The sequence below is a fragment of the Agrobacterium sp. 22-223-1 genome, assembly GCF_053522385.1.
In genome coordinates, this window is record NZ_JBNWCN010000008.1 from 115,344 (window position 1) to 170,369 (window position 55,026).

52 protein-coding genes, 1 tRNA gene and 1 pseudogene (1 of these 54 cut by a window edge) are annotated in these 55,026 nt (G+C 60.6%); 21 read left to right on the plus strand and 33 right to left on the minus strand.

The genetic code is table 11. The annotated features are described in order from the left end of the window. The 4 genes from ACQZ60_RS24565 to ACQZ60_RS24580 all read left to right on the plus strand — a co-directional run. Window positions 1–767 carry the 3' portion of an ABC transporter ATP-binding protein gene (locus ACQZ60_RS24565; RefSeq protein WP_035264314.1) on the plus strand. Its footprint begins 64 nt before the window's first position, so only the last 767 of its 831 coding nucleotides appear in the window; its start codon lies off the left edge, out of view; its stop codon occupies window positions 765–767. Then, a complete protein-coding gene (locus ACQZ60_RS24570) occupies window positions 764–1,504 on the plus strand; it encodes an ABC transporter ATP-binding protein (protein ID WP_004443516.1) in 741 nt (246 codons plus the stop codon). Before ACQZ60_RS24565 ends, ACQZ60_RS24570 begins: the two co-directional genes overlap by 4 nt. Before the next feature lie 240 nt (window positions 1,505–1,744). Then, on the plus strand, window positions 1,745–3,256 hold the full coding sequence (locus tag ACQZ60_RS24575) for a serine hydrolase domain-containing protein (protein WP_448736315.1): 1,512 nt from the start codon (window positions 1,745–1,747) through the stop codon (window positions 3,254–3,256). A 253-nt stretch (window positions 3,257–3,509) separates the two neighbouring features. Continuing rightward, a complete protein-coding gene (locus ACQZ60_RS24580; protein ID WP_020810157.1) occupies window positions 3,510–4,406 on the plus strand; it encodes a LysR substrate-binding domain-containing protein in 897 nt (298 codons plus the stop codon). A gap of 7 nt (window positions 4,407–4,413) precedes the next feature. Here ACQZ60_RS24580 and ACQZ60_RS24585 read toward each other — a convergent pair whose 3' ends face one another. The 9 genes from ACQZ60_RS24585 to ACQZ60_RS24625 form a co-directional block, all read right to left on the minus strand. Next, window positions 4,414–5,280, minus strand: coding sequence for a D-amino-acid transaminase (locus ACQZ60_RS24585; RefSeq protein WP_020810158.1), 867 nt, complete (start codon window positions 5,278–5,280; stop codon window positions 4,414–4,416). A gap of 20 nt (window positions 5,281–5,300) precedes the next feature. Next, on the minus strand, window positions 5,301–6,359 hold the full coding sequence (locus tag ACQZ60_RS24590) for a DmpA family aminopeptidase (protein ID WP_448736316.1): 1,059 nt from the start codon (window positions 6,357–6,359) through the stop codon (window positions 5,301–5,303). 142 nt (window positions 6,360–6,501) lie between these two features. After that, complete coding sequence (locus tag ACQZ60_RS24595) at window positions 6,502–7,461, minus strand: sugar kinase (RefSeq protein ID WP_020810160.1); 960 nt, start codon at window positions 7,459–7,461, stop codon at window positions 6,502–6,504. Window positions 7,462–7,482: 21 nt separating this feature from the next. Then, the gene (locus tag ACQZ60_RS24600) at window positions 7,483–8,541 is read right to left on the minus strand and encodes an ABC transporter ATP-binding protein (protein ID WP_020810161.1); all 1,059 of its coding nucleotides are present in this window, start codon (window positions 8,539–8,541) and stop codon (window positions 7,483–7,485) included. Between the two features lie 102 nt (window positions 8,542–8,643). Continuing rightward, the gene (locus ACQZ60_RS24605; protein ID WP_031233854.1) at window positions 8,644–9,465 is read right to left on the minus strand and encodes a carbohydrate ABC transporter permease; all 822 of its coding nucleotides are present in this window, start codon (window positions 9,463–9,465) and stop codon (window positions 8,644–8,646) included. A gap of 14 nt (window positions 9,466–9,479) precedes the next feature. Next, entirely contained in the window at window positions 9,480–10,418 is a 939-nt protein-coding gene (locus ACQZ60_RS24610) for a carbohydrate ABC transporter permease (RefSeq protein ID WP_065655583.1), read from the minus strand. Continuing rightward, on the minus strand, window positions 10,418–11,749 hold the full coding sequence (locus ACQZ60_RS24615) for an ABC transporter substrate-binding protein (RefSeq protein WP_448736317.1): 1,332 nt from the start codon (window positions 11,747–11,749) through the stop codon (window positions 10,418–10,420). Before ACQZ60_RS24615 ends, ACQZ60_RS24610 begins: the two co-directional genes overlap by 1 nt. Window positions 11,750–11,854: 105 nt before the next feature. Then, entirely contained in the window at window positions 11,855–12,511 is a 657-nt protein-coding gene (locus tag ACQZ60_RS24620) for a GntR family transcriptional regulator (RefSeq protein ID WP_020810165.1), read from the minus strand. A 21-nt stretch (window positions 12,512–12,532) separates the two neighbouring features. After that, a complete protein-coding gene (locus ACQZ60_RS24625) occupies window positions 12,533–13,417 on the minus strand; it encodes a dihydrodipicolinate synthase family protein (protein ID WP_448736318.1) in 885 nt (294 codons plus the stop codon). Between the two features lie 307 nt (window positions 13,418–13,724). Here ACQZ60_RS24625 and ACQZ60_RS24630 point away from each other — a divergent pair, with 307 nt between their 5' ends. The 7 genes from ACQZ60_RS24630 (at window position 13,725) to rutF (ending at window position 19,002) form a co-directional block, all read left to right on the plus strand. Beyond that, the gene (locus tag ACQZ60_RS24630) at window positions 13,725–14,336 is read left to right on the plus strand and encodes a biliverdin-producing heme oxygenase (protein ID WP_020810167.1); all 612 of its coding nucleotides are present in this window, start codon (window positions 13,725–13,727) and stop codon (window positions 14,334–14,336) included. 462 nt (window positions 14,337–14,798) lie between these two features. Beyond that, the gene (gene rutA / locus ACQZ60_RS24635; RefSeq protein WP_448736319.1) at window positions 14,799–15,890 is read left to right on the plus strand and encodes a pyrimidine utilization protein A; all 1,092 of its coding nucleotides are present in this window, start codon (window positions 14,799–14,801) and stop codon (window positions 15,888–15,890) included. After that, window positions 15,887–16,627 (plus strand): pyrimidine utilization protein B, encoded by a 741-nt coding sequence (gene rutB / locus ACQZ60_RS24640; protein WP_448736320.1) that lies wholly within the window; start codon window positions 15,887–15,889, stop codon window positions 16,625–16,627. Before rutA ends, rutB begins: the two co-directional genes overlap by 4 nt. Window positions 16,628–16,652: 25 nt before the next feature. Next, entirely contained in the window at window positions 16,653–17,039 is a 387-nt protein-coding gene (gene rutC / locus ACQZ60_RS24645; RefSeq protein WP_003492069.1) for a pyrimidine utilization protein C, read from the plus strand. A gap of 13 nt (window positions 17,040–17,052) precedes the next feature. Further along, window positions 17,053–17,844, plus strand: coding sequence for a pyrimidine utilization protein D (rutD, locus tag ACQZ60_RS24650; RefSeq protein WP_448736321.1), 792 nt, complete (start codon window positions 17,053–17,055; stop codon window positions 17,842–17,844). A 16-nt stretch (window positions 17,845–17,860) separates the two neighbouring features. Next, on the plus strand, window positions 17,861–18,451 hold the full coding sequence (locus ACQZ60_RS24655) for a malonic semialdehyde reductase (protein WP_020810327.1): 591 nt from the start codon (window positions 17,861–17,863) through the stop codon (window positions 18,449–18,451). Between the two features lie 26 nt (window positions 18,452–18,477). Beyond that, window positions 18,478–19,002: an NADH-dependent FMN reductase RutF gene (rutF, locus tag ACQZ60_RS24660; RefSeq protein WP_065655575.1), complete on the plus strand. Its 525-nt coding sequence runs from the start codon at window positions 18,478–18,480 to the stop codon at window positions 19,000–19,002. A 69-nt stretch (window positions 19,003–19,071) separates the two neighbouring features. On the opposite strand, the gene ACQZ60_RS24665 is transcribed toward rutF, so the two are convergent. The 3 genes from ACQZ60_RS24665 to ACQZ60_RS24675 form a co-directional block, all read right to left on the minus strand. Next, on the minus strand, window positions 19,072–20,517 hold the full coding sequence (locus ACQZ60_RS24665) for an NAD(P)(+) transhydrogenase (Re/Si-specific) subunit beta (RefSeq protein WP_003522629.1): 1,446 nt from the start codon (window positions 20,515–20,517) through the stop codon (window positions 19,072–19,074). A gap of 19 nt (window positions 20,518–20,536) precedes the next feature. Then, the gene (locus ACQZ60_RS24670; protein ID WP_448736322.1) at window positions 20,537–22,111 is read right to left on the minus strand and encodes a Re/Si-specific NAD(P)(+) transhydrogenase subunit alpha; all 1,575 of its coding nucleotides are present in this window, start codon (window positions 22,109–22,111) and stop codon (window positions 20,537–20,539) included. 197 nt (window positions 22,112–22,308) lie between these two features. Further along, on the minus strand, window positions 22,309–24,192 hold the full coding sequence (locus ACQZ60_RS24675) for an MFS transporter (RefSeq protein WP_448736323.1): 1,884 nt from the start codon (window positions 24,190–24,192) through the stop codon (window positions 22,309–22,311). Between the two features lie 509 nt (window positions 24,193–24,701). Here ACQZ60_RS24675 and ACQZ60_RS24680 point away from each other — a divergent pair. Both ACQZ60_RS24680 and ACQZ60_RS24685 read left to right on the plus strand, forming a co-directional pair. Further along, window positions 24,702–25,736 (plus strand): aspartate-semialdehyde dehydrogenase, encoded by a 1,035-nt coding sequence (locus ACQZ60_RS24680; RefSeq protein ID WP_003522626.1) that lies wholly within the window; start codon window positions 24,702–24,704, stop codon window positions 25,734–25,736. Window positions 25,737–25,950: 214 nt separating this feature from the next. After that, window positions 25,951–26,766 (plus strand): lytic murein transglycosylase, encoded by an 816-nt coding sequence (locus tag ACQZ60_RS24685; RefSeq protein ID WP_003522625.1) that lies wholly within the window; start codon window positions 25,951–25,953, stop codon window positions 26,764–26,766. A 190-nt stretch (window positions 26,767–26,956) separates the two neighbouring features. On the opposite strand, the gene ACQZ60_RS24690 is transcribed toward ACQZ60_RS24685, so the two are convergent. After that, window positions 26,957–27,598, minus strand: a complete 642-nt coding sequence (locus ACQZ60_RS24690; protein ID WP_006312112.1) for a carbonic anhydrase — start codon at window positions 27,596–27,598, stop codon at window positions 26,957–26,959. A gap of 175 nt (window positions 27,599–27,773) precedes the next feature. Then, window positions 27,774–28,649: a pyridoxal kinase PdxY gene (pdxY, locus tag ACQZ60_RS24695; RefSeq protein WP_031233580.1), complete on the minus strand. Its 876-nt coding sequence runs from the start codon at window positions 28,647–28,649 to the stop codon at window positions 27,774–27,776. A 225-nt stretch (window positions 28,650–28,874) separates the two neighbouring features. Here pdxY and ACQZ60_RS24700 point away from each other — a divergent pair, with 225 nt between their 5' ends. Beyond that, window positions 28,875–30,335: a phospholipase D-like domain-containing protein gene (locus ACQZ60_RS24700; protein WP_031233581.1), complete on the plus strand. Its 1,461-nt coding sequence runs from the start codon at window positions 28,875–28,877 to the stop codon at window positions 30,333–30,335. Window positions 30,336–30,384: 49 nt separating this feature from the next. Continuing rightward, window positions 30,385–31,230, plus strand: coding sequence for an endonuclease/exonuclease/phosphatase family protein (locus ACQZ60_RS24705; RefSeq protein WP_059758857.1), 846 nt, complete (start codon window positions 30,385–30,387; stop codon window positions 31,228–31,230). Window positions 31,231–31,287: 57 nt separating this feature from the next. On the opposite strand, the gene ACQZ60_RS24710 is transcribed toward ACQZ60_RS24705, so the two are convergent. From ACQZ60_RS24710 to ACQZ60_RS24725, 4 genes are all read right to left on the minus strand, one after another. Then, window positions 31,288–31,482 carry a hypothetical protein gene (locus ACQZ60_RS24710; protein WP_003522620.1) on the minus strand — a complete coding sequence of 65 codons (195 nt, stop codon included), beginning with the start codon at window positions 31,480–31,482 and terminating at the stop codon, window positions 31,288–31,290. A 290-nt stretch (window positions 31,483–31,772) separates the two neighbouring features. Then, window positions 31,773–34,967: an efflux RND transporter permease subunit gene (locus ACQZ60_RS24715; protein ID WP_020809338.1), complete on the minus strand. Its 3,195-nt coding sequence runs from the start codon at window positions 34,965–34,967 to the stop codon at window positions 31,773–31,775. Window positions 34,968–35,098: 131 nt separating this feature from the next. After that, window positions 35,099–36,289: an efflux RND transporter periplasmic adaptor subunit gene (locus ACQZ60_RS24720; protein ID WP_003522618.1), complete on the minus strand. Its 1,191-nt coding sequence runs from the start codon at window positions 36,287–36,289 to the stop codon at window positions 35,099–35,101. Between the two features lie 55 nt (window positions 36,290–36,344). Then, window positions 36,345–37,151, minus strand: a complete 807-nt coding sequence (locus tag ACQZ60_RS24725; RefSeq protein ID WP_448736324.1) for an alpha/beta hydrolase fold domain-containing protein — start codon at window positions 37,149–37,151, stop codon at window positions 36,345–36,347. A gap of 253 nt (window positions 37,152–37,404) precedes the next feature. Between ACQZ60_RS24725 and ACQZ60_RS24730 the strand changes: the two genes are divergently transcribed. Continuing rightward, window positions 37,405–38,304, plus strand: a complete 900-nt coding sequence (locus ACQZ60_RS24730; RefSeq protein ID WP_003522616.1) for a LysR family transcriptional regulator — start codon at window positions 37,405–37,407, stop codon at window positions 38,302–38,304. Window positions 38,305–38,313: 9 nt separating this feature from the next. On the opposite strand, the gene ACQZ60_RS24735 is transcribed toward ACQZ60_RS24730, so the two are convergent. Next, window positions 38,314–39,213 (minus strand): LysR family transcriptional regulator, encoded by a 900-nt coding sequence (locus ACQZ60_RS24735; RefSeq protein ID WP_127757675.1) that lies wholly within the window; start codon window positions 39,211–39,213, stop codon window positions 38,314–38,316. 221 nt (window positions 39,214–39,434) lie between these two features. On the opposite strand from ACQZ60_RS24735, the gene ACQZ60_RS24740 reads away from it, so the two are divergent. Continuing rightward, the gene (locus tag ACQZ60_RS24740; RefSeq protein ID WP_448736333.1) at window positions 39,435–40,616 is read left to right on the plus strand and encodes an MFS transporter; all 1,182 of its coding nucleotides are present in this window, start codon (window positions 39,435–39,437) and stop codon (window positions 40,614–40,616) included. A gap of 60 nt (window positions 40,617–40,676) precedes the next feature. Then, window positions 40,677–41,510 carry an aldo/keto reductase gene (locus tag ACQZ60_RS24745; protein ID WP_448736325.1) on the plus strand — a complete coding sequence of 278 codons (834 nt, stop codon included), beginning with the start codon at window positions 40,677–40,679 and terminating at the stop codon, window positions 41,508–41,510. 150 nt (window positions 41,511–41,660) lie between these two features. Here ACQZ60_RS24745 and ACQZ60_RS24750 read toward each other — a convergent pair. Further along, window positions 41,661–41,735, minus strand: a tRNA-Gly gene (locus tag ACQZ60_RS24750). A gap of 385 nt (window positions 41,736–42,120) precedes the next feature. Here ACQZ60_RS24750 and ACQZ60_RS24755 point away from each other — a divergent pair. Next, window positions 42,121–42,342: a hypothetical protein gene (locus ACQZ60_RS24755; protein ID WP_004443464.1), complete on the plus strand. Its 222-nt coding sequence runs from the start codon at window positions 42,121–42,123 to the stop codon at window positions 42,340–42,342. Window positions 42,343–42,420: 78 nt separating this feature from the next. On the opposite strand, the gene dps is transcribed toward ACQZ60_RS24755, so the two are convergent. The 10 genes from dps to ACQZ60_RS24805 form a co-directional block, all read right to left on the minus strand. After that, on the minus strand, window positions 42,421–42,909 hold the full coding sequence (dps, locus tag ACQZ60_RS24760) for a DNA starvation/stationary phase protection protein Dps (protein WP_448736326.1): 489 nt from the start codon (window positions 42,907–42,909) through the stop codon (window positions 42,421–42,423). Window positions 42,910–43,031: 122 nt separating this feature from the next. Continuing rightward, complete coding sequence (locus ACQZ60_RS24765) at window positions 43,032–43,790, minus strand: iron ABC transporter ATP-binding protein (protein ID WP_448736327.1); 759 nt, start codon at window positions 43,788–43,790, stop codon at window positions 43,032–43,034. Further along, the gene (locus tag ACQZ60_RS24770; protein ID WP_142779700.1) at window positions 43,787–44,755 is read right to left on the minus strand and encodes an iron chelate uptake ABC transporter family permease subunit; all 969 of its coding nucleotides are present in this window, start codon (window positions 44,753–44,755) and stop codon (window positions 43,787–43,789) included. Before ACQZ60_RS24770 ends, ACQZ60_RS24765 begins: the two co-directional genes overlap by 4 nt. Next, complete coding sequence (locus ACQZ60_RS24775) at window positions 44,748–45,713, minus strand: ABC transporter permease (RefSeq protein ID WP_448736328.1); 966 nt, start codon at window positions 45,711–45,713, stop codon at window positions 44,748–44,750. The genes ACQZ60_RS24770 and ACQZ60_RS24775 overlap by 8 nt, the downstream gene beginning before the upstream one ends. A gap of 192 nt (window positions 45,714–45,905) precedes the next feature. Then, on the minus strand, window positions 45,906–46,841 hold the full coding sequence (locus tag ACQZ60_RS24780) for a siderophore ABC transporter substrate-binding protein (protein WP_448736329.1): 936 nt from the start codon (window positions 46,839–46,841) through the stop codon (window positions 45,906–45,908). A 316-nt stretch (window positions 46,842–47,157) separates the two neighbouring features. Next, a complete protein-coding gene (locus ACQZ60_RS24785) occupies window positions 47,158–47,415 on the minus strand; it encodes a hypothetical protein (RefSeq protein WP_269832390.1) in 258 nt (85 codons plus the stop codon). A 127-nt stretch (window positions 47,416–47,542) separates the two neighbouring features. Next, window positions 47,543–49,060, minus strand: coding sequence for a tripartite tricarboxylate transporter permease (locus ACQZ60_RS24790; protein WP_020809148.1), 1,518 nt, complete (start codon window positions 49,058–49,060; stop codon window positions 47,543–47,545). 106 nt (window positions 49,061–49,166) lie between these two features. Further along, window positions 49,167–49,661 carry a tripartite tricarboxylate transporter TctB family protein gene (locus ACQZ60_RS24795; protein WP_003491894.1) on the minus strand — a complete coding sequence of 165 codons (495 nt, stop codon included), beginning with the start codon at window positions 49,659–49,661 and terminating at the stop codon, window positions 49,167–49,169. After that, window positions 49,658–50,602: a Bug family tripartite tricarboxylate transporter substrate binding protein gene (locus ACQZ60_RS24800; RefSeq protein ID WP_020809150.1), complete on the minus strand. Its 945-nt coding sequence runs from the start codon at window positions 50,600–50,602 to the stop codon at window positions 49,658–49,660. The genes ACQZ60_RS24795 and ACQZ60_RS24800 overlap by 4 nt, the downstream gene beginning before the upstream one ends. A gap of 422 nt (window positions 50,603–51,024) precedes the next feature. Beyond that, the gene (locus tag ACQZ60_RS24805) at window positions 51,025–52,122 is read right to left on the minus strand and encodes an ABC transporter substrate-binding protein (RefSeq protein ID WP_416172059.1); all 1,098 of its coding nucleotides are present in this window, start codon (window positions 52,120–52,122) and stop codon (window positions 51,025–51,027) included. Window positions 52,123–52,174: 52 nt separating this feature from the next. Here ACQZ60_RS24805 and ACQZ60_RS24810 point away from each other — a divergent pair, with 52 nt between their 5' ends. Both ACQZ60_RS24810 and ACQZ60_RS24815 read left to right on the plus strand, forming a co-directional pair. Further along, window positions 52,175–52,855 (plus strand): response regulator, encoded by a 681-nt coding sequence (locus ACQZ60_RS24810; RefSeq protein ID WP_003491888.1) that lies wholly within the window; start codon window positions 52,175–52,177, stop codon window positions 52,853–52,855. Further along, complete coding sequence (locus ACQZ60_RS24815; RefSeq protein ID WP_448736330.1) at window positions 52,852–54,246, plus strand: sensor histidine kinase; 1,395 nt, start codon at window positions 52,852–52,854, stop codon at window positions 54,244–54,246. The genes ACQZ60_RS24810 and ACQZ60_RS24815 overlap by 4 nt, the downstream gene beginning before the upstream one ends. Window positions 54,247–54,259: 13 nt before the next feature. Here the strand turns inward: ACQZ60_RS24815 and ACQZ60_RS24820 are convergent, their stop codons facing one another. The 3 genes and pseudogenes from ACQZ60_RS24820 to purU all read right to left on the minus strand — a co-directional run. Beyond that, window positions 54,260–54,565 (minus strand): addiction module antidote protein, encoded by a 306-nt coding sequence (locus tag ACQZ60_RS24820; RefSeq protein ID WP_026363923.1) that lies wholly within the window; start codon window positions 54,563–54,565, stop codon window positions 54,260–54,262. A gap of 4 nt (window positions 54,566–54,569) precedes the next feature. Continuing rightward, complete coding sequence (locus ACQZ60_RS24825; protein ID WP_448736331.1) at window positions 54,570–54,866, minus strand: type II toxin-antitoxin system RelE/ParE family toxin; 297 nt, start codon at window positions 54,864–54,866, stop codon at window positions 54,570–54,572. A 45-nt stretch (window positions 54,867–54,911) separates the two neighbouring features. Continuing rightward, a pseudogene (gene purU, locus ACQZ60_RS24830) lies at window positions 54,912–55,026 on the minus strand (formyltetrahydrofolate deformylase); the annotation flags it as partial.

Genomic DNA, 55,026 nt, shown 5'->3' on the forward strand with positions numbered 1-55,026 from the left:
TGCGTGGTGTTTCCATGAAGCTTGGAACCGAAAAGCTCGGCATCGTCGGTGAATCCGGTTCGGGCAAGAGCCTCACGGCGCGCGCGCTGATGAAGCTTCTGCCTTCCAATGCGGATATCCGCGCCGACAAGCTCTCCTTCGACGGTATCGATGTGCTGTCCGCCAGCGAAAGGCAGATGCGCCAGATCCGTGGCAAGCGGGCGGGTTTCATCCTGCAGGACCCGAAGTATTCGCTGAACCCGGTCAAGACCATGGGTGCGCAGATCGCGGAAGCCTGGCGCGCCCACAAGGGTGGCAGCAAGCGTGCGGCCATGGAAGCGGCAATCGCCCTGCTCGATCAGGTGAAGATCCGCAATCCGCGCCAGGTTGCCTCATCCTATGCGCATGAGGTTTCCGGCGGCATGGGCCAGCGCGTCATGATCGCCATGATGCTCGCGCCCGATCCTGAACTGCTGATTGCCGACGAACCGACCAGCGCGCTCGACGCCACGGTGCAGGCGGAAATCCTGCGGCTGATCGAGGAGCTGGTATCGGAACGCGGCATGGGCCTCATCCTCATCAGCCATGATCTGCCGCTCGTCTCGCATTTCTGTGACCGCGTCGCCGTGATGTATTCGGGCCGGGTGATGGAGGAACTGAAGGCTTCCGAGCTTTTGAAGGCCCAGCATCCTTACACGCAGGGACTTCTGAACTGCATTCCCTCGCTGACGCATCCGCGCGAGCGTCTTCCCGTTCTCAACCGTGATGCAGCGTGGTCCAGCCAATGATCGACGTCGATAATCTCCGTATCAAGTTCGGCGACCGCGAAGTCGTGAAAGGCGTGTCCTTTTCGGTTGAGAAGGGTGGTAGCTTCGGCATCGTCGGCGAAAGCGGCTCGGGCAAGTCCACCATCCTGCGCGCCATGGCCGGCCTCAACGAAAGCTGGGAAGGCCGCATCGCCTTTGCCGGCAAGGATGCACCGCTGCGTCGCACGCCGGAATTTTTCCGGCAGGTGCAGATGGTGTTTCAGGATCCCTATGGCTCGCTGCATCCGCGCCAGACCATCGACCGCATTCTCAGCGAATTGCCGCTGGTGCACGGCATGGACAATATCGAAAAGCGCATCCAACAGGCTTTGTCCGACGTGGCGCTGCCGCAGGCCGTGCGCTTCCGTTTTCCGCACCAGCTTTCTGGCGGCCAGCGCCAGCGCGTGGCGATTGCCCGCGCGCTGATCGCGGACCCGCAGGTGCTGCTGCTGGATGAGCCGACTTCGGCGCTCGACGTGTCGGTGCAGGCGGAAATCCTGAACCTGTTGCAGGACCTGCGTGCGGCACGCAACCTCACCTATATTCTCGTCAGCCACAATCTGGCTGTTATCGCGCATCTGTGCCCGCAGGTTGGCGTGATGCTGAACGGGGAAATGGTGGAGCAGCTGAGTGCGGGTGATCTGCGTGAGGGACGGACCAAACACCCGCATACGGAAGAGCTGCGTAGCCTGAGTATCCGGCTGGAAGAGCCGGCCTGACGGCCGGTTACCTAGCCTACGTTACACATGGATCGAGCGGGTGCCGCCCGCTTCTTCTCCCCGAGGGGGAGAAGTCCGCGGCAGCGGGATGAGGGGGCCAGCTCTCCGTAAATTTCTACCGTCGCCCCCTCATCCGACCCTTCGGGCCACCTTCTCCCCCTCGGGGAGAAGAAACAAGCGGCGATGCCGGTGACAAAACCGTTGTCTTCGCGCGTTGCAATAGAGACACGAGACCGAACCATGCCACAGCAATTCGACTGGAACGCCGCTTCAACCCTTTCAGAGAGCTTCGTCTCGCAATGGGGGGGCAATGAGCCGGGTGGAGCGGCAATCGGTTTCGATCTCAACGGTATCCGTTTCGCCCATGCGGGCGGTGTCGAGAGCCTTTCGACATTCGCACCTTTCACGCCGCAGAGCGTGGTGCGTTATGCCTCCGTCACCAAACATGCTTTCTGCACCATGGTACTTGCCCATTCCGATCTGATCGGGTTGGACGACCCGCTCGGCAAGCATCTGCCGGAGCTGCAATCACCGCTGCGCGAGGTGACGGTGGGGCAGGCGCTGGATATGAGCGGCGGCCTGCCGGATACACGGGAATGCCTCTCGCTGCTTGGCCTTTCCGTTTACACCGAGACGAAGGCCGGCCCGCTTCTCGATTATCTGTCGCGGCTCACCCGGCTGAATTTCCCTGCCGGCAGCGAGGTGTCCTATTCCAATACCGGTTATCGTCTGGTGGAAGCGGCGCTGGAGCGCCGGGGTTTCCGTTTCGATGATTTCGTGCAGACGCAGATTGCCGGCCCCTTCGGCGTGTTCCTGAAGGCGCCGGATGTGTGGAACGATCCGGTCGATGGCCTCGTGCCGGGTTACTGGAAAGCCGAAGACAACTGGCAGCTTTCGGCCGCCGGTCTGCATATTTCCGCTTCGGGTAGCCTTGCCGGCAGCGCCGAAGCGCTGACCCGCTGGCTGCAGGGGCTGATGCGGGGCGAGGGCAGTTTTGCGGGTGTTCTCGACAGACTTTCTGCTGAACGTTCGTTGGCCGATGGGCGAATGAGCGAATATGGCCTCGGCCTGCGCTGGTCGCATCTGGGAGACAGGCGTTTCGTCGGTCATGGCGGTTCGCATCCGGGCTACAAGACCTATTTCCTGCTCGATCCGGAAAACGGAACGGGTTTTGTCGTAGTGTCGAACCGAGAGGACACCAACGGCTTCAAAATCGCGCTGGAAAGCATGGCGGCCCTCACCGGCCTGTCTTTGCCCAAGCCCGCCGCCAGCCTGCCGGAAGGCCTTTACGTGACCGAAAGCGGACCGTGGTGGCTGGAAATCAAGGGCAGCGCATCCACCTTCATCGATGGCGACGACACGCTCTATGAAGATGTCAATGGCTGGGTCTCTTCCCGCTCCGCATCTTCTCCGATGCGTCTCAGGTTAGACGGTGATGCCATTGTCGGTGAGGCCGGTCACGCCGCCCGCCGTTTCCTGCCGGTCGGCCAGCATGCCGTGCCGGATGATCTTTCGGGCTCGTGGCGCTCCGATGAGGGAGCGGAATTTTCGATCAGCGGTTCGTCATTGACGATGGGCATCGGCCCGACGCGTCGCAGCATGCCTCTGAAGGCGCTCGGCAATGGTCGTTTCCTCTTCACGCTGATTGACGGGCCATGGACGAAGCGCGTCTGCCTCAATCGTCTGGGCGATGACCGGATCGAGTTGGTTTCCAGCCGGGCGCGGATGATCGAATATTCCAGAAGCCGCTAACGGTCTGAAACCGATTCCGTTGCGCCCGACAAATTCGACGTCATCCTCGGGCCTGTCCCGAGGATCTGCAAACGTTTGATTTTGTTGACGTGCTTAGATCCTTGGGACAAGCCCAAGGATGACGAGAGCGAGGCTCGGGCTATTTCCTCAACAGTCCGAAGTTTCTAGTGGGTTTCAATCAGGTTCCATTGCTCCTAATAAATATCCATGTTCCCGGCAGGCCGGGACAACATCTTTGTGGGAGAACAGGCCCTTGGAAGTCAAATGGCTCGAGGATTTCCTGGCGCTGGCCGGAACGCTCAATTTCTCGAAGGCGGCGGATGAGCGGCATGTGACGCAATCCGCCTTCAGCCGGCGTATCAAGCAGCTGGAAGCCTGGGTGGGTGCGACGCTGGTTGACCGCGCCTCCTATCCTTCCCGGCTGACCGAAGCGGGTGTGAAATTCGTGCCGGTGGCGCAGGAGACCCTGAAACAGCTTTACCATGCCCGGCGCACACTTCTTCAGGAAGAGGGGGCCGATGCCAGAACGGTGCGGCTGACGGCTCTGCACACCCTGTCCTTCACCTTCTTTCCCGACTGGCTGAAACGGGTGAACGAGACGGCCGGACCGCTGTTTTCTGTGCTGAGGCCCGATTCCGGCAGCATGGAGGAAAACCTCAATTCGCTGGTGGACGGGCAGAGCGATTTTCTGCTGACCTATGCCCATCCCGAAGTGCCGATGCTGCTCGATGCGCAGACCTTCGAGTTTCGGGTGCTTGGTGCGGAAAATATCATTCCCGTTTCCGCGCCGGCGAAAGATGGTTCACCGCTGCATGAACTCGTGGAAAATGCACGGAAACCATTCGCCTATCTCGATTATGAAAAGGCTTCTTTCTTCGGGCCGTTGCTGCGCGATCTCCTGAGCGCGCGCCTGCCGCAATTCGAGCGGGTGCATGAGGGCAGCATGTCGGTGGGGCTGAAAGCCATGGCGATGGCCGGCTGGGGTGTCGCCTGGGTGCCGGAAAGCCTGATGCGGCAGGAGCTGGACAGCGGCGCGCTGGTGCGTGCCGCCGATGACAGTTTCGATATTGCCGTCGATATCCGGCTTTATCGTTCCAAGGAAAACCGCCGGCCCGTTGTCGAGCGTATATGGGCGGTTCTCGAAGGCTGATGCTTGCTTAAATCGCGGTGCGGCGGGCGTTTTCGAGGTAGAGCGCGCGCAAGCGGCTCACCATCGGGCCGGGCTTGCCATTGCCAACCGGCTTGCCGTCGATCTTCGTCACCGAGACAACGAAGTTGGAGGCGCTCGTCAGGCAGGCTTCATCGGCATTCAGCGCCTCTTCCAGCGTGAAGGGCCGCTCTTCCAGCGTGAAACCGGCTTCCCTGGCCAGTTGCAGGGCGGCGAGGCGGGTGCAGCCGGGCAGGGTCTTGTTGCTGTTGCCGCGGGTGATGATCTTCTTGTCGCCGGTAATGATATAGGCGGTGGAGGAGGCGCCTTCGGTCACGAAACCATCCTCGATCATCCAGGCTTCGTCACAGCCCTCGGCCTTGGCGATGCGCTTTGCCATGACCTGCGGCAGCAGGCAGACGGTCTTGATGTCGCGGCGTTCCCAGCGCTGGTCGGGAACCGATTTGACGGCGATGCCGGCTTCCTCGACGGGGGTGCCGATCAGCTTCTTGGCCTGGGTGAACATGACCAGCGTTGGCTTCAGATCGGCGGAGAACAGGAAGTTGCGGTCTTCGGCGCCACGCGTCAGCTGCAGGTAGATCATGCCTTCGACGAGGTTGTTGTCGGCGATCAGGCGGCGCTCGGCCTCGACGATCTCTTTCGTGGTGACCGGCAGCGGCACGTCGATTTCGCGGGCGCTGCGCTTCAGCCGGGCCATATGCAGGTCGCTGTCGATCAGCTTGCCTTCCAGAACGGAGGTGACTTCATAAATGCCGTCGCCGAACAGGAAACCGCGGTCGAAGATGGAAAGGCGGGCGTCCGCTTCGGGCAGGAATTCGCCGTTGACGTAAACGATGCGACCGGATGGGCTAGTCATGAAAACTCCGTCTGGAAAAGTCAGGCTGAAAGAAGGGTTTTAAGGGCGTCGATGGAAATGGCCTCGACCGTGGACACCTTGCCGGTGCCGGCATTAAAGCCCGTGGTCGTGGTTGCTGCGCAGAGCGAATTGAGGATCGCTTCCTCCGTCGCCTCTATCGCTGCTTCGAAGAGCGGCGAAATCGCATCGTTGGAAAGTTCTGGATAGTCTGCGACGGCCTTACGGCGCGCAGGCGTGCGGCGAAGGCGCTCATCGGTGGAAAATGCCAGCGCGTAATCGCCGGAGCCATTGCTGAGTGCTGCGCCCGTGCGCGCCAGCCCGCCGAAGCTTCTGGCCGCCAGACGCTTCAGGTTGCGGGAGGAGAGTGGCGCGTCGGTTGCGACAATGATGACGATGGAGCCGTCCTTGTCCTTATGCTCCGGGCTGACATAGGGCTTGCCGCAGACCAGCAGATGGCCGCCATAATTGGATTGCACCAGCACGCCGAGCGTATAGGTCTCCCCGGCGATGGTGACGATGCGGGATGCGGTGCCGATGCCGCCCTTCATGCCGAAGGCCACCGTGCCGGTTCCGGCTCCAATGCCGCCTTCGGCCACCGGGCCTGTGGCAGCGTTTTGCAGCGCGGTTGAGATTTCCTCGACGGTCGGGCGCCCAGCGCGGATGTCGTTCAGGCGGGAATCATTGGTCTCTCCGACGACAGCATTGATCGAGACGACTTTCTCATTGCCCGGCTGCGCCAGCGTATGGCGGTTGAGCGCCTCGATGGCCCGGCCTGTCGCCAGCGTGTTGGTGAGGATGATGGGTGTTTCGAGTTCGCCGAGTTCCTCGATCTGGGTCGAGCCGGCAAATTTGCCGAAGCCGTTATAGACGGCGAAGGCGGCGGGCACCTTGTCCTGAAACAGATTGCCGCCATGCGGCAGGATCGCGGTTGCGCCGGTGCGGATCGTGTCGCCTTCGATGACGGTCGAATGGCCGATGGTCACGCCTTCGACATCGGTGATGGCGTTGAGCGGGCCGGTCTCGAAATGGTCGGGCCGGAAACCGATATCGCGCAGTCTCGGGCGGGTCGTCTGATGCATCGGGCGATCACTTTTGCGGAATGCAGGCTGAAATTGGAGCGGGCGCGGCTTGCGAAAAGCTTTGCCTGTCCGAACGTTAGCCTAGTTCTCCGCGAAACGGCATCGCAAAAATGGAATAGTTTTATGCGGGCAATGGATGCGCTCAGGAGGCGCGCAGCGTGGGTTCGCCTTCACGCTCCAGCCATTGCCGCATGGCTTCCTCGGTCTCATCGCGCGTGGGTGCGCCGATGCGGCCGCCAAAGATCGTGCATTTCAGCGCGGCGGCAACGGAGGAGAGCCGGATGGCCGCACGGCTTTCCATACCCTCAGCCATCACAAGCGCAAAGGTGCCGTGGAAGATGTCGCCCGCCGCCAGCGTATCCACTGCCTTAACCTGCATCGTCGTCTGGAAATGCACGGTCGGATCGCCGGCCTCCGTCCACCAGCAGCCTTGCGGACCGGCGGTGACGGCGATGAAGATCTGCGGATAGCGCGAATGCAGAACCGGCAGCATTTCCTTCACCGTTTCAAGTCCGGTGAGCCGGGCGGCGGCGGGTTCGGAAAAGACGATATGGGTTGCGGCGGGAGCAAGCTTCTCCAGCGTTTCCACCGGCGCCACATCGCCATCCAGAATGGCCGGTTTGCCAAGCGCGCGCGCCACGGTGAGCACATCAAGCGCCAGTTCCGGCCAGCGCACATCCACCAGAACGGCATCGAACGGGGCAATATCTTCCGGTGTGCAGGAGCGTTTTTTCTCATGCAGGCGATGATCGTAAAAAGGCACGATCAGCCGCTCGCCGCGGTCATCGATGATGATCGTCGAGAGTGCCGAGCGCGCACTGGGAGCGATGGTCATGCCGGCAACATCGATGCCGCTTTCGGCGAGATCGCGCAGGATGCGGGTACCGGTTTCGTCATCGCCCACCGCACCCCACAGGCTGGCGCGGCCGCCCATGCGATGCACGGCATAGGCGGCGCTCGACGCCATGCCTTCGGCGATCTGCAACATTTCGTAGGGCAGAACCTTGCCTTCGCCCTTCGGCATCTCATGCACGCGAAAAAGGGTGTCAAGCACGGCGGCTCCGACGCACAGCACATGTTTGCCGCCCTGTTCCTTCGTCATTCTCTTCGCTCCCGCTGCGCCTCAGATACGCTTGCCGCTGTCCTTGTCGAACAGATGCACGGTTGCAGGATCGATGGCAATGTGGATCGTATCGCCGAATCGGACATTGAGGCGCTCGCGGAACAGGCAGGCGATCTCGTCGCCCTTGCAGTTCAGCTTGGCGTAGATTTCCGAGCCGGTGCCTTCGACCAGTTCGACCCGGCCTTCGATGCCGGTCTCAGCGGCGCGGATATGTTCCGGCCGTACGCCGTAGACGAGATCGCGGCCGCCGAGTGTGCCGATATCGGCATTGGCAGGTAGCGGCAGGCTGAGGCCCTTGGCGGTGCGGAACACACCTTCCTCCACCCGGCCGCGAATGAAATTCATGGCGGGCGAACCGATGAAACCGGCGACGAAGAGATTGGCGGGATTGTCGTAAAGCTCCAGCGGCGCGCCGATCTGCTCGATGACGCCATCATGCAGCACCACGATCTTGTCGGCCATGGTCATGGCTTCCACCTGATCGTGGGTAACATAAATGGTGGTGGTGCCGATGCGCTGGTGCATGGCCTTGATCTCGCCGCGCATCTGCACGCGCAGCTTGGCATCGAGGTTGGAGAGCGGCTCATCGAACAGGAAGACCTGCGGATCGCGCACCAACGCGCGGCCCATGGCGACACGCTGGCGCTGGCCGCCGGAAAGCTGGCGCGGATAACGGTCCAGCAGCTTTTCCAGCCCCAGAATGGCGGCGGCCCTGTCGACCTTGGCCCTGGTTTCCTCGGCGCTCACCTTCTTCAGCTTCAGCGCGAAGCCCATATTATCCTTCACCGTCATGTGCGGATAAAGCGCGTAGTTCTGGAAGACCATGGCGATATCGCGGTCACGGGCGGGCAGGTGGCTCACCTCGCGCGCGCCGATGTGGATTTCGCCGTCGCTCAGCTCTTCCAACCCGGCGATCATGCGCAGCAGGGTGGATTTGCCGCAGCCAGAAGGGCCGACGAGCACGACGAATTCGCCATCCTTGATATCGATATCGATGCCGTGGATGATGTTGACCGCGCCGAAGCGCTTCTGGACGTTCAGGATATTGACCGGTGCCATGTTTTTGGTTCCCGTTACGAGCAATTCCAGTAAAAGTGCGTCGCGGTTTTGCGTCCGGAATTGCGTTAAAAGAGTAAGGGCATGGAATGCCCTTCGTTAGGTTCAGCCGCCCTTGACGGCGCCGGCGGTGAGACCCGCCACGATCTGTTTCTGTGCGAACATGGTCAGCAGCAGCACCGGCAGCGTCACGATCAGCGCTGCGGCGGCAAGCGGACCCCAGCTCACCTGTTCGAAGGACAGCATGTTGTAGACCGCGACCGGCAGGGTGCGGGTTTCACGGCTGGCCAGCACGATGCCGAAGACGAAGTTGTTCCACGAGAAGATGACGGCGAGGATGAACGACACGACGATGCCGGGCTTGGCAATCGGCAGCGCCACCAGCCGGAACACCTGCCAGGAGGATGCGCCGTCGATGCTTGCCGCCTCTTCCAGTTCCTTCGGCGTGGTCTCGAAATAACCGATCATGATCCAGACAACGATCGGCACCGTCACCACCAGATGGATGATGATCTGCGGCCAGAGTGTGCCCAAGAGGTTCAGCCATTGGAACAGCAGGAACAGCGGAATGAGGAAGGAGAGGCCGGGCGTCATGCGGGCGATCATGATGACGACGGCGGATTTTTCCGCCTTCAGTCGCGCAATCCCGTAACCGGCGGGAACGCCGATGACAAGCGCGAGAATGGTGGCGGCACCGGTGACGAGGACCGAATTCCAGAAATAGAGGAAGAAGTTATTCTCCTCGAACACCTTCACATAGTTCGACCAGGCGAAACGTTCGGGAATGAGGATCGGCGGGTAGGCGCCGTTGTCGATCTCGTATTTCAGCGACAGCGAGATCATCCAGATGAAGAACAGGATGACCGGCGAGATCATCACCAGCGCCACGAAGAACAGGCCGATGCGATCAAGCGTCTTGCGTTTCAGAATCTGGCGGCTCATCAGCGATCCTCCATCTCGTTCCATTGCGAGCGCTGGCGCACCATCAAAAGCACGAAGGAAAGCGCCACGATGATGATGAAGAAGACGACGGCCATGGCCGAGCCGTAACCGATGTCGTAATAGGCGAATGCCGTGTTGTAGAGATAGATGTTGATGGTTTCGGACGCCGTGCCGGGTCCGCCTTGAGTCATCGCATAGATGATGTCGAAGCTTTTGACGGCATCGATGGAGCGGATGATGACGGCGATCATCAGGAACGGGGCGATCATCGGCATGGTCAGGTAACGGAATTTCTGCCAGGCATTGGCGCCGTCGATTTCGGCGCTCTCATAGGGCTCGCGCGGCACGGCAGCGAGACCACCAAGCACGATCAGCATGACCAGCGGCGTCCATTGCCAGGTCTCCACCAGCACCAGCGAGGGGATGACGGTGGACTGGTTGTAAATCCATTCCAGCGGGCCGATGCCGATGAAGGAGAGCAGATAGTTCAGGACGCCGAGCTGCGGGTGGAACATCATGGTCCAGACGAGCGCGATGGCGACCGGGGTCGCCATCATCGGCATGACGAAGACGCCGCGCAGGAAACCGCGCAGCGGAAACTGCGCATCGAAAACCAGCGCCGCCAATGTTCCGAGGAACAGCGGAGCGACGACCGACAGCACGGTATAGATGAGCGTGTGCCAGAGCGATTCCCAGAACCGGGCGTCGCTGGCGAGCCGGATGTAGTTCTCGAAACCGATAAAGCTCTGCTCCTGTCCGAGCGTCCAGCGATGTGCGCTCATCCAGAGGGTGAACACCCATGGAAAAACGATTACCGCCGAAATGACGACAAGTGCCGGTATGACAAAGGGCCAGTAGTTGGGAGCAAGCCTTGCCGGCCTGCTCCCTTCTTTACGACTGACGCCTGTTTTGGTGTTTTCGATGCTCACGGAGGCCATTATCCCTCGCTACGCGCCAGAACGGGTGCGAACTGTTCCGTCGCCTTCTTGAGTTCGGCTGCCGGGTCTGCGCCGCCGATCATGTTGGTGAGGCCGACGCCGTAGATATCGCGGAATTCCGTCACCGGAATGATGACGGGAAGCGCAAGCTGCGAGACCTTGCCGGAACCGACGACCGCATCCAGCCAGGCAGCCGGCATCTTCACGCCTTCGCGCACCTTCTGGTCTTCGAGGATGGACTGGCGGAAGGGAACGCCGGCACCCGCCTGCAAGAGACGCGCACCCATTTCATGCGAAATCGCCCATTGGCAGAAGAGATAGGCGGCTTCCTTCTTCGTGCTGGCTTCGACGACGCCGAGACCATCGCCGAAGGTGCCGGCGGCCTGCGCTGCCGGGCCCTTCGGCATGACGCCGTAACCGACCTTGCCGACCACGCGGGATTTTTCCGGGTTCTCGATTGGCGGTGCAAAACCGACGCCATCGAACCACATGCCGATCTTGCCCTGCAGGAAGGCCGACTGCGCTTCGGCCCAGTTGAAGCCGGAGACGCCGGGAGGGGCGGCTTTGGTCATCAGGCGCTGATAAAGCGTTGCCGCTTCCACCGCTTCCTTGGATTCGGTAACGAGTTTGCCGTCCGCACCGATGGGCTTTGCGCCGTAACCCAGCATCAGCGAGGTCCAGACCGGGGTATTGGCGTTCTTCAGGCCGCGCGCCACGAAACCATAGGTGTTGGTTGCGGGATCGGTGATCTTTTCCGCCGCGGTTACCAATTCCTCGAAGGTCTCAGGGTATTTCAGGCCCTTGGCTTCGAAGAGTTCCTTATTCCAGTAGACGATCCAGTAATCCACCGAGAAGGGCAGCGAGCGCAGCACGCCGTCGCTATCCTTGGCAAACAGCATGCCGGCTTCAGCAAAATCCTTTTCAACCAGCGACGGATCGGTCAGCGACGGGTCCTTCAGGAAGCCGCTGATATCGGCAAGCCATTTGCCCTTTTCGAACTGACGCTTCTGAACGTGGTAGCTCAGATGCACGACGTCGAAGCTTGGCTTGCCGGAGGAAAGCTCGATGACGACTTTCTGGCGCTGCTGCTGCTCCGGCGTTGCTTCGGCATTGACCTTGATGCCGGTCAGCTCTTCGAATTCGCCGAGATATTTGATCAGCGTTTCGCTGCGCGGGCTTTTGACGAGATTGACCTCAAGCGTGGTGCCGGCGTGTTTTTTCCAGTTCACCGCTGCCGATGCCGGGCGAATGCCGAGCATCGCGCCGCCGCCAAGCGCCGCCGTGCCTGCCAGAAAGGCGCGACGCGTGGGGTTGAGCAATGAATACGTCATGTCAGTTCTCCTCCAGATTAGCCGGAAATTCTCCTCACCCCGGCTTGTTGCTTATTTTCCTGCAATCCCGGCGCAGGACCCTCTTCAGTCCCTGCCGGAATTGCCCTATACCGCCAGCGCCCTGTCCCTTGCGTTGCGGATATGGGCGGTCAGTCGCTCCACGGCGTCTTCGACGGATCGCCTCTCGATGGCTTCGAGAATGGCGAGATGTTCCTTCATCACCGACTTCACATGGCCGGCGATGCGGAAGCGCTCCTGATTGATGAGGCGCATCTTGATGGAGTTGACCCGGTAGGCATTCGAGATGATCGAATTGCCGAGCGCATCGATGAAGGCATCGTGCATGCCCCAGTCCACCTGCTGCGCATGCTCGTCCAGTTCCGGGGATTCCCCACCGTTTTCAGCAGCTTCGGCAATGTCGCGATGCTGTTTCAGGAGCTTCGCGATGGCCTCGTCGGAGGCCGAGCGGGTAAAGAGCGCGACAGCCTCCTTTTCGAGAAAGATGCGGAACTGGAACGCCTCGCGGATGAGGTTGAGATCGATATGGGCGACCTGCAACCCCCGCTGCGGCACGGTCTTGATCAGACCTTCCGCCTCCAGCCGTGGAATAGCCTCCCGGATCGCCCCCAGCGGCAGACCCGTCAATTCCACGAGGCGGCGCTGCGAGATGAATTGTCCCGGGCGAACGTCGCGCGAGAGAAGGTGATGCGTAAAGCTTTCATACGCCCGTTCCCGCAATGTCTGTTCGCCGGTATCTTCCATGCTCAACCTTTCAACGTCTGTTCAGGCGGCCTGTTTGCGAAACAGCGCGTCGAATGCGCCTTCGATCCGCCGCCGGTCTTCAGCCGAAATGGCGACGAGCGGCGCGCGCACGTCCGCCCAGATATTTTCTCCTGTCGTGTGTGATACCAGCACCTTGACCGCTGGCGTAACCGGGAATTTCAGAAGTTCCACAACAAGATCTTCGACGCGCTTGTCGTCCTTGCCGTCAACGGCCATGGCGCGGACTTCCTGTGTCAGGAAATTGGCGACGCCGGAGATCGCGCCCTGGCCGCCGAGACGAACACCCTTCGCCAGATCGCGCTCATCGCCGATCAGGATGGCGAGATCGCCATGTTCTTTCAGCAAGCGCTCGGTGTGGCTCCAGTTTCCGGAGGAATCCTTGACGCCGGTGACGATGCCGGGGAATGCCTTTTTCAGCCGTCCCACCAGCTCGACCGACAATGTCACCATGGTCACGGAAGGAATGTTGTAGACGAGAATGTCGCGAGCGCCCTTGCCGATCTTTTCGAAAACCGCCGAGAACCAGGCAAACAGGCCGTCATCGCCGACATTCTTGAAATAGGAGGGTGGAGCGAGAAGAATATTGCGGGCGCCGGCCTTCAGGGCCTCGGCCGACTGGTCGGCCGCGTCCTCGATGGAATCCACCAGAACGCCGGTGACCACACGGGAAGGCGCAACGCCCGCTTCGATGAAGCGGGAAAGAATGACCTGCCGTTCACGGCTGCCGACGGAGCATCCTTCGCCCGTGGTGCCGAAGAGTGTCACGCTGTCGCAGCCATTTGCGAGGCAGCGTCGGGCATGGGCGATCATGGCGTCGATATCGACCGTTCCGTCCTTTTTGAAAGGGGTGGTCAGGGCTGCCGAAAGGCCGAATTTCTGGGTCAAGTAAGATGCTCCTCGAAGGTGATTGCGCATTGATAACGCGCTGACATGTTAGTTGTAAAGAGGTAATTGCAGTTTGATTGTTCGGAGGATGGGAATCGAGGAATTCACTTCGTCATGCCTTGAGGGGCAACGCTGCGAGGCGTTGGGATGGAAGGGTTGTACAGGGGCAGGGGATGCCGCTTTACCGTGGTGACAGCGGGCTTATGCTCTTTGCAGGGCGAGCGGATAAATGCGAAAATAAAATTTGACTGTTGGAGTAAAGATTTTTATCAGCAATCTGAATATTAGGGATAAAGGGACCATTATCATGACCATTGCGGAGCCGTCAGCGCCTGTAGCAGACATTGAGCAGAGCCGCGTCAAGCGCCTGAAAGCTGCGACGCGCGGCGCGCATGGCGATCTCGATGCCTTCATCATGGCATCGAAGCCGTTCGAGAGCCGGGAGAACTTCGGCAAATTCGTGGAAACGCAGTATCTTTTCCATCGTGACCTCGATGTCTTCTTTTCCAATGCGACGCTCGATGGTCTACTTCCCGATCTCAAGGGCCGCCGCCGTCTCTCCATGATCGAACAGGACCTCGCCGATCTCGGCCTTTCCATTCCCGAAACCGCCGAGCCGCGCTTCACCGGTGAAACGCCGTTCGATCTGCCGGAGGCCATGGGTTGGCTTTATGTGGTCGAAGGCTCCAATCTGGGCGCTGCTTTCCTGCTGAAGGATGCGGCCAAGCTTGGTCTGAATGAAGACTTCGGGGCACGCCATCTGGCCGGTGCTCCGGAAGGACGCGGCCTGCACTGGCGCACTTTCACCGCTGCGCTCGATGAAATTTCGCTGACGGTCGAAGAGGAAGAGCGGGTCATCGCCGGTGCGGAAGCCGCTTTCCGGGCTGTGCATGCTTATGCGCAGCAGCGCCTCGTGTGAGATTTCGGCATAGCTTTGCGGCAGCTCATCTGAGAGTGCTTGGAATGCTGCGTGTGCATGGATGTTTGGCCGGGTTTTGGCACCCTCACGGCGTCACCCCGGACTTGATCCGGGGTCCAGCGCGATCAAGTCCTTGATCGCAAAAGACTCATTCCTCACGGCGCAGACGCGCCGTGGCTGGATGCCGGATCTAGTCCGGCATGACGGAGAAGAGCTTCCGGATTTTGTACGACGCTCCGCGACCGATGTAAGAGCCACCCATTCCCCGCAGATTGCGTTCGATATTTGCCGAATAAACAGGCAAATAATTTTATCGAATGATAAAATTTTTATCTTTTGGTAAAAATAATTCGCCTCCAAAATTTTATCCATTTGATAAAATTATTTTATTTGGTCTGGCACAGAACCTGCTACTCTTTTGCCAAGTCAGGAGACACCTGATGCAAAAAAGGGAACAGCAAGATGGAAGTTGGTGTTTTTATCCCGATCGGGAACAATGGTTGGCTGCTGTCAGAAAACGCGCCGCAATACAAACCGAGCTTCGACCTGAACAAGGCCATCACATTGAAGGCGGAGCAATATGGTTTCGACTTCGCTCTTTCGATGATCAAGCTGCGCGGCTTTGGCGGCAAGACCGAATTCTGGGACTATAATCTGGAATCCTTCACGCTGATGGCGGGCCTTGCCGCCGTCACCTCCAAGATCAAGCTGTTCGGCACGGCCGCTACGCTGGTCATGCCGCCGGCCATCGTTGCTCGCATGGCGACGACCATCGATTCCATTTCCGGCGGCCGTTTCGGCATCAATCTTATTACCGGCTGGCAGCGTCCGGAATATAGCCAGATGGGCCTTTGGCCGGGCGACGATTATTTCGGCGACCGCTACGAATATCTCGGCGAATATACCTCCATCTTGAAAGAGCTGCTGACGGAGGGCCAGTCGGACTACAAGGGCAAGTTCTTCCAGATGGACGATTGCCGCATGAAGCCGGTGCCGCAGGGCGACGTCAAACTCATCTGCGCCGGCTCTTCCAATTCCGGCATGGCGTTTTCGGCCAAGTTCGCTGATTACAGCTTCTGCTTCGGCGTTGGCGTCAATACGCCCAAGGCCTTCGCGCCCACCAATGAGCGACTGCTGGCGGCAACGGAAAAGACCGGCCGCGAGGTTAAATCCGTCGTGCTGACGATGATCCTTGCCGAGGAAAAATCCGAGGATGCCTGGGCGAAATGGGAGCACTACAAGGCAGGTGCGGATGAGGATGCCATCAAGTGGCTCGGCCTGCAAAGCGCTGTCGATACCAAATCCGGCTCCGACACCAATGTCCGGCACATGTCCAATCCCGTCTCGGCGGTCAATATCAACATGGGAACGCTGATCGGCTCCTATGAGGAGGTGGCGGCCATGCTGGACGAGATGAGCGAAGTGCCGGGAACGGGCGGCGTGATGCTGACCTTCGACGACTTCCTCGAAGGCGTCGAGAAATTCGGCAAATATGTGCAGCCGCTGATGAAGAGCCGCGCGCATGTTCAGGCTGCACTGGAGGCTGCGGAATGAGTGAAGCCGTTGTGGCGGGTTACAAGGGGCCGGAAAGCCGTTCGGAAAGCGTGACGCTTCCCGCCCGGCCGGAGCCGATCACCCTGAAGCCCAGCGAGACCGCCGTTGTCGTGGTCGACATGCAGAACGCCTACTCGACCGAGGGCGGTTATGTCGACCTCGCGGGTTTCGACATTTCCGGGGCCAAGGGCACCATCGCCAACATCAAGAAGACGCTGGATGCGGCACGGGCGGCGGGCGTTCAGGTCATTTATTTCCAGAATGGCTGGGACAAGGACTATGTCGAGGCGGGCGGGCCGGGTTCGCCCAATTGGCACAAGTCCAACGCCCTGAAGACCATGCGCAAGAGGCCTGAACTACAGGGCCAACTGCTGGCCAAGGGGACGTGGGATTATGCCATCGTTGACGAGCTGCAGCCACAGCCCGGCGATATTCTGGTGCCGAAGACGCGTTACAGCGGTTTCTTCAACACCAATATGGACAGCGTTCTGCGCGCCCGCGGCATTCGCAATCTGGTCTTCGTCGGCATCGCCACCAATGTCTGCGTGGAAAGCTCGCTGCGCGACGCCTTCCATCTCGAATATTTCGGGGTGATGCTGGAGGATGCCACACATCATCTCGGGCCGGACTATATCCAGCAGGCGACGGTCTACAATGTCGAGAAATTTTTCGGCTGGGTTGCCACCGTCAATGATTTCTGCGGCGTCATCTCGCAGGCCGCACCCGCCAGCGCTTGATATCCAACCACAAGAGGAGAACGAAATGCCGAAGAAGATCGTCGTGCCCGCCGGCACCAGCAAACCCATCGCTCCCTTTTCGCCGGGAACCCTTGCCGATGGCGTGGTTTACGTTTCCGGCACGCTGCCTTTCGACAAGGACAATAATGTCGTGCATGTGGGCGATGCCAGCGCGCAGACCCGCCATGTTCTGGAAACCATCAAGTCCGTCATCGAAACCGCCGGCGGCACGATGGAGGACGTGACGATGAACCACATCTTCATCACCGACTGGGCGAATTATCAGGCCGTCAACACGGTCTATGCCGAATATTTCCCCGGCGACAAGCCGGCGCGTTATTGCATTCAGTGCGGCCTCGTAAAACCCGACGCGCTGGTGGAAATCGCCACCGTCGCCCATATCGGCAAATAGGGCGAAACGGCAGATGATGCATTTCGAGGTTCATGGCCGGACTGATCCTGAGGCGCCTACAATCCTGCTGTCATCGGGACTGGGCGGATCGGGCGCCTATTGGACGCCGCAGATCGAAGCCCTTTCCGGTCATTTCCGGATCGTCACTTACGATCATCGCGGAACCGGCAGGACCGGCGGCGAGGTGCCGCTGGATGGCGGCATATCGGCGATGGCGGATGATGTGCTGGAAATCGTCTCGGCGCTGAACCTCGAGAAATTCCACTTCATGGGTCATGCGCTTGGCGGTCTGATCGGACTCGATATCGCGCTGCGCCAGCCCGGCCTTATCGACAGGCTCGTTCTTATCAATGCCTGGAGCAAGGCCGATCCGCATTCCGGGCGCTGCTTCGATGTGCGGATCGAGCTTCTGGAGAAATCCGGCGTCGAGGCTTTCGTAAAAGCCCAACCGCTGTTTCTTTATCCGGCCGCCTGGATGTCGGAACATCAGGAGCGGCTGGCGCGGGACGATGCCCATGGCGTCGCGCATTTTCAGGGCAAGGCGAATGTGCTTCGGCGCATCGCGGCGCTGAGGGGCTTCGATGTGGATACCCGCCTCGGCGAGATCGGCAATCCGGTTCTGGTGGTGGGCACGAAAGACGATCTTCTGGTGCCCTACACCCGCTCCCTGCGTCTCGTTGAGGGTTTGCCGCATGGCGAACTCTGCCTTCTCGATTTCGGGGCGCATGCGGTCAATATTACCGAAGCTGACCTTTTCAACGCTCGGCTTTTGCAGTTTCTGCTACCGGCAACACGAACATTCTGACGGGATTTTTAGGACAATGACGACAGCACTTGACGACAAGGCACTTGCAGCACTTTTCACCGCGGCCCGCACCCATAATGGCTGGGCTGACAAGCCGGTCGGCGACGAGACGCTGAGAGAGCTCTACGATCTGACGAAGATGGGTCCGACCTCGGCCAATTGCTCGCCGGGGCGTTTCGTGTTCGTGCGCAGCCAGGAAGCGAAAGAAAAACTGCGGCCAGCGCTTTCGTCGGGCAACCTTGAAAAGACCATGGCAGCACCCGTCACCGTAATCGCCGCCATCGACCGTGAATTTTACGAGAAACTGCCGATGCTGTTTCCGCATGCCGATGCCCGTTCGTGGTTCACCTCCAGCCCGGCCGTGGCCGAGGAGACGGCCTTCCGCAATGCCACGCTGCAGGCGGGTTATCTCATCCTTGCAGCCCGCTCCTTGGGACTGGATACCGGGGCAATGTCCGGTTTCGACAAAGGCAAGGTGGATACGGCGTTTTTCGCAGGCACGACATGGAAGTCCAATTTCCTGATCAATCTCGGCTATGGCGATCCGTCGAAGCTTTTCGGACGGTTGCCCCGCCTTGGCTTTGAAGACGCCTGTGTGCTGGCTTGATGGCCTGTTAAGGAAGGATGGGTTAGATGCAGATGATGTCTCTTGAAAAGGAAGCGGAAATGGAGACGAAGACTGCACAGCAACGCAGCCTCGATTATAGAAACGCCATGGCGCGGCTCGGTGCGGCGGTCAATATCGTCACCACGGACGGGGCGGCAGGCCGTGCAGGCTTTGCAGCGACAGCGGTTTGCAGCGTTTCCGACAATCCGCCCACGCTTCTTATCTGCCTCAACCGCAATTCTTCCGCCTACAGGGTGGTGAAGGCCAATGGCGTCGTCTGCGTTAACACGCTCGCCGCCCATCACGAGGTGCTGAGCACGCTTTTCGGCGGCAAGACGCCGGCGGAAGAGCGTTTCGCCGCCGGGAGCTGGGGTGTGCTTGAAACCGGCGCGCCGGTTCTGGAGGACGCGCTTGTCTCTTTCGACTGCCGCATCCGCGAGGCGCATGACGGCGGCACGCATGATATTCTGATCTGCGAGGTTGTGGATATGAAGATCAATGAAGGCGATGAGGCGCTGATGTATTTCAACCGGCGTTACCGGGTGCTTTGATCCAGCGGGAGTTTTCCCTGTCGGAATGTAGAAAGGGCGTTTCCGGTTTCCCGGAAACGCCCTTTTCATTTACTTGATCAGCGGCAGAAGATCGTTGATCGACTTCTTGGCGTCGCCGTAGAACATGCGGGTATTGTCCTTGTAGAACAGCGGGTTCTCGATGCCGGAGTAACCCGTTCCCTGGCCGCGCTTGGAGACGATGACCAGTTTGGACTTCCACACTTCCAGAACCGGCATGCCGGCAATCGGCGAGTTCGGATCGTCCTGGGCGGCCGGATTGACGATGTCGTTGGAGCCGATGACGATAACGACGTCGGTATTGGGGAAGTCGTCGTTGATCTCGTCCATTTCCAGCACGATGTCGTAGGGCACTTTGGCCTCGGCCAGCAGCACGTTCATGTGGCCGGGAAGGCGGCCTGCGACCGGGTGGATGGCGAAGCGCACGGTCTTGCCGTCGGCGCGCAGCTTGCGGGTCAGTTCGGAGACAGCTGCCTGCGCCTGCGCCACCGCCATGCCGTAGCCGGGAACGATGATGACGCTGTCGGCGTCATTCAGCGCTGCGGCCACGCCTTCGGCGTCGATCGCCACCTGCTCGCCCTCGATTTCCATCGCCGGACCCGTCGTGCCGCCGAAGCCGCCGAGGATGACCGAGATGAAGGAGCGGTTCATCGCCTTGCACATGATGTAGGAGAGGATCGCACCCGAGGAGCCGACCAGCGCACCGGTGACGATCAGCAGATCGTTGCCGAGCGTAAAGCCGATTGCCGCCGCCGCCCAGCCGGAATAGCTGTTCAGCATCGAAACGACGACAGGCATGTCGGCGCCGCCGATGCCCATGATCAGGTGATAGCCGATGAAGAAGGCGGCAAGCGTCATCAGCACCAGCGTCCATGCGCCGGCGCCGTTGCAATACATGATGAGCAGCACGAGCGACAGGATCGCAGCGCCGGCATTGAGCAGATGCCCGCCCGGCAGTTTCTTCGCCTTGCCGTCCACCTTGCCGGCGAGCTTGCCGAAGGCGACGACGGAGCCGGTGAAGGTGACCGCGCCGATGAAGACGCCAAGGAAGACCTCGACCTTCATGATCGCCAGTTCAACCGGCGTCTTGTGGGCGAGAATGGCGGAAAAGCCGGTCAGCAGCGAACGCGCGGTCTCATCGAGCGAGGCGACATGCGCTTCCTCGATATGGGCGTTGAAGCCGATGAAGACGGCGGCGAGGCCGACGAAGGAGTGAAGGGCTGCAACAAGCTGCGGCATTTCGGTCATCTGCACGCGGCTTGCGACGAAATAGCCGAGAACGGAGCCGCCCGCCAGCATCAGCAGCACCACGAGCCACTGCCCGACGCCCTTGCTGATCTCAGGGCCGAAGACGGTGGCGACGATGGCGAGACCCATGCCGACAATGCCGTACCAGACGGCGCGTTTGGCGCTTTCCTGTCCGGAAAGGCCGCCAAGAGAAAGGATGAAAAGAACGGCTGCGGCAACATAGGCCGCGGAAACGATACCAATGGTCATTGAATGTCCCCTACACGGCTCAGGACTTCTGGAACATGGCGAGCATGCGCCGTGTCACGAGGAAACCGCCGACGATGTTGATCGTCGCGATCAGGACGGAAAGCGAGGCCAGGATCACCACCAGCCAGTTGCCGGAACCGATCTGCAGCAATGCGCCGATGATGACGATGCCGGAAATCGCGTTCGTCACCGCCATCAGCGGCGTGTGCAGCGAGTGGCTGACATTCCAGATGACCTGGAAACCGACGAAGCAGGCCAGAACGAAAACGATGAAATGGCTCATGAAGCTTGCCGGCGCGAAAGCGCCCACCAGAAGCAGGATCGCCGTGCCGATGGCAAGCAGGCCGACCTGGCTTTTCGTCTGCGCCTTGAAGTCGGCATGTTCCTTGGCGTGCTTTTCCTCGGGCGTGAGTTCTTTTGCTCTTTCCTTCGGCTTCTGCGCGGCAATCGCCTGAATTTTCGGCGGCGGCGGGGGATAAGTGATTTCACCCTGATAGGTGACCGTCGCACCGCGGATGACGTCGTCTTCCATGTTGTGAACCGGCTTGCCGTCCTTGGCGGGCGTCAGATCGGTCATCATGTGGCGGATGTTGGTGGAATAGAGCGTCGAGGCCTGCGTCGCCATGCGGCTCGGGAAATCCGTATAGCCGATGACGATGACGCCATTCTCTGAGACGATGCGCTGGTCGGGAACCGTGAGGTCGCAATTGCCGCCGCGTTCGGCGGCGAGGTCGATGATGACCGAACCCGGCTTCATCATCGCCACCATGTCGGCGAGCCACAGTTTCGGGGCGTCGCGGCCCGGAATGAGCGCCGTGGTGATGACGATATCGATCTGCGGCGCGAGTTCGCGGAATTTTTCGAGCTGCTTCTCGCGGAATTCCGGCGAGGAGGGGGCAGCATAACCGCCGGTGGCGGCGCCGTCCTGCTGCTGATCGGCGAAATCGAGATAGACGAATTCCGCGCCCATGGATTCGATCTGTTCGGCCACTTCAGGGCGAACGTCGAAGGCATAGGTGATGGCGCCGAGCGATGTGGCCGTGCCGATGGCGGCAAGACCGGCAACGCCTGCGCCGATGACCAGCACCTTGGCGGGCGGCACCTTGCCGGCGGCGGTGACCTGACCGGTGAAGAAGCGGCCGAAATTATTGCCGGCCTCGATCACCGCGCGATAACCGGCGATATTGGCCATGGAGGACAGGGCGTCCATCTTCTGGGCGCGGGAAATGCGCGGCACCATGTCCATGGCGATGACATTTGCGCCCTTTTCCTTCGCCTGCTCCAGAAGATCCTTGTTCTGGGCGGGATAGAAGAACGAGATCAGCGTCTTGTCCGAAGACAGGCGATCAATCTCCGACGTTTCCGGCGGACGAACCTTGGCGATGATGTCGGAACCGGCGTAAAGCGCATCGGCGCTGTCGACGATCGTCACACCGGCTGCGCGATAGGCGTCGTCGGAAAAACCCGCCGCCTTGCCTGCACCGGTTTCAAGAATGCAATCATATCCGAGTTTCTGCAATGCCTGGGCGCTGTCGGGCGTCATGCCGACACGCGCCTCGCCCTCATATAATTCCTTAGGTGTCCCGATTCTCAAAATGGCTCTCCCTCTGCCTGATAATATAGGGGGGTCATAACCTATTCAGGGGGGCTTTGTCTCCATATTGATTTTGTCTTGCCTGCGACGGAATGACAGCCCGCTGCGACAGTCTTGTTCGATATGCGGACGTACCGCGCAATAAAAGAACCCGACGCTTCGGCGCCGGGTTCCGAAAATGTCAAACAGGGTATGGCTCAATCCATGGCGTGGATATCGCGATCCTTGGTTTCCGGCAGGAACAGCAGGCCGACGACCAGCGTGATGCCCGCGAAGATGATCGGGTACCAGAGACCGTAATAGATGTCGCCCTTCGCCGCGCTCATCGCAAAGGCGGTGGCGGGCAGAAGACCGCCGAACCAGCCGTTACCGATGTGGTATGGCAGCGACATGCCGGAGTAGCGGATGCGGGTCGGGAACAGTTCGACCAGCAGGGCCGCGATCGGGCCGTAGACCATCGTCACGTAGATGACGAGGACGGTCAGGACCGCGATGATGACGACCCAGTTCACGGCGGCCGGATCGGCCACCATGGAGAAGGTGCCGCCGCCGGCTACGGTGTAGACGGCCACTTCCGCGGCACCAGCGGCCTCTGCCGGTGTCAGCAGCTTGTCCGCCACCAGCTTGTCGGTCGCGACCATTTTCTTGTCGGCAGCGCGAACGGCCTCCGCATTGAGGTTAAGCTCCGGGTTTGCGGCAATGAAGGCATCCAGTTTCGCGTCCGGCACCTGCGCCGCGCCGCGCACCAGCGGGTAGCCGCCATCGTGAAGCGCCATGTTGACCTGCTTCTGGAAGGCCTTGTCCTTGGCTGCCGCATCCGCGCCGGCGGCGGCCGCGTCGTAGCTGGCGATGGTCGCATCGCCGATCTTGATGCTGGCCGGCTGGCCGGCTGCTCCTGCAACCACGTCATAGGGAACGGAGTTGCGCGTCAGGAACGAGGTGGCGATATCGCAGGATGTGGTGAATTTCGCCGTGCCGGTCGGGTTGAACTGGAACTTGCAGTCGCCGGGGGCTGCGGTCACGGTGGCGCGAACGCTGGACTGGGCTTGCGCAAGCGCCGGGTTGCCGGCCCATGTCAGTGCCTTGAACAGCGGGAAGTAGGTCAGCATGGCAAGGATGAGACCGGCCATGATGATCGGCTTGCGGCCGATCTTGTCGGAAAGCCAGCCGAAGATGACGAAGAAGCTGGTGCCGAGGATGAGGGCCGCCGCCACCATGATGTTGGCGGACTGGCCGTCGACCTTCAGGATGCTCTGCAGGAAGAACAGCGCGTAGAACTGACCCGTATACCAGACAACGGCCTGGCCGATGACGGCACCGACAAGCGCGATGAGCGCGATCTTGGCGTTTTTCCACTGGCCGAAGGCTTCGCTGAGCGGCGCCTTGGATGTCTTGCCTTCTTCCTTCATCTTCTTGAAGGCGGGAGATTCGTTCATTTTCAGACGAATCCAGACCGATACGCCGAGCAGCAGAACGGAAACGAGGAAGGGAATGCGCCAGCCCCAGGCTGCGAAGGCTTCCTTGCCGAGTGCGAACTGCACGCCGAGAATGACCACCAGCGACAGGAACAGGCCGAGCGTCGCCGTCGTCTGGATCCACGAGGTGTAATAGCCCCTGCGGCCGTTCGGCGCATGTTCGGCCACGTAAGTTGCCGCACCGCCATATTCACCGCCGAGCGCCAGGCCCTGCAGCATGCGCAGCGCGATCAGGATGATCGGAGCGGCGATGCCGATCTGCGATGCGCCGGGCAGGACGCCGACGAGGAAGGTCGAAACGCCCATGATGAGGATGGTGATGAGGAAGGTATATTTGCGGCCGACAATGTCGCCCAGACGGCCGAATACCAGCGCGCCGAAGGGGCGCACGAGGAAGCCGGCGGCGAAGGCCAGCAGCGCAAAGATGTTGCGTGTCGTTTCCGGATATTGGCTGAAGAAGTTCGCGCCGATATAGATCGCGAGCGAGCCGTACAGATAAAAATCGTACCATTCGAAGACTGTTCCGAGAGAAGAGGCGAAAATCACCTTCTTCTCTTCACCCGTCATTGGACGGGCGGCGCCGCTCACGGCTGCAATATCTGCCATTGTCTGTCCTCCACAGATGTCCCAATTGGCGCATTGCGGAGCCCATCTCTCTCCTCCGGACTCCCCATAAGGGTGCAATGCGCGGAGTGTCAGAGTGACAGAAAATTAACTGCAATAAGAGCGATGCTTTCGGATTATGACTTTAGTCTAATGCAAGGCGTCCCGAAAATGTCGCGGGGGCCGATTTGACGTCTTGCGCAAGGCGCCTCCAAACGCGCCTTTTTTCTTGACACAACCGAGAAACCTTCTAATAGCTTCTCGCGAAGAAGGAGCATCACCTTGCGCATGCATGTTGCAGACATGTTCGTCATGGAAGGACCGGCACAATTGGCCGGCGATGATCCGCGCCTTTCTTATTCTATCCGAATTACGGCCAAAACGACGATTAAAACCGTCTAACGTCTCTGGCCACCGCTCTCTCCCCGGTTTGGCTGGGGATCGAGGAAACCGCGATATGATGCGGGTTCCCACCTCACCAAAAAGAGGAGAGACAGAAAGAGAGCTTGATCATGGGTTTCAAAGTTGCAATTGCAGGCGCCACCGGCAACGTCGGTCGCGAAATGCTCAATATCCTGGCCGAACGCGGTTTCCCCGCCGATGAAGTCGTGCCGCTCGCTTCCGCCCGCTCGCAGGGCACGGAAGTCTCCTATGGCGACCGCACGCTGAAGGTCTCGAACCTCGAGAACTACGATTTTTCCGACACGGATATTTGCCTGATGTCGGCCGGCGGCGATGTTTCCAAGAAGTGGTCGCCGAAGATCGGCCAGCAGGGCTGCGTCGTCATCGACAACTCTTCCGCATGGCGCTACGACCAGGACGTTCCGCTGATCGTTCCGGAAGTCAATGCCGATGCGGTTGCGGGCTTTACCAAGAAGAACATCATCGCCAACCCGAATTGCTCCACGGCGCAGCTCGTTGTCGCGCTGAAGCCGCTGCATGACTTCGCCAAGATCAAGCGTGTTGTCGTCTCCACCTACCAGTCGGTTTCCGGTGCCGGCAAGGAAGGCATGGACGAGCTGTTCCAGCAGACCCGCGCCGTCTTCGTAGCCGATCCGGTCGAAGCCAAGAAGTTCACCAAGCGCATCGCCTTCAACGTCATTCCGCATATCGACGTCTTCATGGAAGACGGCTACACCAAGGAAGAGTGGAAGGTTCTGGCCGAAACCAAGAAGATGCTTGACCCGAAGATCAAGGTAACCTGCACGGCCGTGCGCGTTCCGGTCTTCATCGGCCATTCGGAATCGGTCAATATCGAGTTCGAAAACGAGATCACCGCCGATCAGGCGCGCGACATCCTGCGCGAAGCGCCGGGTTGCCTCGTCATCGACAAGCGCGAAAACGGCGGCTACATCACTCCGGTCGAATCCGCCGGTGAGGACGCGACCTATATCTCGCGCATCCGCGAAGATGCGACGGTCGAAAACGGCCTCAACCTGTGGGTTGTTTCCGACAATCTGCGCAAGGGTGCGGCTCTCAACGCCGTCCAGATCGCCGAACTGTTGATCAATCGTGGTTTCATCAAGCCCCGCAAGGCGGCTGCCTGATACCATTTTTTAAGGTTCGTTAAGTATAACCCGTCTGTTCTGTGTGGGGCAGGCGGGTTTCATAATTGGCGACGATCACGGCCAGTTTATTTGCAGGCCTTGCTGCCGAAAGGCAATTTAGGCCGCCAAAAAGCAATTTGGCACCTGAATCATACAGTATTGACGGTTTGGTTCTCGGGAAAAATTCCCCAAAGGATATCGAAGGCAGATTTTGATGCGGGCAATGAAGGTAATTCTGGCTGGTGTGGCCATGGTTTCGGTTCTGGCAGCGACGCCGGTTATGGCTGCGCAATGCGGCAACACTTCGGCGGGCTTCGATGCCTGGGTCGGCGCCTTCAAGCAGGAAGCGGCGGGCCGCGGCGTCAGCGCCTCGGTGCTCGACCGTGCTTTCTCCGGCGTCTCCTACAACCAGGCGACGATCCGCGCAGACCGCGGCCAGCACAGCTTCAAGCTCTCCTTCGAACAGTTCATGCAGAAGCGCGGCGGTCAGACGATCATTTCGCGCGGCAAGACCATGAAGAAGAACAACGCTTCTCTCTTTGCTTCCATCGAGCGCGCCTATGGCGTGCCGGCCGGTCCGCTGCTCGCCATCTGGGGCATGGAAACCGGCTTTGGCGGCTTCATGGGCAACCAGCACACGCTTTCCGCCGTGGCGACGCTTTCCTTCGATTGCCGTCGTTCGGATTATTTCACTGAGCAGCTTTATGCGGCCCTCAAGCTCGTCGGCAGCGGTTCGCTGAACGTCAATGCCAAGGGTGCGGCCCATGGTGAAATCGGTCAGACGCAGTTCCTGCCGCTGAACGTCGTGCGTTATGGCGTGGATTTCGACCGCGACGGCCGTATCGATCTGGTCGGTTCGCGCGCCGATGCGCTGGCCTCCACCGCGAACTTCCTTGTCGGTCACGGCTGGCAGCGCGGTGCCGGTTATCAGCAGGGACAGGCGAACTACGCCGCCATCCAGGGCTGGAACGCCGCAAGCGTCTACCAGCAGGCCATCGCCTTCATCGGCAAGGCGATTGACGGCCAATAAGGTCTTAGGTTTGAAAGGCCTTGTGATCACAAGGCCTTATCCGCATTCTCGACGTCATCCTCGGGCTTGTCCCGAGGATCTGCAACGTTCCGATTTTGTGCGAGGTGGTTAGATTCTCGGGACAAGCCCGAGGATGACGGGAGTTACCGGAGCGGGTCCAAAAGGTGCCCAGTAGTACAGCCCGCTTCACTCACAGATCTGGACGGCGGAAATCACCCGTTTTGCTGTCCATCACCCACAACTCGCCGGTCGAAATATCGAACCATGCACCGTGCAACTTCACCTTGCCGGCGGTTTCCTGCGCCTTGACGAAGGGGAAGCCGCGCAGGTTGGCGATGGAGTTGCGGATGGAAACCCGTTCCAGCGCGGTCTGGCGCTCGGAGGCGGTCATGACATCGTTGCTCTGGATCTGCTCGGCGGCCGACTTGACCATGTTCATCCATTTGCCGATGAAATCGCCCGGCGACAGCGGTTCGAGATTGGGATCGAGCGCTGCCTGAATGCCGCCGCAGCGGCCGTGGCCCATGACGACGATATCCTTCACCTTCAGAACCTGAACGGCATATTCGATAGCCGCCGAAGTGGCGTGGTACTGCCCGTCCGGCTCGAAGGGCGGCACCATGTTGGCGACGTTGCGGACGACGAAAAGCTCTCCCGGTCCGCAATCGAAAATGGTTTCCGGCGCGGAGCGGGAGTCACAACAGGCAATGAACAGGGTCTGCGGTTTCTGTCCGGTGTCGGCCAGAACGCGGTATCTTTCGCGCTCGTCGACATAGCGGCCGCTCATGAAGTTCTTGTAGCCGTTGAGAAGGGTTTCCGGAAAATCTTTCATCTATCGCAGTACCGTTGTGGTTGGACCGAGATCAAGAAAAGAACTCGGTGCGTTAAAGACCAATCCTTTGGAGCATTTTCGCTTTTCTTCGAACCGCGAAACCGCTCCAACTCCTTGTTTGTCGCATTTCCGGACGGAAAACCGAGGGCCACTTTTCCTGGAAATGCTCTAGCCGCTATTTGCGCTTGCTGCGCGAAGGATGCAAGAGATGGCGCATCTGCACCATGGCCATGGGTGTGGAGAGACTTGAAGAGTCCGTCTCCAGCGTCAATTCATTCATGTCGCGTTTTTTGGTGCGCGCCAGAATTTCGAAGACGCTGGCGGTTGCGAGCTGCAGCGCCTTTTCGTCATCCATGCCTTCCAGCAGGCGAGCGAGGAACAGCGCCGACATCAGATCGCCGAGGCCGTTCGGCGCATTCTCGATGGCGCGATGTTCGGCAAGCAGCGCGTGGCGGCCGCTGAGATAAAGATTGCCGGTGCCGCCCGTCATCATCGGCACGGCTGAGGTGACCAGCATTTTCGGCGGGCCGAGGGCGAGCGCGGCATCCATGATGGCATTGTTGGTCTCGAGCTCCGCGCCGCTCATCCAGGCGAGTTCATAACGGTTCGGCGTGGCGACCGTGGCAAGCGGGATGAGGTGATCGCGAATGGCTTCGGCGGTCTCGAGCGGAATGTAAAGCCCGCCCAGATCGCCCATGACCGGGTCGCAGGCGTAAATCAGCGACGGGTTCTTTTCCTTCAGATTGCGGATCAGCCTTGCGACAGAGCGCACCTGCGCGGCGCTACCGAAATAACCGGTCAGAACAGCCTTGACCTCGCCGATCCATTTGGCGTTTTCGAGGTCGGTCATCGCCTTGTCGAAATCGTCGTCCTGAAAGCGCATCCGGGTGGAAGGGCCGTGGCCGGGATGCCAGGGCATGACGATGGTGGGCACCGCCCAGACGGGATAACCGAGTGTCTCCAGCGCAAAGACAGCGGCGCGATTGCCGACGGAACCACGCATGACATGGCTGGAAATGACGATGACGGCGCCCTGTGTATTTTCCTGCATCACGGCCTTCTTGCTTTCAAACGAGGCAGAAAGCCCGCAAGTGCACCCCGCCTTGCCACTGCCCAAAGATCAAGATGCGCTCTCATGACATATCGCAAGGCCGGTTTCCACCGTTAATCCCGCAAGGGTCTGTCCCGCAAAAGCATGGCGCGGTCAGGTTCTTTGTCTCCGCCAGCGCTACCTGCCTGTCATTGCGAGATTGCCGAAGTACTCTATAGTTGTACCATGCTCGATCTCGTCATTGCCTATTGGCCGCATATTCTTGCCGTTCTCTCGATTTTGATGGGAACCGTGGCGGCCGTGCATGCCACGATGACGAAGGAGGAGGTCCGCTCCGCGCTCGGTTGGGTCGGCGTCATCGTGCTGTCGCCCATCGTCGGCGCGGTCATCTATGCCATTGCCGGCATCAACCGCATTCGCCGGTCCAATATCACGCAGCAGCGGTCCTTCATGCAGGACGAGATCATGGATCGCGTGGCGCGTCTGGATGCCAGCGGCGAGACGATAGCCGCGCGCTTCGGACGCCGGTTCGAGGCGATGAAGACGCTGGGCGACCGGGTGACGCGTCATGCGCTGACGACAGGCAACGGCATCGAGCCGCTGGTGACGGGGGATGCCGCCTATGCCGCCATGCTGGAGGCCATCGACGAGGCGAAGCGGTCGATCATTCTCGAAACATATATTTTCGACAATGACCGGATCGGCGCCCGTTTTGTCGCGGCGCTCGAAAGGGCGAAGTTTCGCGGCGTGGAGGTGCGGGTGCTGGTGGATGCGGTGGGTGCGCGTTACTCGGTGCCGAGCATCCTGCCGACGCTCAGGGAAAAGGGCATCGTCTGCGATGTCTTCAACGGCAACGTCATCATGGGGCTGCGGCTGCCCTACGCCAATCTGCGCACCCACCGCAAGATCCTCGTGGTGGACGGGCGCATCGCGTTCAGCGGCGGCATGAATATCCGCGAGGGTTTCACCCAGGAATTCGGCGGCGAAAGCCAGTCGCACGACACGCATTTCAAGATCACCGGGCCGGTTGTATCGGATTTTTTCTCCATCGCGGCGGAGGACTGGCGCTTCACGACAAGGGAGCTTCTGGATGCGCCGGTCTGGGATATCGCCATTCCCGATGGCGTGCCGGGCTCGCAGATCGTTGCCCGCGTCTGCTCCTCCGGGCCGGACAAGAGTATCGAGACCAGTCACAAGATGCTGATGGGCGCGTTTTCCGTCGCGCGCTCCTCCATTCTCATCATGTCGCCCTATTTTCTCCCCGATCGGGAGCTTATTTCGGCGCTCATAACCGCAGCAAGGCGGGGAGTCGTGGTGGATATCATCGTGCCGAAAAGCAACAATCTGGTGCTTGTGGACAGGGCGATGACGGCGCAGTTCGACCAGATGCTGAAGAATTACTGCCGCATCTGGCGGGCGACGGGAGCTTTCAATCATTCCAAGCTTCTGGTGATCGACGGGCGCTGGAGCTACATTGGCTCTTCCAATCTCGATCCGCGTTCGCTGCGATTGAACTTTGAGATCGATCTCGAAGTTATGGATGAGGAATTCGCCGCGACAATCGGCGAGCGCATCCGGGATGCACGGGCAACCGCCTTGCCCGTGCGGCTCAGCGAACTGAATGCGCGGCCATTCGTTGTCCGTTTTGTGGAGCGTGTCCTGTGGCTCGCTTCGCCTTATCTTTAGAGTGCGGTGCGTCCGACAGGGCGCTGCGCGAGACCGGAGGCATCGACGCGTGAAAAAGAACGGTTTGCTGGATGATGAAAAAACGGCTTTGACGAAAAACACCAGCCTGTCCGCCTTCGTCATGCAGTCGCTGCGCGACCGTCGCCAGCGCCAGAATACGGCGCCAGCGACGAAAGATCATTCCTTCCCCGTCATCGCCTCCTACAATGTGCATAAATGCGTCGGCCGCGACCGCAAGTTCGATCCCGATCGCACCAGCCGCGTCATTCAGGAAATCGGCGCTGACATCATCGCCCTTCAGGAAGCGGACAGCCGTTTCGGCGAGCGCACCGGCCTGCTCGATCTCGCGCGGCTGGAGCGGGAAAGCGGCCTCATTCCCGTGCCCGTGCAGGCCGGCGTGAAGGCGCATGGCTGGCACGGCAATGTCGTGCTGTTCAAGGAAGGGGCGGTGAGGGATGTGCATACGCTGAAATTGCCGGGGCTGGAGCCGCGCGGCGCGCTCGTCGTGGAGCTGGATCTCAAACGCGGCGGCACGCTGCGGGTCATCGCCGCCCATTTCGGGCTTCTCAGACATTCCCGCGCCCAGCAGGCGAAAGCATTGATCGGCCTTCTGGAAGCACGCAACGAATGCGCGACCATCCTCATGGGAGACCTGAACGAATGGCGTCTCGGCAACGGGTCGTCGCTCAATACGTTCCGGGATGCTTTTGGCGCCTTGCCACCGGCGGTGCCGAGTTTTCCGTCCAACCTGCCGGTGCTGGCGCTCGACAGGATCATCGCCAATCGTGAAGGGTTGATCGAGCAGGTGGAGGCGCATGATAGCGCGCTGGCGCGCATCGCCTCGGATCATCTGCCGTTGAAGGCCGCGGTGCGGACCGACCTGCTTCCGGCCTGATCCCGCTGCGGATGATATGCCGCAAGCAGGAGACAGGACCCGAGCAGTGGGAAGCCGTTACGCTGCCGTTAGATGGCTGCGCGAACGGGCTTCCAGCAACGATGTGCGAATGGCTTCCATCAGCCGCTCACGGTTGTTTCTGGTCTTGCTTCTGTCCAGGTTCTGCGCGGAAAGCGCCAGATCCAGACCTTCATGCATCACGATCGAATAGGCAACGGTCGTTGCCCAGTTTTCGTATTCCTGCTCCATCATGCAGCCCCTGAACTAAATCATTTAGTCCGAATCACCCTGTTCTTGAGAATTTACCACAAAATACAAAGCATAAAATAGCATCGTTTCTTGCCGCTCCGTCGAGTTGGTTTGGATATATTGATTTTTGACAGATTCAATGCGGGACAATATAGGCGATTTTCCCGCTTAAGCATTTGAAACTGATTCTATTTCAGTGGAGTCGCATAGACGTTTCCAGCCAAAAAAACGCCGCGCATCGGGGGATGCGCGGCGGGCTTGCTTCGAAGGTGGCGGTGGATGGGAGTGGGGTCTCAGCCGGCCTTTTCGAGCTTGTAGTCCGAATTGGCCGGTTCTTCCTGCTTGTGCTGGATGAGCGGACGATTGCCCGCCAGCCTGCGCACCAGCACGTAGAAGACCGGTGTCATGAAGATGCCGAAGAACGTTACGCCGATCATGCCGGAGAACACCGCGACACCCATGGCCGCACGCATTTCCGCACCTGCACCGGTGGAGACGACCAGCGGCACCACGCCCATGATGAAGGCGAGCGAGGTCATCAGGATCGGGCGCAGGCGAAGCCGGCTTGCCTCGATGGCCGCCTGAAGCGGCGTTCGTCCTTCGAATTCCAGTTCCCGGGCGAATTCCACGATCAGGATCGCGTTCTTCGCCGAGAGACCCACAAGGACGACAAGGCCGATCTGCGTAAAGATGTTGTTATCCCCTCCCGTCAGCCAGACGCCCGTGAGGGCCGCAAGCACACCGAGCGGGACAATCAGGATGATCGCAATCGGCAAGGTGAGGCTTTCATATTGCGCGGCGAGCACGAGATAGACCAAGAGCAGCGCCAGCGGGAAGACCACGATGCTGGAATTGCCGGCCAGAATCTGCTGGTAGGTCAGGTCCGTCCATTCGTAGTCGACACCGGCGGGCAGGGTTTCGGCAAGGATTTTTTCAATTGCCGCCTGCGCCTGTCCCGAGGAGAAGCCCGGTGCCGGACCGCCGTTGATATCGGCCGCAAGGAAGCCGTTATAACGGTTGGTGCGCTCCGGCCCCGTCGTCGCATTTACCTTCAAGAGCGTCGACAGCGGGATCATCTGACCCGATGCGGAGCGAACCTTCAGGCGACCGATATCTTCGGCATGGGCGCGGAACTGGGAATCCGCCTGAACCCGCACGCTGTATGTCCGTCCGAAAGCATTGAAGTCGTTGACATAGAGCGAGCCGAGATAGATCTGCAGCGTCTGGAAGACGTCGCTGACGGATACACCTAGCTGTTCCGCCTTGGCGCGGTCGAGATCGGCGAAGAGCTGCGGCACGTTGATCTGGTAGCTGGAGAAGATGCCCGCGAGTTCCGGCGTCTGATAGGCCTTGCCGATCACTGCCTTCGTCGCTTCATCCAGCGTCTGGTAGCCGTAGCCGGCGCGGTCTTCGATCTGCAGCTTGAAGCCGCCCGTCTGGCCGAGACCGTTGACCGGCGGCGGCGGGAACATGGCGATGAAGGCATCCTGAATGCCCGCATATTTCTGGTTCAGCTGCATGGCGATGGCGCCGCCGGACAGTTCCGGTGTCTTACGTTTTTCGAAGTCATCGAGAACTGCAAAGACGATGCCGGAATTGGAGCCGATGGTGAAGCCGTTGATCGACAGGCCCGGGAAGGCGATGGCGTGGCTGACGCCGGGTGTTTCGAGCGCGATGTCGCTCATCCGCTTGATGACGCTTTCCGTGCGGTCGAGCGTTGCGCCGTCCGGAAGCTGGGCGAAGCCGATCAGGTACTGCTTGTCCTGCGCCGGCACGAAGCCGCTCGGGACGGTGGTGAACATGCCGTAGGTGGCGGCCACCAGCGCCATATAGACCATCATGACAAGGCTCTTGCGCGTCACCAGCCCGCCCACGGTCTTGCCGTAGCCGTTCGAGGCTGCGCCGAAGGCGCGGTTGAAGCCGCGGAAGAACCAGCCAAGGATTTTGTCCATGAAGCGGGTCAGCCAGTCTTTCGGTGCGCCGTGTTCCTTCAGCAGCAGGGCTGCAAGAGCGGGCGACAGCGTCAGCGAGTTGATGGCCGAAATGACGGTGGAGATGGCGATGGTCAGTGCGAACTGCCGGTAGAACTGGCCGGACAGGCCAGAGATGAAGGCAAGCGGCACGAAGACCGCGACCAGAACCAGCGCAATCGCGATGATCGGGCCTGAGACTTCGCGCATCGCCTTATAGGTGGCGTCACGCGGCGAGAGCCCGTTTTCGATGTTTCGCTCGACGTTTTCGACGACCACGATGGCGTCATCCACCACGATGCCGATGGCGAGCACGAGCCCGAACAGCGTCAACGCGTTGATGGAGAAGCCGAAGGCATACATGACGGCGAAGGTGCCGATGATCGAGACCGGAACGGCGATCAGCGGAATGATCGAGGCGCGCCAGGTCTGCAGGAAGAGGATGACGACAAGCACCACGAGGCCAACGGCCTCGAGGAGTGTATCGACAACCTTTTCGATGGAGGAGCGCACGAATTTCGTCGTGTCGTAGACGATTTCGTATTTCACACCGTCGGGCATTGCCAGCTGCAGATTGTCCATCGTGGCGCGGACATTGTCGGCGATTTCGATGGCGTTGGAGCCGGGGGCCTGAAGCACCGCGACAGCCACGGCGGGTTCGCCGTCCAGCAGCGAGCGCAGCGTGTAATCGGCCGCACCGAGTTCGATGCGGGCGACATCGCGCAGGCGGGTGATTTCACCGTTGGCGCCGCTCTTGACGATGATGTTGCCGAATTCCTCCGGCGTCGTCAGACGGCCCTGGGCATTGACGTTGAGCTGCAGGTCGACACCGTTCGGGCTCGGCGAAGCGCCGATAACGCCGGCTGCGGCCTGCACGTTCTGCTGGCGGATGGCGTCGGAAACGTCGCTGGCGGCCAGATCATGCTCGGCCACCTTCTGCGGGTCGAGCCAGACGCGCATGGAATAGTCGCCTGCGCCGAAGACCTGCACCTGGCCGACACCTTCGATGCGGGCAAGCCGGTCCTTGACGTTCAGCGTCGCATAGTTGCGCAGATAGGTGATGTCATAGGCGTCGGTCTTCGAGACCAGGTTGACGACCATGATGAAGTCGGGCGAGCTCTTGACGGTGGTGATGCCGAGTGCGCGAACTTCCGCCGGCAGGCGCGGTTCGGCCTGCGACACGCGGTTCTGCACCAGCTGCTGCGCCTTGTCGGGGTCGGTGCCGAGCTTGAAGGTGACGGTCAGCGTCAGGACGCCGTCGGACGTCGCCTGGCTGCCCATATAGAGCATGTCCTCGACGCCGTTGATCTGTTCTTCCAGCGGTGTCGCGACGGTTTCGGCAATAACGGTCGGGTTCGCGCCGGGATAGGTGGCGCGGACGACGACGGATGGCGGAACGACTTCGGGATATTCCGAAATCGGCAGGGCGCGCATGCCGAGTAGGCCTGCCACCACAATCAGGATCGACAGAACGCCGGCGAATACCGGCCTGTCGACAAAAAATCTGGAAATATTCATATCCAGTCCCTCTCCGGGTCTTTGGGAATGCGAAGGCCGTTCCGGCGGCAATCCTGCCGCCGGTGAAGGCCGGTTCTGTCTGAAGGGGCGTCTCGCGAAAGCGCGGGACGCTTGCTGATCAAAGAGGCGGGTTACTGCGAAGCAGCAACCTTGTCTTCCGCCTGCGGTGCGATGGTCGCGCCGGGGCGAATGCGCTGAAGGCCGTTGACGACGATCGTATCACCGGCGGCAAGGCCGCTTTCGATGATGCGCTGGCCATCGGCCGGTGCGCCCGGCTTGATCTGGCGATAGCTCACCTTGTTTTCGGCATCGACCACGAAGACGAAGCGCTTGTCCTGATCCGTGCCGATGGCGCGGTCGCTGATGACGATGCGGTTTTCCGGCTTCGGTTCGCCCATGCGCACCCGCACGAACTGGCCCGGAATGAGCCTGCCGTCCGGATTTTCGAAGACGGCGCGGACACCGATGGTGCCGCTTGCCGAATCCACCTGGTTGTCGATCAGGTGCAGCGTGCCCTTGATCGGCGTGCCTTCATCCGAAAGCGTGCCGATTTCCACCGGGATCTGTTCGAGAGCGGGCAGGGCGCCGTCCGTCTGCGGCAGTTCGGCAAGCGCCTTGGCCACGACGCCTTCGCTGGCGTTGAAGCTGGCATAGATCGGGTTGACCGATACCAGTGTCGTGAGCGCCGGCGAGGTCGAGCCGGCGGCGACGAGGTTGCCGGCGGTGATTTCGATGCGGCCGACGCGGCCGGAAACCGGGGCGAGGATTTCGGTATAACCGAGATCGAGCTGAGCCGTGGTCAGGGCTGCGCGGGCGGCGCGAAGCTGGGCTTCGGCATCCGCAAACGAGCTTTGCCGCTGGTCGAGATCGCTCTGGGAGATGGTGCGATTGTCGGAAAGCCTGCGGCCACGGTCGAGTTCGGTCTTCGCAAGGCTGACCTTGGCTTCGGCGGAAGCGACCTGTCCTTCAGCGCCTGCAACGGCAGCCTGATAGGGGGCCGGATCGATGGTGAAGAGGGGATCGCCTTCCTTCACCAGCGCGCCTTCGCGGAAATGCACGGCCTTGATCTGGCCGGCGACGCGGGAGCGGATCTGCACCCGGTCAACGGCTTCGAGACGGCCGGAAAATTCTTCCCAGCGCATCACGTCACGGCTTTCCACCTTGGCGACGGTAACCGGGATCGCTGGTGTTTCAGCCGGGGTGGAAGCGGCCGTTGCATCGCGGCTGGTGGGGAGGTCGAAAAACAATGCTGCGGCTGCAACGGACATAGCCAGCCCGATACCGGCACCCGTCAGGGCCCGGCGCTTGGTGTTCAGCGTCATGGGTTTCTCCTTGGCTCGGATCAGGAGCCGGTCAGTTTCTCAATAAATGCGGTATTCAGTGTTTCAACTGGTCAACGAAGGTCTTGAATTCCGAACAGACGGATGAGACCCATCCGCCGCCCTCTCCTTGATAGAGCCCCGTCCAGCCGACGCCGGCGGGAAAAACATGCTGCCGGACGCTGACGCCTGAGGCGATGAGGCGGTCTGCATAATTGACCGTTTCGTCGCGCAGAGGGTCGTCCTCGGCCGTAAAGATCAGCGCCGGCGCCACCCGGTTCAGCCGCGTGCACTGGCAGGGCGCGGCATAGGGGTGGAAGAACCCGCACGCCTTGGCAAGGTAATGGCTCCAGCCATCGGCCCAACGCTGGCGCATGCCGATCCTGTCCGCGTCGCGGAAGGATTCCGTCGTCATCATCGGGTCGATCATGGGCGACAGAAGAATCTGGCCTGCGAGCTTGCCCGGCATGCGGTCACGGGCCTTCAAGGCAAGCCCCGCCGCCACATTGCCGCCTGCTTCTTCGCCGGCCACAAACAGCAGCGATTTCGCGCCGCCATAGTGCTTGCGATCCCGGCTCAGATGATCGAGCGCCTCATAGGCGCAATCGATGACCATCGGAAACTCGTTGCCGGACGGCTTGCTATAGTCGGCTTCCACGACCACTGCGCCGCTTTCCGCAAGCGCGCGGGCCACCGGAAGCTCCGGGCAATTGCCGCCCGGCTCAAGGCCGGGTTCCAGAAACGATCCGCCGCGCAGATAAAGTACGACAGGCGGATGGCTGCAGAGGCAGGAACCTTCATAACGGCGCACGGAGAGCCTCGACACGGACGTCTCGCTACCCATATTTTCCCAATGCGCGTTCATGACTCCAAATCCTTTGCGCCGCCACTTAAAGCGTGTTGCGATCCTTCGGATACGCTCCTGCGCTTTAAGTTTTTATCTTGCCGCATGTCGCCACCGCAAAACCGCAACGCACTTTTGCAGTGGCGACATGCTTGAAGGCGGATCATATTGCAAAATCTGAAATCCATATTATTGTTCGGATCGAAACGATCAAGCATGCAAATTTGAAAACACTATTCCGAAATCACGGATAATCATATCTCCGAGGCAGTGAATGGATCAGCTCTCCGCCATGCGGGTTTTTACGCGGGTCGTGGAAACCGGCAATTTCAGTCGCGCCGCCACCGCGCTGAACATGCCGAAAACCACTGTTACCAATATGGTGCAGGCGCTGGAGGCGCATTTGCACACCACACTTCTCAACCGCACCACGCGCCGGGTGATGCTGACAACGGACGGCGCTCTCTATTATGAGCGGGCCTCACAGATTTTGTCGGAAATCGAAGAACTTGACGGTAGCATGTCCAGCGCGCAGGTGCAGCCCTCCGGCCGGTTGCGGGTGGAAATGGCCGGTGTCTTCGCGGACCTGGTGGTTATCCCACATCTTTGCGAATTTTACCAGCGTTATCCGCAAATCCGTCTCGACCTCGGTGTCGGCGACCGTCTGGTCGATTATATCGCGGAGAATGTCGACTGTGCGCTGCGGGTCGGCGTGCTGCGCGATCAGTCGCTGATTGCCCGTAAAGTCGGCGAACTGCGGTTCGAGACATTCGCCTCGCCGTCCTACATCGAAAATTTCGGCATGCCGCAAGAACCGGAGGATCTGGAGAAGGAGCATTATTCGGTGGGCTACCTCAATGCCACCACCGGCCAGATCATGCCGGCTTCCTTCGACAATGGCGTGCGCAGCGTCGAGCTGACCCCGAACTATGTCGTCTCGGTCAATGACAGTCGCACCTATCTCAATGCGGCGCTGGCCGGCATGGGCATCGTGCAGCTTCCCGTCTTCATGGTGAAGGATGCGCTTTCGCGGGGCGAGCTGGTGCCGGTGCTTTCCGAATGGCGGCGCGAGGCCATGCCGATCTATGTGGTCTATCCCCAGACCCGGCATGTAACCAACAAGGTCCGCGTTTTTGTCGACTGGCTGGCCAAGCTGGTGCACGGCCTGGTGTGAGGCGGCCAGTCACCGCCCGACCCTTGCCGCGACAAAATCGATGAAGGCGCGAACGCGGGCGGCCAGGTGTTCGTGACCGGCATAAACCGCGTGGATCACTTCCATTTCCTCGGCATTATAGTCTTCCAGCACCGGCACGAGCAGGCCCGCCTCGATATCCGGCTCGATATGAAATTCGCCGACTCTTCCCAGCCCCAAGCCCGTCAGGCAGAGCCTTCGCATGGCCATGCCGCTGTTGACCGAGACGTTGCCGGTTACGGGCAGTCGGTAGACTTCCGCAGAGCCGGGGTTGCGAAACGGCCATTCATTGAGGCTGCGGCTGAAATTGAAGCTGAAGCAATTGTGCCGCGCCAGATCCTGCGGTTTTTCCGGCATGCCGTGTCGTTCGATATAGGCGGGGGAGGCGACGATGACGCGACGGACTTCCTTCAGCTTTCTCGCCTTCAGGGATGAATCTCCCATGGCGCCCGAGCGGATGGCGATATCGGTGCGTTCCTCGATCAGGCTGATGACGCCGTCGGTCAGCGAGATATCCAGCTCGATTTCCGGATAAAGCGACAGGAATTCCGGCGCAAGCGGCAGGAGATAACGTTCGCCGAAGCCAAGTGTGGCGTTGACGCGCAAAAGGCCGCGCGGCACCACCTTGCCGCCGCTCGCCACGATCTGCTCGGTCTCGGCTATGTCGGCGAGAATGCGCCTTGCCCGCGCAAGATAGACTTCGCCCTCCGGTGTGAGCGTGACAAGCCGGGTGGAGCGGGCAAGCAGCCGGGTGCCGAGGCGGTCTTCGATACGGGTGACAAGCTTGCTCACCGCCGAGGGTGAAAGCTTCAGCCTGCGCCCCGCGGCGGAAAAACTGCCGAGTTCCGCCGCCGCCACGAAGACTTCCATTTCTCCGGCCCGATTGTCCATCGCCGCACCACCTGTGAAATCAATTCAAAGGTATTTATCCGACCTTGCCGATTATCATGCAAGTCCCCTTCGCCCATATTGCGTCCATAGATTTGATCCAACCGGACAGCATCGCTGTCCAAACGATGCAAGCCGACAGCATCGCTGTCCAAATGATCCAACCGGACGGCGTTGCTGTCCAGAACGCCCGCGATCCCGCTCCGGGCGAAGAGGTATTCGTCATGCCATTGGCCATATTTGCCTTGACGATCGCGGCCTATGCGATCGGCACCACGGAGTTCGTGATTGTCGGTCTTCTGCCGACCGTCGCGACCGATCTTCACATTACCCTGCCGCTTGCCGGCCTCATCGTCAGCGTTTATGCGCTGGGCGTCACCTTCGGTGCGCCGATCCTGACGGCGCTGACCGGCAGGATCGAAAGAAAGCCGCTGCTGCTCGGCCTGATGGCCCTGTTCGTCATCGGCAACAGCGCGGCGGCCCTGTCGCCCAGCTATGAGATGCTGCTTGTCGCCCGCGTCATCGCCGCCTTCGCCCATGGCGTCTTCTTCTCGGTCGGCTCCACCATCGCCGCCGATCTCGTGCCGGAAAATCGCCGCGCCTCGGCCATTGCCATGATGTTCATGGGGCTGACGGTGGCCATCGTCACCGGCGTTCCGCTCGGCACCTATATCGGGCAGGTCTTCGGCTGGCGTGCGACCTTCTGGGTCGTTGCCGCCCTTGGCGTCATCGCCTTCTTCGGCATTGCCACGCTTCTGCCGAGCACGCTCAAGAAGGCGCCGCCGGCGAGCCTCTTCGATCAGGTCCGTGTTCTCGGCTCCGGTCGCCTGCTCATCGTTTTCGCCATGACCGCGCTCGGCTACGGCGGCACCTTCGTCGCTTTCACCTTCCTTGCGCCGATCCTGCAGGATGTCACCGGCTTTTCGGAAAAGAGCGTCAGCCTGATCCTCGTGCTCTATGGCATCGCCATTGCAGCCGGCAATATCGGCGGCGGCAGGATCGCCAACCATAACCCGGCCAGGGCGCTGATCGGCCTCTTTCTGGCGCAGGCCATCGTGCTGCTCGTCTTTTCCTTCACGGCCTTCTCGCCGGTGCTGACGCTCATCACGCTTGCCGCGCTTGGCTTCCTGTCCTTCGCCAATGTTCCCGGCCTGCAGCTTTATGTGGTGCAGCTTGCCAAGGAACATCGCCCCGGCGCTGTCGATGTCGCCTCGGCGCTCAACATCGCCGCCTTCAACCTCGGCATCGCCATTGGCGCATGGCTTGGCGGTCTGGTGGTGGAATCGCCGATGGGGCTTGCCGCAACCCCGTGGGTCGGCGCCATTCTCGTCGCCGTGGCCCTGCTCCTGACCCTCTGGAGCAGCACGCTCGACCGCCGCGCCGCGCTGACCCTGAAAACCGCCTGAACTTTCATAAAATTCCCGGCCGCTCCCAAGTCGGCCGGGCCACTTCAAAGGAGAAAATATATGTTTGATGTCACCGCAAATGGCGCTTCGATCCCGGCGCTGGGTTTCGGCACGTTTCGTATTCCCGGTGCCGATGTGCTGCGCATCGTTCCCCATGCGCTGAAAGCCGGTTTCCGCCATATCGATACCGCCCAGATCTACGGCAATGAGGCCGAGGTCGGGGAAGCCATCGCTGCTTCGGGCGTGGCGCGGGGCGACGTGTTTCTGACCACCAAGGTCTGGGTCGAGAACTACAGGCACGATGCCTTTCTCGCCTCCGTGGATGAGAGCCTGAAAAAGCTGAAGACCGATTATGTCGACCTGCTGCTGCTGCATTGGCCGAACGAGGCGGTTTCGCTTGCCGAACAGATCGGCGCGCTGAACGCGGTGAAGGAAGCGGGCAAGGTGCGTCATATCGGCGTTTCCAATTTCAGCACGGCGCTGATGGCCGAGGCGGTGAAGCTGTCCAAGGCCCCGATCGTGACCAACCAGATCGAATACCACCCCTATATCGATCAGGACGTGGTTATCGCCGCGGCAAAGGCCGCCGGCATGTCGGTGACGGGTTATTACGGCATGGCCGATGGCAAGGTCTTCACCGATCCGGTGCTGAAGGAAATCGCCGCAGGCCGTGGCAAGTCGGTGGCGCAGGTGGTACTACGCTGGCTCGTGCAGCAGCAGGGTGTCATCGCACTGTCGAAGACGGTCAGCGAAGCCCGCGTCGATGAAAATCTCGCCATCTTCGATTTCGAGCTTTCCGCCGATGAAATGGCGGCGATCTGCGCGCTTGCCAGGCCGGATGGCCGCATCGTTTCGCCGGAAGGGCTTGCACCCGTCTGGGATCAGGCCGCCTGACAATGAGGACCGGGGAGGGAACGCCCTTCCCGGTTTGCCCATGCGTGGGAAATCCTCGCGCATTTCGCGCGGCAATGCGCGTCACAGCCCATGGAAACGACGCGTTTCACATCGGGTGCAGTGAAGATATATCTGCCTGTTCTGGAAATTTGGAGCGGGCGAAGGGATTTGAACCCTCGACCCCAACCTTGGCAAGGTTGTGCTCTACCCCTGAGCTACACCCGCTCAAATCCACCGGTCCGGGGTAGTTCGCTGAACCGTGGGCCGCCGAAGCGGCGACGGGTGCTATATCGCTCAATCGTTTTTGGAATGCAACAGTTTCTTTTGCGGTTTCGGTGGAAATCCGCCTGTCTGCGGATTTATCTGAAATCTGGCGGCCATCACGGGCTGAAGCGCAGGGAATTTCCGCTGAAGATATTGTTTCAGCTGGTTTTTATCTCCCCGTCATAGGAGTGGCGATCGGCGGGAAGGCCAGAAAATAACCTATTTACATTTGGTTAAAATCTGATTCGACAAGTGATTCGTTCGGGTGTACAAATTTCCTGTCCACGAAAAAATCGAAACGATATTGGGAACGATACTTGGCATATCATCATCGGGAGGATGAGCCTTGTCGTACGCAGCTTTTGAAAGAGTTGGCGCACAATTGTCGCCAGAGCAGATCACCGATCTACAGAATATTTTCGATGGCGTATGTTTCGAGTGCCTTCAAGATCGCAGCAGCCATGTTGCCAATGAGTGCGCAGCGGTTTTGATCCGAAGCGCCCAGCGCGGCATTCTCGACCATGAAATGTTGCGCGATATAGGGCTTGCGGTCTTACGCCGGCATTGATTGCGCCATTCCGTTTAAAAAAAAGCGCCCGGGTATCCGGGCGCTTTGCTGTTTGGGGAGGCAAGAGCCGTTTTCCGCTCAGCTCTTTTCCTGCACATGCGCTTCGAGGAACCAGAGCGACTTGTCGAGATCGCGCGAGGCGGCGGTGAAGATGTCCGCCGTCGTCGGGTCGCCCGCCTCGTCGGAATCGTCGATTGCCTTGCGGATCATGTTCGCGACTTCGCCATAACGCTCGATCAGTTCGTCCAGATGGTCGTGGATCCTGTAGATATCGGTCGGATAGGCCTTGAGCTTCGTCGTGGACGAGACCGCTTGCAGGCTGCCGAGCGCCGTGCCGCCAAGCTGGACCACACGCTCGGCGATGGTATCGCCGTGATTGTCGAGCTGGGTGCGGAAGGTGTCGAGAAGTTCATGCACGGCGATGAATTGCGGGCCCTTGAGGTTCCAGTGCGCCTGCTTGGTGATGAGTGCAAGGTCGATCACCGAGGCCAGCGATTCGTTCAGAATGCCGATCACGGTCGACTTGGCGTTGGAAGGCAGGTCGTTCTTCGTCTTGTGCGTCTTCATCGATGTCTCCTGAAGTTGCGGACGGAATGCCGCTTTGGAAAAGTCCGTCGTTTAACGTCCGGGCCAGTGGCCCTGTTCCATGCTAAGCACCGGGACAGCAAAAATCCTGCACAATCATCATGTCATTCGTAAAACAGGCAGATGCGCCGGCCGTCTATCTCATTGACGCGGATCGGCATGTCATAGATGTCCTTGAGGATGTCCGGGCGAATGATCTCTTCCGCCGGCCCCTGATGGCAGATGCGGCCCTCGCGCATGGCGATGATGGTGTCGGAATACCAGGAGGCGAAGTTGATGTCGTGCAGCACCAGAACCACGGTCTTCTTCAGCTCGTCAGCGGCGCGGCGCATTATCTTCATCATGCCGGAGGCGTGTTTCATGTCGAGATTGTTGAGCGGCTCGTCGAGCAGCACGTAATCGGTATCCTGGCACAGCACCATGGCCACGAAGGCGCGCTGGCGCTGGCCGCCGGAAAGCTCGTCCAGAAACCGGCCGGCAAGGGTTTCGAGATGCAGATATTCCAGCGCACGGTCGATATGGACCTTGTCCTCGATGGTGGGGCGGCCCTTGGAATAGGGGTAACGGCCGAAACCGACGAGATCGCGCACTGTCAGGCGTGAGGAGATGTGGTTGTCCTGCCGCAATATGGAGAGCCGCTTTGCCAGCGTGTCGGAAGGGGTTTTCGTGACATCCAGCCCGTCGACGGTCACCGTTCCGGCATCCATCGACATCAGCCTTGCGACGATGGAAAGCAGGGTCGATTTTCCCGCACCATTCGGCCCGATGATGGAGGTGACGCCGCCTGCCGGAATGGAGACGGAGACGCCATCGACGACGAGGCTGTCGCCATAGGATTTGCTGATCTGACTGGCGATGATCATCGCGCACCCCGCTTCAAAATAAGACCGATAAAGACGATGCCGCCGAGAAATTCGATGATGATCGAGAGCGCCGTATCGAAGGCGAAGACCCGCTCCAGCACCACCTGGCCGCCAACGAGGCAGATCACGGCGATGAGGATTGCGGCCGGCAGCACATAGGCGTGTTTGCCGTTGCCGGTGAGATAATGGGCAAGGGCTGCGACCAGCAGGCCGAAGAACATGACCGGGCCGACGAGAGCGGTGGAGACGGCGACCAGCACGGAGACCAGCACGAGGATGATGGTGACCGTGCGCTTATATTCGACGCCGAGGCTGATGGCCGTTGCGCGGCCGAGCGAGAGGACGTCGAGCGTGTGCATGAGCCTGAGCCCGATGATGGTCACCACGCCGATGATGATGGCGGAGACGGCAAGAAGCGTCGGATCGATCGAATTGAAGCTGGCGAACAGCACATCCTGCAGCACTGTATATTCATTGGGGTCCAGCACGCGCTGCATGAAACCCGAGAGGCTGCGGAAGAAGACGCCGAAGACGATGCCCACCAGCACCAGAAGATGCAGGCTGCGTTCCGCGCCGACGAAAAGCCAGCGATAGAGCAGGGCGGAAAAGGCGACGAGCAGGCTGGTTTCGGCGAGAAACTTCAGTTGCGGATCGATCATGACAACGGTTGCCGAGCCGAAGACGAAGATCAGCCCGGTCTGCATCAGCACATAAAGCGAATCGAAACCCATGACCGAGGGGGTGAGGATGCGGTTGTTGGTGACCGTCTGGAACAGCACGGTGGAGACCGCGATGGCATAGGCCACCAGCAGCAGCGACAGAAGCTTGATGCCGCGAAACGGCAGCACGAAGCTCCAGCTGCCCTTGGCGCCCAGTGTCATGAAGGCGGCCATGGAGATGAGTGCGAATGCCGCAAGTACGAGCAGAACGGTTTTTGCACGCCGGTCGGGATGTCTCTCACGCATGGTGGCGTTTCCGCAGCAGGAGATAGAGGAACAGCGCGCTGCCGATGACGCCGACCACGGTTCCGATGGGTATTTCGTAAGGCGCACGCACGGTGCGGCCGATGATGTCGCAGGAAAGCACAAAGACCGCGCCCAGCGTCGCGACCCAGGGTACCGACCGGCGCATATTGTCGCCGATCATCAGGCTGACGACATTCGGCACGATCAGCCCGAGAAAGGGGATCATGCCGACGGTGACGACGACGACCGCGCTGACCAGCGAGACGATGGTGAGGCCGAGCGCCATGACCCGACGATAGTTGAGGCCAAGATTGGTGGTGAAATCGCGGCCCATGCCGGCGACGGTGAAACGGTCGGCGGCGAGATAGGCGGCGATGGCGAAAAGGAAGCCGATCCACAGCAATTCATAACGGCCGCGCAGCACGCCGGAAAAATCCCCCGTCATCCACGCGCCCAGCGATTGCAAGAGATCAAAACGATAAGCGAAGAAGGTGGTGACGGCGGAAATGACGCCGCCGAGCATGATGCCGATCAGCGGCACCAGCAGCACGTCGCGCAGCGGCACCTGCCGCAGGATACGCAGGAACAGCGCGGTGCCGGCGAGCGCGAAGACGGCGGCCACCAGCATCTTGCCGAAGATCGGCGTGTCCGGCGCCAGCAGGGTGACGGTGAGAAGGCCGAGGCCGGCGGATTCGGTGGTGCCCGCTGTCGAAGGTTCCACGAAGCGGTTGCGCACCAGCATCTGCATGATGAGCCCGGCAATCGCCATCGAGCTTCCGGCCAGGATCAGCGCCAGCGTACGCGGAATGCGGCTGACGAGCAGCACGCGCAGCGCGTCCGCGCTGGTATCAGGCGAAAAGAGAGTGGCGAGCGAGACATTGCTGACGCCGACGAACAGGCTGGTGATGGCGAGCACCAGGGCCAGAAGAAGGGCAAGGATGAGAGACAGGGATTTCACTTCGGCGATTTTTCGAAAATGGTGAAAGCTCCCGGCAACCCCGCAGGTTACGGTGAGGCTACAAACCTCTCTCCGTCATCCTCGGGCTTGTCCCGAGGATCTGCAACCTATTGATTCTACGATACCTTGGTAGATCCTCGGGACAAGCCCGAGGATGACGTCGAGTGTGGAGCAGATGGCGCGCGGTTGCTACTACTTCTTCTCGGATACGGCCTTGTAGACCTGATCGAGCAGGGTGGAGAGCGCCGTATAACCGCTGCTGACGATATAGGCCGCCTGTGGGTCGAGATAAACGATCTGCTTTTTCTTCCAGGCATTGGTCTGGTGCACCAGCTCGTTATCCAGCACCTGCGCGGCCGCTTTGCCCGGATCCGTGGCGCGGCCGATGCCGGCATCGCGGTCGATCACGAACAGCCATTCGGGATTGACCTCGGCCAGATATTCGAAGGAGACGACATCGCCGCGGTCGAAACGGTCGTCGATGTCGGCTGCGACCGGCTTGAAGCCGATTTCGGTATGCAGCCAGCCGGTGCGCGAGCTCGGGCCATAAACGCCGACCTTGCCGGCATTGGTGACGAGGATCATCGCCGTGCCGGAGTTGGGTGCGATTTCCTTCAGCTTGGCCACTTTTTCATCGATGGCGGCGTCGAGCTTCCTGGCTTCTTCCTGCTTGCCGAAGATATCGCCGAGCTTGGTGATGTTGGCTTTGACGCTGCCGATGAATTCCTTGGAATCCACCGACATGTCGATGGTGGGCGTGATCTTCGCAACGTCCGGATATTTCGCCCGCGAACGGCCGCCGACGATGACCAGATCGGCCTCTGCCGCATTGATCGCCTCATAATCGGGCTCAAACAGCGTGCCGACCTTCAGATATTTGCCATCGGCATATTTCTGCAGATAGGTGGGCAGGTTGGAGCCGACGACACCGGCGGGCTCGACGCCGAGCGCATCGAGATTGTCGAGCGAGGGAATATCGAGAACCAGAACCTTCTTCGGCGCCGCCTTCAGCACGGTCTCGCCCTGCGCGTGCTTGATCGTCATTTCTTCGGCACTTGCCGTCATCGCGCCGAGGCTGAAGGCCGCTGCCGCCAGCAGCCGAACGGGGAAGGTGAAGTTGATGGCCACTTATATGTCCCTTGCACTATGTTCCGAGCCGGCGGATATGATCCCGCCGGGTTAACTTGATGTTGGTGATCAGCTTTATTGGCAAGGTCGGCGGAAATCAAAATTATGTTTTAGAACGGTTCTGAATTGCCGTGAGCGGGAAATGTCTGGGAGGAATAGCATGGCTTGCAATCTCTCCGGACGTCATCCTCGGCCTTGTGCCGAGGATCTAATCACGTTGAACAAATCGATAGGTCGCAGATCCTCGGCACAAGGCCGAGGATGACGGAAGCACCGTTTTCGCACGCGTCGCTAACCCGGTCTGTGTCCGCACGCCTCAATCCGGCGGCCAGTCGCCGACGATTTCGCGCCTCTCCAGTTTCAGCGACCGATCCGGTTGCACGCGGTAGGTTTCGATGGCCAGCCGCCCGTCGTCCATCACGAATTCGTTGCTGAGCGTGCTGCCGATGGGGGACTTGGTCAATTTGGTGCGCGGCTGTCCACCATAGGTGATGCTGCCGGGAATGGGCTCGACGTCGGGGGCGGTGGTGCAGCCGGCAAGCGCCAGAACCATCATGATCGCAATCGTGCGCATGTCTTTCTCCTGCGGTTGGCGTAATTCTATCATGGGCGTGCGTGCATCACACATCCCGTTGGCGTGAATAAAAAAGGCCCCGCATCCGGAGATACGGGGCCAGTTGCCTTGGGAGGCTCTTGGTTTCTCAGTCCTCGTTGGCGGCAAGCTGCGTCAGCACCTCGCCACGGCCGCGGATACGCATGATGAGCGGGATGATGAAGGCGGCGGCTGCCACGATGAAGAGACCAACGGCAATCGGCGAGGTGAACAGTACCGTCGGATCGCCCTGACCGATGGCGAGCGCGCGGCGCAGCTGCTGTTCCGCAAGCGGGCCGAGGATGAGGCCGACGACCGCAGGCGCAATCGGATAACCGAAGATGCGCATGATATAGCCGAGGATGCCGAAGGCGAGCAGCATGCCGAGTTCGAAGACCGACGGGTTGGCGCCGATGGTGCCGAGCGTCGCAAACAGCAGGATGCCGGCATAAAGCCAGGGCTTCGGAATGGTCAGCAGCTTCACCCACAGGCCGACGAGCGGCAGGTTCAGAACCAGCAGCATCAGGTTGGCGATGAACAGGCTGGCGATCAGGCCCCAGACGAGCTGCGGATTGGTTGCGAACAGCAGCGGGCCGGGCTGGAGGCCATATTGCTGGAAGCCGGCGAGCATGATGGCGGCGGTCGCCGTCGTCGGCAGGCCGAGCGTCAAGAGCGGAACCAGCGTACCGGCGGCGGACGCATTGTTGGCGGCTTCCGGACCGGCCACACCTTCGATGGCGCCATGGCCGAATTCTTCCGGATATTTGGTCAGCTTCTTTTCGGTGGCGTAGGACAGGAAGGTGCCGATTTCAGCGCCGCCCGCCGGCATGGCGCCGATGGGGAAGCCGATCAGCGTGCCGCGCAGCCAGGCTTTCCAGGAGCGTGCCCAGTCCTGCGCGCTCATCCAGACGGAGCCTTTCACGGCTTCGACCTTGTCCGGGCCGGTGCTGCCCTGGGCGACGATGAACAGCGTTTCGCCGATGGCGAACATGGCCACCGCAAGCGTCGTCACTTCCACGCCGTCGAGCAGGTCGGGAATGCCGAAGCTCATGCGGGTCTGGCCGGTCAGCTGGTCGATGCCGACGATGGCAAGCGCAAAGCCGATGAACAGCGAGGTAAGGCCGCGCAGCGCCGAGTCCCCGAAGGCGGAGGAAACGGTGACGAAGGCGAGCACCATCAGCGCGAAATATTCACGCGGGCCGAAGACCAGCGCCAGCTTGACGATATAGGGCGCGATGAAGGCGAGCGCGATGGTGGCGATGAGGCCGGCGACGAAGGAGCCGATGGCGGCGGTGGCCAGCGCCGGACCGCCTCTGCCCTTGCGGGCCATCTTGTTGCCTTCGAGCGCAGTCACGATCGAGGCGCTTTCGCCCGGCGTGTTGAGCAGGATCGAGGTGGTCGAGCCGCCATACATGCCGCCATAATAGATGCCGGCGAACATGATGAGCGAACCGGCGGGATCGAGCCGGTAGGTGACGGGCAGAAGCAGCGCCACGGTCAGCGCAGGGCCGATACCGGGCAGGACGCCGACGGCGGTGCCGAGCGTGACGCCGATCAGCGCATAGAGCAGGTTCATGGGTTGGGCGGCAACCTCAAGACCGTGCAGCAGGAATTCAAAGGTACTCATGGACAGATGTCCCCCAAGTGGACCCGATGGGCGGGCGGAACGACTGGCTTTTGCGTCATCGCGCGCCAATTGTTCCTGTGATCTCGAATTTTGGTCGGAATGGCTGTTAGAAGAGCAGCCGTTCCAGAGGCCCGGCGGGCAGTGAAAGCTGCAGCAGCCGCGCGAAGATGAACCAGATGAAGAAGCTCAGGGCGATGCCGATGGGGATCGAATACCAGAGCTTGCGTTTGCCGAAGGCGCGCGCCGTAAAGGCGAAGAGCAGGCCGGTGGCGATGGAGAAACCGGCAATGTTCAGCAGCAGCATCTGTGCGGCAAGGCCGGCGACGACCCAGATAACCGGGGCGATTTCCTGTTTGTCGCGTTCGGGAAAATCACCGCGCCAGGCCTCGATGGCTGTCCACAGCGCCAGGCCGATAAGACAGAAGCCGATAGCATAAGGCACCGTTGCCGGGCCAACCGGCGAATAGCCGGTGACGCTGGCGAGGCGCGCGCTGTCCCAGAAGATCACCGAGGCGATGATGACGAGGAAGATGGCGATCGCCAGCGCCGCCCAGTCAGGGCGGCGCTTTTGATGCTGCGAAGGGTTGGAACCCTGGCTCATTTTACCAGTCCGATGTCTTTGAGGATGGCGGCGGTGGCGTCGGTATCCTTGGCGAGCTGCGCCTTGAATTCGTCACCGGCGAGATAGGTGTCCATCCAGCTCTTGGTCTTCAGGGTTTCCTGCCACTTGGCGGACTTCACCAGCTTTTCGATGTCGGCATTGACGGCCTTTTCCTGCTCCGGCGTCAGGCCGGGAGGAGCGGCGACCATGCGCCAGTTCTGGACGACGACATCGAGACCGCTTTCCTTCAGCGTCGGCGCATCGACGCCTTCCAGCTTCTCTTCGCTGGAAACGGCGAGCAGGCGCAGCGTGCCGGCCTTTACCTGGCTTTCGAATTCGCCGTAGCTCGAAATACCGGCAGTTACCTGCGAGCCGAGGATCGAGGCAAGCGCTTCGCCGCCGCCGGAGTAAGCGATGTAGTTGATCTTGGTCGGGTCGACGCCGGCCGCCTTGGCAATCAGGCCAACCGCGATGTGGTCGGTGCCGCCGGCGGAGCCGCCGCCCCAGGAAACGCTGCCCGGATCCTTCTTGAGCTGGTCGACGAGGTCGCCGATGGTCTTCAGCGGCGAGGATGCCGGAACGACGATGGCTTCATATTCGCCGGTCAGACGGGCGATCGGCGTAACTTCCTTAAGGGTGACGGGCGCGTTGTTGGTGAGGATCGCGCCGACCATCACGTAACCGCCGACGATGAGGGCGTTCGGGTTGCCCTTCTGCTGGCTGGCGAACTGCGCAAGACCGATGGTGCCGCCGGCGCCCGGTACGTTCTGCACCTGAACGCTCTTGGAAATGCCTTCTTCCTGCAGCACGGTCTGCAGGGAGCGCGCGGTCTGGTCCCAGCCGCCGCCGGGATTGGCCGGGGCGATGATGGTGTAATCCGCTGCAACCGCCGGAAGCGCGATCACGCCCGCCAGAAATGTGCCGATAAGAAAATGCTTCACTTGGAAAACCCTCCTCAGGATGCCCTTTTGGGCGTCGTTTTTCGTTTATGCGGGGGGCTTTTCGGACGCGTCTGCGCCGGCGCTGAATGCTCAGCGTGGGGCCTTGGCAATCCTGGATTTCCTCCCGCATCTTCTTCCGCCTCCACGGAATGAAGAAGAATTGCAGAGCATCACAGAAAGCTGTCATCTAACTGACGCTACGCAAGTCCTTGCGCATTTACTCTCTATTAATTTGTATCGGACGTCTACTGTGGCGTGTGGGATGGCGCTTTCAAAGCTTGCCGCTCCCTCATCCCTGTGCTTGTCACAGGGATCCAGCCGGCGCGCGTCTGCGCGGCGAGAGGAGTCTTTTCAGCCCAAAGACTGGGGCTGGCTGGATTCCTGTGACAAGCACAGGAATGAGGGATGGTGGGCGCTCAAACCTATTGCGACCGCAACGCCTCGTTCCAGCGCTCGATCAGGCGGCTGCGCTTGACCTGATCCAGATAGACCATCAGGCCGGGGCTGACGGGCACGGGGCGCAATTGTGCGCCGTGGATGGCCTGCATGGTGTTGGCGGTGTTTTCTCCCGCCACTTCCGGGCTGACGGCGGGAATCTGCAACTGCCGCGCCATGATCGTCTGGCCCTCCTTCGACATGAAGAATTCCAGATAACGGCGGCCGAGCGCCGGGTTGGCGGCGGCTTCCGGCACCAGACCGATGCGCGACATGACGACGGTATAGTCTTTCGGCAGCACGATGCCGACATCGGGGTGGCGCGAGGCCCAGTCGGCCGCATAGGAGCCAAGAATATTGTAGCCCAGCACGAAGCGCCCGTCGGAGACGCGCTCCAGAATGGCCGAGGAGGTGGAATAGACCTTCACGCCCGCCGCGCCCATGGCCTTGATGACGTTCCATATATCGCCGAACTGCTCCTGATCGCGCGACATGAACAGGAAGCCGACGCCGGAGCGTTCGATGTCGTAGGTGGCGATGCGGCCATGCACTTGCTTGGCGTGGCGTTCGAGATAATCGACGAATTCGGCGCGGCTGGCTGGCGGTTCTTCGGTGGTGAAGCTCGGCTTGTGATAAACGAAAACCGCCGGCTCGAAGGTCAGCGCATAAGCGGTATTGCGCCAGTTCGCCCAGGCGGGCCAGCGGGCGCTCATGGCGAGATCCGAGCGCTGGGCATAACCGTCATTGCTCAGCTTCACCTGCAGATCCATGGCGGAGGAAAAGGCGAAATCGGCGGTCTTTTTGCCGGCGTCGGTTTCCTTCACGATGCGGTCGTAAATCTCGCCGGTCAGCATATCCTCATAATGGACGGCGATATCGGGATTGGCCTTCTGGAAACCCTCGATCATCGGCGTCGCCAGCGGCTCATCCAGCGAGGAATAGACCACCAGCGTCTCGGCATCCGCCTTGCCGGAGGGTGCCGGAAAGATGGCGACTTGCGCAAGGGCGGGCGAGGCCATGCAAAGACAGAGACAGAGGAGAAGGCAGATACGCATGGAAAAGATCATGCAGCAGGCGCTGGCCATTCACAAGCGGTAAGGGTCTGGTTAAACTCGGCAATGCTGTGGGAGGGAAGATTTGCGTATTTTGCTGGTCGAGGACAATCAGGTGCTGTCGGAGGGGCTGTCGGCGCTGCTGCGCGGCAGCGGTTATGCGGTGGATGTGGTGTCCGATGGCGCTTCCGCCGATGCGGCGATTGCGGCGGAAAGCTTTGATCTGGTCATTCTCGATCTCAACCTGCCGGAAATGGACGGTATCGAGGTGCTGCGCTCCATGCGCTCGCGCCAGGACAAGGCGGCGGTGCTCATCCTAACGGCGCGCGGCACGCCGGAGGAAAAGGTCAAGGGGCTCGATCTCGGCGCCGACGACTACATGATCAAGCCTTTCGACATCACCGAATTCGAGGCGAGGGTGCGGGTGCTGCTGCGCCGCAATGCCGGGCTGCGCTCCTCGGCGCTGAGTTTCGGCAAGGTGCTTTTCGATCTCAATTCCCGCACCTTTTCGGCGGATGGACGCCCGCTCGATATTCCGGCACGCGAGGTGGCGCTGCTCGAAGTGCTGTTCATGCGGGCCGGCAAGGTCGTCGCCAAGGAGGCGATCGTTCAGTCGCTGACCGGCTTCGACGACGATATTTCCGCCAATGCCATCGAGCAATATGTCAGCCGCCTGCGCAAGCGGCTCGCGCCCCACGGGCTGACGGTGAAGACGGCGCGCGGTATCGGTTATTACCTCGAAAAGCTGCCGGAGATGGCTGAATGAGACAGGCCGCCTATTCGCTCAGGCGGCGACTTTTAGGCTGGCTTCTCATTTCCACCGCCATTATCGGCTGCGTTGCGCTGACCGATACCTGGCGCGAGGCGGTCAATACCGCCAATGTCGTTTCGGACCGGGTATTATCAGGTTCGGCGCTTGCCATCGCCGAGCGGGTGGTGGTGGCAGAAGACGGTTCGCTGGAAGTCGACATTCCCTATGTCGCGCTGGAAATGCTGACATCGGCCGCACAGGACCGGGTGTTTTACCGTGTCGACGGGCCGAACGGGCAATTCCTGACCGGCTACCAGAACCTGCCGACGGTGGAGAACCCGAAGGGCGATACTCCCGCCTATCGCGATGCCGTGTTCCGCGATGAACCGATCCGCATCGCCGCCATCCGTCGCTTCGCTTCCACCGGCATCAATTCCGTGCCTTTTTCCGTAACGGTCGCCGAAACCACCATTGCCCGCAGCCAGCTGGCGCAGGCGATCATCCTGCGCTCGGCGCTGCGCCTGCTGTTGATGATCGTCGGGGCGGCGATCATCGTCTGGATCGCGGTGACGATTTCGCTCAGACCACTTTACCGGCTCAGCGAAGCGATTGCCGAGCGCAGCCCGAACGACCTGCACCCCATCCGCCAATCCGTGCCGGTGGAGGTGGAAAACCTGGTGGAAACGGTCAATTCCTTCATGGTGCGGCTGCAATCGGCGCTCGATGCGCTCCGGCATTTCACCGGCAATGCCAGCCACCAACTACGCACGCCGCTCGCCATCATCAGCACCCAACTTGCGCTTTCCGCCCGTGCGGGAAGTTTAGAGGAAGCGCAGGCCGCGGCGCTGAAGGGTGGGGCGTCTGTGGCCCATGCCGAACATATCCTCGCCCAGCTGCTGCGCATGGCCAATATCGATGCCGCCGGTTCGAGCGAAAAGCATGATTTTTCCGTGATCGATCTCGTGGCCGTTGCGCAGAATGTCACGGCCGATTTCGTGCCGCGTGCGGCGGAAGCCGGCATCGATCTCGGTTTCGAAGGCGAGGGCGAGGTCGCCATTGCCGCCGAGCCGCTCCTGATCGGCGAACTGATCGGCAATCTCGTTTCCAATGCCATCAACTATGCCGGCCGCGGCGCGGAAGTCACCGTCCGCGTCGGCAGGCAGGCGGGCGAGGTCTGGCTGGAAGTGGAGGATAACGGCCCCGGCATCCCCCCGGAAAAACGCGCCATGGTGCGCCAGCGCTTCGCCCGCGGCGAAGCCAACGCCGCCCCCGGCGCCGGGCTCGGCCTTGCCATCATCGAAGAGATTGCCGGGCTGTTCGGCGGGCGGCTGACGCTGGAGGATGGCGCGGAGGGGCGTGGGCTGAGGGCGCGGGTGGTGTTCGGTGGCGTGGAAAAGGCGCCGTAGCCCGCCGGGTTTATCAGGCGGCCGTGTCCGCAGGCGATTTCGCTACCAGCGAGAGCCTGTAGCCCAGCGCGTCGGCGACCTTGGCAATCGTCGCCAGTTCCGGATTTCCCTCGCCGCTCAGCGCCTTGTACAAGGTCTGGCGGGGAAGGCCGGTTTGTCTCGAAAGGTCAGTCATACCCTTGGCCCGCGCCACGACGCCCAGCGCATGCGCAAGTTCCTGTGCGTCGCCGCTCTCTGTGGCGTCGGCGATGTAAGCGGCAAGCGCTTCGTCACTATCAAGGTAGCGGGCAGCATCGTAATCGCGTGTCACAAGTGGCATGGTCTCACTCCTTGAGCGCTCTGGCCAGTTTCTTGGCTTTGGCGATGTCGCGGGACTGTGACGCCTTGTCGCCGCCACACAGCAATATGATGACGACATCGCCGTGCCGGACAAAATAGACCCGATATCCGGGTCCAAGGTCGATCCTGAGTTCGCTGACGCCTTCGCCAACCGGTTTCACGTCTCCGGGATTGCCATCCGCCAGCCGGTAAATGCGGCGTGCGATGCGGGCGCGCGCCTGCACATCGCGCAGACCCGCCAGCCAGTCGGCAAACTCGCTTGTTTCCCGGATCGTGAGCATGGCGCAATGTAAACTGTGGTTGTCATTTCGTCAATGACGAAGGTTTCACCCCATCCGCTCGGAAGCATAACTTCCCGGGCTTGGCGGGAAGACGACGGTGCGGTTGCCGTTGATGAAGGTGCGGTGGTGGATATGGGCGTGGATGGCGCGGGCCAGCACC

Coding starts and splice junctions, on each gene's coding strand:
- ACQZ60_RS24675 (WP_448736323.1), bottom strand. CDS start 24,192: ATGGCAGATATTGCAGCCGTGAGCGGCGCCGCCCGTCCAATGACGGGT.
- ACQZ60_RS24745 (WP_448736325.1), top strand. CDS start 40,677: ATGTTTGATGTCACCGCAAATGGCGCTTCGATCCCGGCGCTGGGTTTC.
- ACQZ60_RS24710 (WP_003522620.1), bottom strand. CDS start 31,482: ATGATGGAGCAGGAATACGAAAACTGGGCAACGACCGTTGCCTATTCG.
- ACQZ60_RS24790 (WP_020809148.1), bottom strand. CDS start 49,060: ATGAGTACCTTTGAATTCCTGCTGCACGGTCTTGAGGTTGCCGCCCAA.
- ACQZ60_RS24765 (WP_448736327.1), bottom strand. CDS start 43,790: ATGATCATCGCCAGTCAGATCAGCAAATCCTATGGCGACAGCCTCGTC.
- ACQZ60_RS24585 (WP_020810158.1), bottom strand. CDS start 5,280: ATGACTAGCCCATCCGGTCGCATCGTTTACGTCAACGGCGAATTCCTG.
- ACQZ60_RS24685 (WP_003522625.1), top strand. CDS start 25,951: ATGCGGGCAATGAAGGTAATTCTGGCTGGTGTGGCCATGGTTTCGGTT.
- ACQZ60_RS24665 (WP_003522629.1), bottom strand. CDS start 20,517: ATGACCATTGGTATCGTTTCCGCGGCCTATGTTGCCGCAGCCGTTCTT.
- ACQZ60_RS24730 (WP_003522616.1), top strand. CDS start 37,405: ATGGATCAGCTCTCCGCCATGCGGGTTTTTACGCGGGTCGTGGAAACC.
- ACQZ60_RS24795 (WP_003491894.1), bottom strand. CDS start 49,661: ATGAGCCAGGGTTCCAACCCTTCGCAGCATCAAAAGCGCCGCCCTGAC.
- ACQZ60_RS24680 (WP_003522626.1), top strand. CDS start 24,702: ATGGGTTTCAAAGTTGCAATTGCAGGCGCCACCGGCAACGTCGGTCGC.
- ACQZ60_RS24655 (WP_020810327.1), top strand. CDS start 17,861: ATGACGACAGCACTTGACGACAAGGCACTTGCAGCACTTTTCACCGCG.
- rutC (WP_003492069.1), top strand. CDS start 16,653: ATGCCGAAGAAGATCGTCGTGCCCGCCGGCACCAGCAAACCCATCGCT.
- ACQZ60_RS24595 (WP_020810160.1), bottom strand. CDS start 7,461: ATGACGAAGGAACAGGGCGGCAAACATGTGCTGTGCGTCGGAGCCGCC.
- ACQZ60_RS24630 (WP_020810167.1), top strand. CDS start 13,725: ATGACCATTGCGGAGCCGTCAGCGCCTGTAGCAGACATTGAGCAGAGC.
- ACQZ60_RS24770 (WP_142779700.1), bottom strand. CDS start 44,755: ATGCGTGAGAGACATCCCGACCGGCGTGCAAAAACCGTTCTGCTCGTA.
- rutB (WP_448736320.1), top strand. CDS start 15,887: ATGAGTGAAGCCGTTGTGGCGGGTTACAAGGGGCCGGAAAGCCGTTCG.
- ACQZ60_RS24600 (WP_020810161.1), bottom strand. CDS start 8,541: ATGGCACCGGTCAATATCCTGAACGTCCAGAAGCGCTTCGGCGCGGTC.
- ACQZ60_RS24815 (WP_448736330.1), top strand. CDS start 52,852: ATGAGACAGGCCGCCTATTCGCTCAGGCGGCGACTTTTAGGCTGGCTT.
- ACQZ60_RS24805 (WP_416172059.1), bottom strand. CDS start 52,122: ATGGCCAGCGCCTGCTGCATGATCTTTTCCATGCGTATCTGCCTTCTC.
- ACQZ60_RS24590 (WP_448736316.1), bottom strand. CDS start 6,359: ATGCATCAGACGACCCGCCCGAGACTGCGCGATATCGGTTTCCGGCCC.
- ACQZ60_RS24620 (WP_020810165.1), bottom strand. CDS start 12,511: ATGGAAGATACCGGCGAACAGACATTGCGGGAACGGGCGTATGAAAGC.
- ACQZ60_RS24820 (WP_026363923.1), bottom strand. CDS start 54,565: ATGCCACTTGTGACACGCGATTACGATGCTGCCCGCTACCTTGATAGT.
- ACQZ60_RS24570 (WP_004443516.1), top strand. CDS start 764: ATGATCGACGTCGATAATCTCCGTATCAAGTTCGGCGACCGCGAAGTC.
- ACQZ60_RS24575 (WP_448736315.1), top strand. CDS start 1,745: ATGCCACAGCAATTCGACTGGAACGCCGCTTCAACCCTTTCAGAGAGC.
- ACQZ60_RS24740 (WP_448736333.1), top strand. CDS start 39,435: ATGCCATTGGCCATATTTGCCTTGACGATCGCGGCCTATGCGATCGGC.
- ACQZ60_RS24825 (WP_448736331.1), bottom strand. CDS start 54,866: ATGCTCACGATCCGGGAAACAAGCGAGTTTGCCGACTGGCTGGCGGGT.
- pdxY (WP_031233580.1), bottom strand. CDS start 28,649: ATGCAGGAAAATACACAGGGCGCCGTCATCGTCATTTCCAGCCATGTC.
- ACQZ60_RS24700 (WP_031233581.1), top strand. CDS start 28,875: ATGCTCGATCTCGTCATTGCCTATTGGCCGCATATTCTTGCCGTTCTC.
- ACQZ60_RS24785 (WP_269832390.1), bottom strand. CDS start 47,415: ATGCGCACGATTGCGATCATGATGGTTCTGGCGCTTGCCGGCTGCACC.
- ACQZ60_RS24720 (WP_003522618.1), bottom strand. CDS start 36,289: ATGACGCTGAACACCAAGCGCCGGGCCCTGACGGGTGCCGGTATCGGG.
- ACQZ60_RS24725 (WP_448736324.1), bottom strand. CDS start 37,151: ATGAACGCGCATTGGGAAAATATGGGTAGCGAGACGTCCGTGTCGAGG.
- ACQZ60_RS24615 (WP_448736317.1), bottom strand. CDS start 11,749: ATGACGTATTCATTGCTCAACCCCACGCGTCGCGCCTTTCTGGCAGGC.
- ACQZ60_RS24610 (WP_065655583.1), bottom strand. CDS start 10,418: ATGGCCTCCGTGAGCATCGAAAACACCAAAACAGGCGTCAGTCGTAAA.
- rutD (WP_448736321.1), top strand. CDS start 17,053: ATGATGCATTTCGAGGTTCATGGCCGGACTGATCCTGAGGCGCCTACA.
- ACQZ60_RS24715 (WP_020809338.1), bottom strand. CDS start 34,967: ATGAATATTTCCAGATTTTTTGTCGACAGGCCGGTATTCGCCGGCGTT.
- ACQZ60_RS24690 (WP_006312112.1), bottom strand. CDS start 27,598: ATGAAAGATTTTCCGGAAACCCTTCTCAACGGCTACAAGAACTTCATG.
- rutF (WP_065655575.1), top strand. CDS start 18,478: ATGCAGATGATGTCTCTTGAAAAGGAAGCGGAAATGGAGACGAAGACT.
- dps (WP_448736326.1), bottom strand. CDS start 42,909: ATGAAGACGCACAAGACGAAGAACGACCTGCCTTCCAACGCCAAGTCG.
- ACQZ60_RS24735 (WP_127757675.1), bottom strand. CDS start 39,213: ATGGACAATCGGGCCGGAGAAATGGAAGTCTTCGTGGCGGCGGCGGAA.
- rutA (WP_448736319.1), top strand. CDS start 14,799: ATGGAAGTTGGTGTTTTTATCCCGATCGGGAACAATGGTTGGCTGCTG.